Annotated in this window: 53 protein-coding genes, 1 rRNA gene, 1 pseudogene and 1 riboswitch; of the genes and pseudogenes, 15 read left to right on the top strand and 40 right to left on the bottom strand. The window is 55.4% G+C overall.

From position 1 onward, the window contains the following. Positions 1-375: 375 nt before the first annotated feature. From CJP46_RS17760 to CJP46_RS17735, 6 genes are all read right to left on the bottom strand, one after another. Positions 376-954 (bottom strand): TetR/AcrR family transcriptional regulator, encoded by a 579-nt coding sequence (locus tag CJP46_RS17760; protein WP_094596974.1) that lies wholly within the window; start codon positions 952-954, stop codon positions 376-378. A gap of 328 nt (positions 955-1,282) precedes the next feature. After that, positions 1,283-2,818: a 23S rRNA (uracil(1939)-C(5))-methyltransferase RlmD gene (gene rlmD / locus CJP46_RS17755; RefSeq protein WP_094596973.1), complete on the bottom strand. Its 1,536-nt coding sequence runs from the start codon at positions 2,816-2,818 to the stop codon at positions 1,283-1,285. 355 nt (positions 2,819-3,173) lie between these two features. Continuing rightward, positions 3,174-4,055, bottom strand: coding sequence for a diacylglycerol kinase (locus CJP46_RS17750; protein ID WP_094596972.1), 882 nt, complete (start codon positions 4,053-4,055; stop codon positions 3,174-3,176). A gap of 51 nt (positions 4,056-4,106) precedes the next feature. Beyond that, on the bottom strand, positions 4,107-4,883 hold the full coding sequence (locus CJP46_RS17745; RefSeq protein WP_094596971.1) for a sirohydrochlorin chelatase: 777 nt from the start codon (positions 4,881-4,883) through the stop codon (positions 4,107-4,109). Position 4,884: 1 nt separating this feature from the next. Then, positions 4,885-5,175, bottom strand: a complete 291-nt coding sequence (locus CJP46_RS17740) for a YerC/YecD family TrpR-related protein (protein ID WP_076176780.1) — start codon at positions 5,173-5,175, stop codon at positions 4,885-4,887. A gap of 539 nt (positions 5,176-5,714) precedes the next feature. Continuing rightward, positions 5,715-5,951, bottom strand: a complete 237-nt coding sequence (locus CJP46_RS17735; protein WP_094596970.1) for a hypothetical protein — start codon at positions 5,949-5,951, stop codon at positions 5,715-5,717. Positions 5,952-6,189: 238 nt separating this feature from the next. Between CJP46_RS17735 and CJP46_RS17730 the strand changes: the two genes are divergently transcribed. After that, a complete protein-coding gene (locus CJP46_RS17730) occupies positions 6,190-6,783 on the top strand; it encodes a hypothetical protein (protein WP_094596969.1) in 594 nt (197 codons plus the stop codon). 301 nt (positions 6,784-7,084) lie between these two features. Here the strand turns inward: CJP46_RS17730 and corA are convergent, their stop codons facing one another. The 4 genes from corA to CJP46_RS17710 all read right to left on the bottom strand — a co-directional run bounded on the left by corA (position 7,085) and on the right by CJP46_RS17710 (position 11,223). Beyond that, complete coding sequence (gene corA, locus CJP46_RS17725; RefSeq protein ID WP_094596968.1) at positions 7,085-8,044, bottom strand: magnesium/cobalt transporter CorA; 960 nt, start codon at positions 8,042-8,044, stop codon at positions 7,085-7,087. Positions 8,045-8,259: 215 nt separating this feature from the next. Beyond that, positions 8,260-9,249 carry an inorganic phosphate transporter gene (locus tag CJP46_RS17720; protein WP_094596967.1) on the bottom strand — a complete coding sequence of 330 codons (990 nt, stop codon included), beginning with the start codon at positions 9,247-9,249 and terminating at the stop codon, positions 8,260-8,262. Between the two features lie 16 nt (positions 9,250-9,265). Further along, complete coding sequence (locus CJP46_RS17715) at positions 9,266-9,880, bottom strand: DUF47 domain-containing protein (protein ID WP_094596966.1); 615 nt, start codon at positions 9,878-9,880, stop codon at positions 9,266-9,268. Between the two features lie 230 nt (positions 9,881-10,110). Then, a complete protein-coding gene (locus CJP46_RS17710; protein ID WP_373558019.1) occupies positions 10,111-11,223 on the bottom strand; it encodes a DUF3048 domain-containing protein in 1,113 nt (370 codons plus the stop codon). A gap of 568 nt (positions 11,224-11,791) precedes the next feature. Here CJP46_RS17710 and CJP46_RS17705 point away from each other — a divergent pair. Then, positions 11,792-12,337 (top strand): DoxX family protein, encoded by a 546-nt coding sequence (locus CJP46_RS17705; protein WP_094596965.1) that lies wholly within the window; start codon positions 11,792-11,794, stop codon positions 12,335-12,337. Between the two features lie 244 nt (positions 12,338-12,581). On the opposite strand, the gene CJP46_RS17700 is transcribed toward CJP46_RS17705, so the two are convergent. From CJP46_RS17700 to CJP46_RS17690, 3 genes are all read right to left on the bottom strand, one after another. Beyond that, positions 12,582-13,361 (bottom strand): DODA-type extradiol aromatic ring-opening family dioxygenase, encoded by a 780-nt coding sequence (locus tag CJP46_RS17700; RefSeq protein WP_094596964.1) that lies wholly within the window; start codon positions 13,359-13,361, stop codon positions 12,582-12,584. A 177-nt stretch (positions 13,362-13,538) separates the two neighbouring features. Further along, complete coding sequence (locus tag CJP46_RS17695) at positions 13,539-14,369, bottom strand: alpha/beta hydrolase (protein WP_094596963.1); 831 nt, start codon at positions 14,367-14,369, stop codon at positions 13,539-13,541. Positions 14,370-14,491: 122 nt separating this feature from the next. Then, positions 14,492-14,968 (bottom strand): hypothetical protein, encoded by a 477-nt coding sequence (locus tag CJP46_RS17690; RefSeq protein WP_094596962.1) that lies wholly within the window; start codon positions 14,966-14,968, stop codon positions 14,492-14,494. A 230-nt stretch (positions 14,969-15,198) separates the two neighbouring features. Between CJP46_RS17690 and CJP46_RS37145 the strand changes: the two genes are divergently transcribed. Both CJP46_RS37145 and CJP46_RS17685 read left to right on the top strand, forming a co-directional pair. Beyond that, complete coding sequence (locus CJP46_RS37145; RefSeq protein ID WP_256992409.1) at positions 15,199-15,321, top strand: hypothetical protein; 123 nt, start codon at positions 15,199-15,201, stop codon at positions 15,319-15,321. An 80-nt stretch (positions 15,322-15,401) separates the two neighbouring features. Continuing rightward, positions 15,402-16,067, top strand: coding sequence for a DUF1129 family protein (locus tag CJP46_RS17685; protein WP_094596961.1), 666 nt, complete (start codon positions 15,402-15,404; stop codon positions 16,065-16,067). Positions 16,068-16,208: 141 nt separating this feature from the next. On the opposite strand, the pseudogene CJP46_RS17680 reads toward CJP46_RS17685, so the two are convergent. Beyond that, positions 16,209-17,419 (bottom strand): annotated as a pseudogene (locus tag CJP46_RS17680) (chromate transporter). A gap of 243 nt (positions 17,420-17,662) precedes the next feature. Between CJP46_RS17680 and CJP46_RS17675 the strand changes: the two are divergent. Both CJP46_RS17675 and CJP46_RS17670 read left to right on the top strand, forming a co-directional pair. Further along, positions 17,663-18,604, top strand: a complete 942-nt coding sequence (locus CJP46_RS17675) for a hypothetical protein (RefSeq protein WP_094596960.1) — start codon at positions 17,663-17,665, stop codon at positions 18,602-18,604. A gap of 286 nt (positions 18,605-18,890) precedes the next feature. Further along, entirely contained in the window at positions 18,891-19,778 is an 888-nt protein-coding gene (locus CJP46_RS17670) for a CPBP family intramembrane glutamic endopeptidase (protein ID WP_179281206.1), read from the top strand. A gap of 117 nt (positions 19,779-19,895) precedes the next feature. On the opposite strand, the gene ilvA is transcribed toward CJP46_RS17670, so the two are convergent. The 5 genes from ilvA to CJP46_RS17645 all read right to left on the bottom strand — a co-directional run bounded on the left by ilvA (position 19,896) and on the right by CJP46_RS17645 (position 25,422). Beyond that, positions 19,896-21,176, bottom strand: coding sequence for a threonine ammonia-lyase IlvA (ilvA, locus tag CJP46_RS17665; RefSeq protein ID WP_094597366.1), 1,281 nt, complete (start codon positions 21,174-21,176; stop codon positions 19,896-19,898). A gap of 431 nt (positions 21,177-21,607) precedes the next feature. Then, positions 21,608-23,092, bottom strand: a complete 1,485-nt coding sequence (locus tag CJP46_RS17660; RefSeq protein WP_179281205.1) for a PH domain-containing protein — start codon at positions 23,090-23,092, stop codon at positions 21,608-21,610. Beyond that, a complete protein-coding gene (locus CJP46_RS17655) occupies positions 23,079-23,543 on the bottom strand; it encodes a PH domain-containing protein (RefSeq protein WP_094597365.1) in 465 nt (154 codons plus the stop codon). Before CJP46_RS17655 ends, CJP46_RS17660 begins: the two co-directional genes overlap by 14 nt. Continuing rightward, positions 23,540-24,172: a TetR/AcrR family transcriptional regulator gene (locus CJP46_RS17650; protein ID WP_094596957.1), complete on the bottom strand. Its 633-nt coding sequence runs from the start codon at positions 24,170-24,172 to the stop codon at positions 23,540-23,542. Before CJP46_RS17650 ends, CJP46_RS17655 begins: the two co-directional genes overlap by 4 nt. Positions 24,173-24,864: 692 nt before the next feature. Further along, positions 24,865-25,422, bottom strand: coding sequence for a flavodoxin family protein (locus tag CJP46_RS17645; RefSeq protein ID WP_094596956.1), 558 nt, complete (start codon positions 25,420-25,422; stop codon positions 24,865-24,867). A gap of 208 nt (positions 25,423-25,630) precedes the next feature. Between CJP46_RS17645 and CJP46_RS17640 the strand changes: the two genes are divergently transcribed. Next, entirely contained in the window at positions 25,631-26,056 is a 426-nt protein-coding gene (locus CJP46_RS17640) for a VOC family protein (protein WP_094596955.1), read from the top strand. 138 nt (positions 26,057-26,194) lie between these two features. Here CJP46_RS17640 and CJP46_RS17635 read toward each other — a convergent pair whose 3' ends face one another. From CJP46_RS17635 to CJP46_RS17555, 18 genes are all read right to left on the bottom strand, one after another. Next, positions 26,195-26,812 carry an alpha/beta hydrolase gene (locus tag CJP46_RS17635; protein ID WP_483874441.1) on the bottom strand — a complete coding sequence of 206 codons (618 nt, stop codon included), beginning with the start codon at positions 26,810-26,812 and terminating at the stop codon, positions 26,195-26,197. Between the two features lie 430 nt (positions 26,813-27,242). Further along, entirely contained in the window at positions 27,243-28,526 is a 1,284-nt protein-coding gene (gene purD / locus CJP46_RS17630) for a phosphoribosylamine--glycine ligase (RefSeq protein ID WP_094596953.1), read from the bottom strand. A 241-nt stretch (positions 28,527-28,767) separates the two neighbouring features. Then, positions 28,768-30,315 (bottom strand): bifunctional phosphoribosylaminoimidazolecarboxamide formyltransferase/IMP cyclohydrolase, encoded by a 1,548-nt coding sequence (gene purH / locus CJP46_RS17625; RefSeq protein WP_094596952.1) that lies wholly within the window; start codon positions 30,313-30,315, stop codon positions 28,768-28,770. A 391-nt stretch (positions 30,316-30,706) separates the two neighbouring features. Beyond that, positions 30,707-31,324, bottom strand: a complete 618-nt coding sequence (gene purN / locus CJP46_RS17620) for a phosphoribosylglycinamide formyltransferase (protein WP_094596951.1) — start codon at positions 31,322-31,324, stop codon at positions 30,707-30,709. Continuing rightward, a complete protein-coding gene (gene purM, locus CJP46_RS17615; RefSeq protein WP_094596950.1) occupies positions 31,324-32,364 on the bottom strand; it encodes a phosphoribosylformylglycinamidine cyclo-ligase in 1,041 nt (346 codons plus the stop codon). The genes purN and purM overlap by 1 nt, the downstream gene beginning before the upstream one ends. A gap of 136 nt (positions 32,365-32,500) precedes the next feature. Continuing rightward, on the bottom strand, positions 32,501-33,982 hold the full coding sequence (purF, locus tag CJP46_RS17610) for an amidophosphoribosyltransferase (RefSeq protein WP_094596949.1): 1,482 nt from the start codon (positions 33,980-33,982) through the stop codon (positions 32,501-32,503). After that, positions 33,967-36,210, bottom strand: coding sequence for a phosphoribosylformylglycinamidine synthase subunit PurL (gene purL / locus CJP46_RS17605; protein ID WP_094596948.1), 2,244 nt, complete (start codon positions 36,208-36,210; stop codon positions 33,967-33,969). The genes purF and purL overlap by 16 nt, the downstream gene beginning before the upstream one ends. Beyond that, on the bottom strand, positions 36,188-36,877 hold the full coding sequence (purQ, locus tag CJP46_RS17600; protein ID WP_094596947.1) for a phosphoribosylformylglycinamidine synthase subunit PurQ: 690 nt from the start codon (positions 36,875-36,877) through the stop codon (positions 36,188-36,190). The genes purL and purQ overlap by 23 nt, the downstream gene beginning before the upstream one ends. Positions 36,878-36,882: 5 nt before the next feature. Continuing rightward, positions 36,883-37,128, bottom strand: coding sequence for a phosphoribosylformylglycinamidine synthase subunit PurS (gene purS, locus CJP46_RS17595; RefSeq protein ID WP_094596946.1), 246 nt, complete (start codon positions 37,126-37,128; stop codon positions 36,883-36,885). 104 nt (positions 37,129-37,232) lie between these two features. Further along, on the bottom strand, positions 37,233-38,120 hold the full coding sequence (locus tag CJP46_RS17590) for a phosphoribosylaminoimidazolesuccinocarboxamide synthase (protein ID WP_094596945.1): 888 nt from the start codon (positions 38,118-38,120) through the stop codon (positions 37,233-37,235). A 287-nt stretch (positions 38,121-38,407) separates the two neighbouring features. Then, a complete protein-coding gene (purB, locus tag CJP46_RS17585; protein ID WP_094596944.1) occupies positions 38,408-39,703 on the bottom strand; it encodes an adenylosuccinate lyase in 1,296 nt (431 codons plus the stop codon). A gap of 3 nt (positions 39,704-39,706) precedes the next feature. Continuing rightward, complete coding sequence (gene purK, locus CJP46_RS17580; protein WP_094596943.1) at positions 39,707-40,882, bottom strand: 5-(carboxyamino)imidazole ribonucleotide synthase; 1,176 nt, start codon at positions 40,880-40,882, stop codon at positions 39,707-39,709. Then, positions 40,879-41,364 carry a 5-(carboxyamino)imidazole ribonucleotide mutase gene (gene purE / locus CJP46_RS17575; protein WP_094596942.1) on the bottom strand — a complete coding sequence of 162 codons (486 nt, stop codon included), beginning with the start codon at positions 41,362-41,364 and terminating at the stop codon, positions 40,879-40,881. Before purE ends, purK begins: the two co-directional genes overlap by 4 nt. Before the next feature lie 167 nt (positions 41,365-41,531). Beyond that, positions 41,532-41,633, bottom strand: a riboswitch (purine riboswitch). 217 nt (positions 41,634-41,850) lie between these two features. Next, complete coding sequence (locus CJP46_RS17570) at positions 41,851-42,285, bottom strand: universal stress protein (RefSeq protein ID WP_094596941.1); 435 nt, start codon at positions 42,283-42,285, stop codon at positions 41,851-41,853. Positions 42,286-42,384: 99 nt separating this feature from the next. Next, positions 42,385-42,648: a DUF1294 domain-containing protein gene (locus tag CJP46_RS17565; protein WP_094596940.1), complete on the bottom strand. Its 264-nt coding sequence runs from the start codon at positions 42,646-42,648 to the stop codon at positions 42,385-42,387. A gap of 296 nt (positions 42,649-42,944) precedes the next feature. After that, positions 42,945-45,083: a DNA topoisomerase III gene (locus CJP46_RS17560; RefSeq protein WP_094596939.1), complete on the bottom strand. Its 2,139-nt coding sequence runs from the start codon at positions 45,081-45,083 to the stop codon at positions 42,945-42,947. A 172-nt stretch (positions 45,084-45,255) separates the two neighbouring features. Beyond that, the gene (locus tag CJP46_RS36560; RefSeq protein ID WP_163880674.1) at positions 45,256-45,396 is read right to left on the bottom strand and encodes a hypothetical protein; all 141 of its coding nucleotides are present in this window, start codon (positions 45,394-45,396) and stop codon (positions 45,256-45,258) included. A gap of 79 nt (positions 45,397-45,475) precedes the next feature. Further along, entirely contained in the window at positions 45,476-46,282 is an 807-nt protein-coding gene (locus tag CJP46_RS17555; RefSeq protein WP_256992432.1) for an acyl-[acyl-carrier-protein] thioesterase, read from the bottom strand. A gap of 214 nt (positions 46,283-46,496) precedes the next feature. Between CJP46_RS17555 and CJP46_RS17550 the strand changes: the two genes are divergently transcribed. The 8 genes from CJP46_RS17550 to CJP46_RS17515 all read left to right on the top strand — a co-directional run bounded on the left by CJP46_RS17550 (position 46,497) and on the right by CJP46_RS17515 (position 54,219). Continuing rightward, entirely contained in the window at positions 46,497-47,204 is a 708-nt protein-coding gene (locus tag CJP46_RS17550) for a response regulator transcription factor (protein ID WP_094596937.1), read from the top strand. Between the two features lie 6 nt (positions 47,205-47,210). Continuing rightward, positions 47,211-48,440, top strand: coding sequence for a sensor histidine kinase (locus tag CJP46_RS17545; RefSeq protein WP_094596936.1), 1,230 nt, complete (start codon positions 47,211-47,213; stop codon positions 48,438-48,440). Positions 48,441-48,580: 140 nt separating this feature from the next. After that, positions 48,581-48,973: a zinc-binding dehydrogenase gene (locus CJP46_RS17540; protein WP_094596935.1), complete on the top strand. Its 393-nt coding sequence runs from the start codon at positions 48,581-48,583 to the stop codon at positions 48,971-48,973. Positions 48,974-49,368: 395 nt separating this feature from the next. Continuing rightward, entirely contained in the window at positions 49,369-50,643 is a 1,275-nt protein-coding gene (locus tag CJP46_RS17535) for an ArnT family glycosyltransferase (RefSeq protein WP_094596934.1), read from the top strand. Further along, complete coding sequence (locus CJP46_RS17530) at positions 50,618-51,370, top strand: glycosyltransferase family 2 protein (protein ID WP_094596933.1); 753 nt, start codon at positions 50,618-50,620, stop codon at positions 51,368-51,370. Before CJP46_RS17535 ends, CJP46_RS17530 begins: the two co-directional genes overlap by 26 nt. Next, on the top strand, positions 51,360-52,004 hold the full coding sequence (locus CJP46_RS37140) for a DUF2304 domain-containing protein (RefSeq protein WP_256992408.1): 645 nt from the start codon (positions 51,360-51,362) through the stop codon (positions 52,002-52,004). The genes CJP46_RS17530 and CJP46_RS37140 overlap by 11 nt, the downstream gene beginning before the upstream one ends. Before the next feature lies 1 nt (position 52,005). Continuing rightward, positions 52,006-52,350: an EamA family transporter gene (locus CJP46_RS17520; protein ID WP_094596932.1), complete on the top strand. Its 345-nt coding sequence runs from the start codon at positions 52,006-52,008 to the stop codon at positions 52,348-52,350. A 48-nt stretch (positions 52,351-52,398) separates the two neighbouring features. Then, entirely contained in the window at positions 52,399-54,219 is a 1,821-nt protein-coding gene (locus CJP46_RS17515) for a copper amine oxidase N-terminal domain-containing protein (RefSeq protein ID WP_094596931.1), read from the top strand. Between the two features lie 111 nt (positions 54,220-54,330). Here CJP46_RS17515 and CJP46_RS17510 read toward each other — a convergent pair whose 3' ends face one another. The 3 genes from CJP46_RS17510 to rrf all read right to left on the bottom strand — a co-directional run bounded on the left by CJP46_RS17510 (position 54,331) and on the right by rrf (position 57,410). After that, a complete protein-coding gene (locus CJP46_RS17510; RefSeq protein WP_256992407.1) occupies positions 54,331-55,683 on the bottom strand; it encodes an MFS transporter in 1,353 nt (450 codons plus the stop codon). Positions 55,684-55,832: 149 nt separating this feature from the next. Continuing rightward, positions 55,833-56,930, bottom strand: coding sequence for a DUF3626 domain-containing protein (locus tag CJP46_RS17505; protein ID WP_094596929.1), 1,098 nt, complete (start codon positions 56,928-56,930; stop codon positions 55,833-55,835). Between the two features lie 363 nt (positions 56,931-57,293). After that, a 5S ribosomal RNA gene (rrf, locus tag CJP46_RS17500) occupies positions 57,294-57,410 on the bottom strand. Positions 57,411-57,671 lie beyond the last annotated feature (261 nt).

The raw sequence follows: 57,671 nt of genomic DNA, 5'->3' as shown, positions 1-57,671 counted from the left end.
GACAAGACTCCGCCATCTGCTTTAAACGTCCCCCGTGCCCATCGTGAAAAGACATTACGCTCGGACCACTCGACGGGACCGGCCACAACCGATATCCCATACTCAGCAGCTCTGGATGTATGTCGGATCCATCGACGGGCAGCAGGGGTCGTTTAGCAAACATTCAGCGACAAGAATACGCCGTTCTCACTGTAGACTGACGATATGTAGACGGCATGCCTCGTATCTGTACTTGGCGGATGAGATGCGATTCGTTCGTAAAATAGCGACCTGATCCTCATTAGAACATAGTCTGCTCTCAAGATGGGTAAAGCTAAAGGGTTCACCTCTTTTCTTCTAGATCATGGCTACAAACCATCGCCATCGCGGCTTTCATCACGAAGAGAATCGCTCCAAGAGTGAGCTTGTGACGACGCCGAATATCTTCGGATCTCCATAGGCCCGCGCTGAGAGCATCGCGCCGTGAACTGTCGCCATGAACGCTTCGGCCTCATCATGAGGGGTACCCATCAGCTGAAGCTCCCCTTGCCGTGCGCCGCGGTCCAGCACAGATGTCAACCAAGCCGACAGGGAGCGGAAATGCGCCCGGACCTCTAGGCCAACTTCCTCGGGCAGGACGGGGAGCTGGCTTGCCAACAGCGCGCAGACACAAAACGGAGCGCTGTCGTCCATGATGCAGGCTTCCCAATAACCAGTGTAGAACCGAAGCAGTTCGAGCGGATCGGACACCTGATGCTCGAGATTCGCCATCCCCTCTTCGGCTTCTTTCCGATACCGCGCAACCAGCGTTCGGACCAGATCGACCTTGCTTGGGAAATGGTGATGGATGCTCGCCTTACGAATCCCAACCACATCAGCGATGTCGGCATAACTGAAGCCGTTGTAGCCGCCAGCGATGATCAGAGAACGCGCACAAGCCAGGATTTCGTCATAGGTGTTAGATAAATTGTTCATATCGTCATTCTACCTTCTGGTAGGTAGTTTGTCAAATGGCGGCATAGGGGCAAAGCTGGACGGAATCATCAGTAGGGTAAAATGCAGGCGGGGCAAGGGTTTTAGCGGGTTCTGGGTTCTGGGTTCAGGGTCGAGGGGAAACAGTATGCACGTATCCTGTCCCGCTCCCTAAAAATAATATTCCCTGCCCCTGGGTTCCCCCGGCGGATATCGATTGGGTTTAAAAAAGCCGAGGAAAAACAGGAGTAAATACCTGAATTTCGTTCGGCTCTTAGGCAAACTATTTAGGCTTTATGCAGACTAATTAGGCTTTGGGTTAACTTTATTGCTAATTACAACTATCCTTCACCAACCAAGCCACCGATTCCACATGCACCGTATGCGGAAACATATCCACCGGCGTCACTTCCACCGTGCGATACCCGCCGTCCTCCAGCAACCGCAAATCCCGCGCCAGCGTGGAAGGATTGCAGCTCACATACACCACCCGCTCCGGCTTCATCTCCAGAATCGTCTCCAGCAGCTTCTGATCGCAGCCCTTGCGCGGCGGGTCGACGACGATAACATCCGCTTCGATGCCCTGCTCTTTCCAGGCAGGAATGACATCTTCTGACGCTCCAACCTCAAACGTAACGTTGCTCATCCCGTTCAGCTCCGCGTTACGTCGAGCGTCCTCGATGGCCTCCGGCACGATCTCAACGCCGTATACCTTGCCCGCATGCTGGGCCAGAAACAGCGAAATCGTCCCGATGCCGCAGTACGCGTCGATCACGTTTTCCTTCCCGGTTAGCTGCGCATACTCTACCGTCTTCCCGTACAGCACCTCCGTCTGAGCAGGGTTCACCTGATAGAACGACCGCGCCGAGATGGCGAACTTCACGTCGCCGATATAGTCATAAATGACTTCGCTGCCCCACAGCACGCGGGTCACGTCTCCAAAAATCACATTTGTCTGCTTCGTGTTGACGTTCTGGCAGATGCTGACCACCGACGGCAGCTGCTCGCGGATCTCCGAGATCCATTCATCTACATGCGGTATCTTGTCTCCGTTAGTGACCAGGACGATCATCATCTCGCCGGTGCGGAAGGCCACCTTCACCACGACGTGACGAAGCAGGCCTTGGCCGGTTTCTTCGTCATACGCGGTAATGCCGAGCTTGCGTCCGATGGCCTTCACGCGGGCAACGACCTCGTCGTTGTGCTCGTGCTGGATCAGGCAGGCTTCCATGTCGATGATGCGGTGGCTGCCGCGGGCGTAGAAGCCGCCCACCAGGCCGCCTTCGGTGACGCCGATCGGCACCTGGGCCTTGTTGCGGTAGCGCCACGGCTCGTTCATGCCCAGCGTGGCATGAACCTGGATGCCCTGCGCTGCACCGCCCGCTGCGGCAGCGGACACCGGCGCAGCAGCGTCCGCGCCTTCCGCCCCATCGGCGGCCTGCGGCCCGCGCAGTTCGGGCTCACCGAGCACCTGCAGCTTGCCGATGCGCGTCAGGTTGTCCACGACCAGCTGGCGCTTCCACGCGAGCTGAGCGGCATAATCCATATGCTGCAGCTGACAGCCGCCGCACTGGTCGTAGATCGGGCAGGGCGCCGCGATCCGGTCGGGGCTCGCCTGCACGATGTCGAGCAGCTTGGCGTAGCCGTACTGCTTCTTGGTCTTGAGCACCTTCACGCGGACCTTCTCGCCGGGCAGGGCGCCCGCGACGAACAGGGTATAGCCTTCGGCGCGGCCTACGCCTTCTCCGTCGTGGTTCATGCCGATGATGTCGATAACGGCCTCATCGTTTTTCGCTACCGGCAGACCGGCGATCGGTGCAGGCGTGCTGCGGCGGCCGGGATTCCGGCGGCTGTGTCGCTTGTTCATGCTGCTTGAGTCACTTCTTTCAAGTATATTTTGAAAGGGAAAGCCCCGATGCACGGCGGCCTGTCCACTTAAGTTCATTAATGTTTTATGATATTGATCTATGATTTACCCTGCAGGTCATAATCCGCCACCCCAAAACCCTCTGGCTTCATTTCTTCCCCGCATCCTTCCCATTATAACAGAAAAGCGCACAAAAAAAGTCAAGATGCCCTGCCCCCATCCCTGATGGATGAGCCACATGCCGACACCTTAACTCTCCTGCGATGATCCACCGCCTGCACAGTTTCCCTGCGGCCGAATGAACCATCCTGTTCCTATCCCTGTTGTCTATATCGAATGTGTTTAAAAACAAGCCTTAAGCAAAAATCCGCAAATGCTGCGGCAGCACTGAAAACTGCCCCGGCAGCGTTCCGCCGAGCTCCCCGTCCAGGTTCAGCAGCACCTTGCCCGGGGACGTCACTTCCATCGATCTCGTGCGGAAGTAGACGACCTTCTTGTCGTTGAAATGCTCGCCGCGCAGCGCGAGGCTGACCAGCCGCACGAATTCGGCCAGGTTGCATTTCTTGAGGGCGATCACGTCGAGCAGGCCGTCGTCGATCCGGGCACCCGGCGCGAGCTTCTCGAAGCCGCCGACGGAGTTCGTGTTCGTGATCAGGAAGATCATGAACTCGTCATGGATCGTCTCCTGGCCCTCGGCATTGATGATCAGCTCCTGCGGAGACAGGCTGACCATCTTCTCCACGCCTTTAATATAATAAGCGAGCTGGCCGATCATCGTCTTCAGCCGGCTGGGCACGTCGTACGTCAGCTCTGTAAGCGTGCCTCCCCCGGCGATGTTGATGAAATATCGGTCATTCGCCTTGCCCACGTCGATCGGGCGGGTCTGCTGCCGGATGACCAGGTCGCAGTAGTCCTCCCAGTGCCGCGGAATGCCCAGCCCCCGCGCAAAATCGTTCGTCGTTCCAACCGGGAACACGCCGAGCGGCGGCAGGTTATCGCGCTCCGCCATGCCGTTGACGACCTCGTACAGCGTGCCGTCGCCGCCGGCGGCGATGATCATGTCGTACCCCCGCTCTACGGCGTCGATGGCCGCCTTCGTGGCGTCCCCTTCGCCCATCGTGGCATGGCAGGAAGCTTCTATGCCGCCCTGATCGAGCCGGTGCAGAATGTCCGGCAGACGCCGGCGCATCTCCTCCCGGCCTGAGGTGGGATTATAAATTAAACGTGCTCTTTTCATACATACGCCACCTAATAAGTTTATAATTTCCGAATAAGCGCCTGTTGCTTATCATGACGCATCAGCCTCACGCGCAAGCCAGCTCCGGATCTGCCGTTCCATCCAATGGGTCAGCAGCGGGTGGGGCAGCAGCGCTTCGCCCGAGTACCGATAATTTAACCCGTCCAGCCGCTGTGGAATCACCGTGCGGGTGAAATAGCCGTCACTCAAAAACAGCGGAGCAGCAATCACCTGCATCCCGCGTTCCTTCTGCCAGTATTCCACCTTGGCCCGCACGCTGTCGGGCCGAAGCAGGGCATAGTCCGCCGCGGCCAGGCCGCCGATCGCCCGGGCGCTCTCCGCCAGGCGCGAGAGGCCTTCCTCCCAGCGCTCGCGGAAGCCGTCGTGGCTGCTGCCGTGACCAACAAGAATAAGAACCTCCTCGCCGGGGTTCTTCGATTCCGTCTTCACTTTATCCCACACCATACGGGCCACGTCCGGATCGTTGTCGATCGGCTCTCCATACAGGATATTCGACTGAATGCGGAATGGCTCCAGGTCCGTGTCGATGGCCGGGGCGTCAATGACGCCGAGCGCATATGCGATTTCATTCACATGGGTGCTGCCCGAAGAGACGAACAGCGGGATCACCAGTATATCCGTAACGCCCTGACGCTCCAGATCATCGATCCCGTCCTGAATCAAGCGGCCTTCCACGATCTCCAAGAACGAAGCCGCCACAGGGAGTTCTCCCCGCAGCGGCAGCTGTTGGACGGCATCGTCGACCAGCTGGACCCAGGAAGATTCCCTGGAGCCGTGACTGATAACAAGTACCCCCGGTTTGCGCATATTAACGCCCGAGACGCTCTAACGTCATTTTATACCCTTCGTTGCCATAATTCAAACAGCGCTTCACCCGTGAAATGGTGGCCGTGCTCGCTCCCGTCTCCGCTTCGATCTGATTGTACGTGCTGCCCTTGCCGAGCATGCGCGCCACTTCCAGACGCTGGGAGAGGGATTGGATCTCGTTGACGGTACATAGATCGTCGAAAAATACGTAGCATTCCTCTACATCTTTTAGCGTTAAAATGGCTTCAAATAATTGGTCGATGCTTTTATCATTAAGTTTCTTCAGCTGCACTGAAATATCATCCCCTATTGTAACTATTGCCTATTCAGGATTTTGCTCCCGTCACAGGGTCTTTCCACATTTAATATCGGTCAATCCGTGTTCAAATGATAGTCCTCTATGTACTCCCATTGTACCGAGCCGGTATGAACTTTTCAAGCGTTAACGGATTCACGCACTGAAGAGTTGCATGGCAGCAGGCCGAATAAAGCGCCATTGTTCAGCCGCCCGGTCCCGGATACCCTTCTACGGTTAAAATGCATAGAACACCACCTTCCAGTTGAAAGCGCTTAAATTATACCTCATCCGGGCGGCCTTGTACATGTTTTGGTGGATCATTTCCATTTCTCGACGTTTGATTCAGATTGGAGTCAGAATTGCGATTTGCGACTGGCGATATTCCTCCCCACACTCACCCGCACCATCCGGGCCACTGCTGAATCTTTTATGATAGAGGCCCCGTTATCCTTGAATGTGGATTTTTATCCAAAAAGAAAAAACCGCCTTATATGGCGGCATAGCGCGTTGCGCTGCTGTGTTGTCGTGCCCGCTCATTCCGGACTCGGAGGTCCTTCGTTGGCTTGGGCATTCTTCTCCTTATGATAGTCCTCCCAGATCGGAGCGATGTATTGTTCCAACGTATTGATGATGTCGTTTCTCCGGCTTTCTTCGATATTGACCGTGTCATTTAAAATATCGTTTCGAATTCGGATGAGCACAAATAAAGGAGGCAACTCAACTTCACGCAGAGCCTGAATCATGTTTACTTCTTGTGGCGTCATATCCATAACCGCATCTTCCCTTTCAGTTCGAGATGAAGTCATTATAAACGCCGACATTAGTGTTAGGGTCAAGCGAAAATAAGCCGCAGTTCAGCAATGCCACCCGTTCCCTCCGCTTGCTTCCACGCCCCCTGGGCATCCGCCCGTTTCCGCTCCTATCCCTGTCTACCGGGCTAACGTCCATACATTATGTTTGCCCAGCACATACAGTATAGTAAATCATTCCAAAAAGGAAAGTGATATCATGCCTGAGCATTACTACCATAAGCCAAAGGCAAAGCCAAAAGGTGACCAGCGCTCGCTGAACGAATTTGCCTCCCCATATCCGCAGTCCCCGTATCCCGGTATTCAAGGCTATCCCGACTTTGGAGTAGGCGGAGGCGCTCCTGGATTTGCACCTTATTACGGGCCTGAAGGGCTGGCAGGTACGGCGGAGATCATCCCGCCCGTTTCCGCAGCCGCCTCCGCGGCATCCGCAGCTCCCGCTGCCGCCGCAGCGGCAACCGTCGCGCCGGTGGCTGCCGCAGCCGAAACCGCCAAGACCGGCTTCTCCCTCGCCCAGCTCGGCGATCTCAAGGGACTGATCGACCGGGTGGGCGGCATTGACGGCATTGTGAACTCCGTCGGCAAGTTCCAGAAGGTGATGACCGGCATGCAGCAGATCGCCCCAATGTTCAAGCTGTTCGCGGGTCTCGGTAAAGGCAAGACCAACAGCAGCGATGACGGCAAGTACAAATCGCGCCGGAAGAAGAAGTCCAAAAAGTCGACTTCCAAGAAGAAATCGTCGTCGAAGAAGGGTACGTCGAAAAAAACCTCCAAAAAGAAAAAGAACAGCTGACGCCAATAGGCCACCACCACTGTCGCTTAAGCGTAGAACGAAGCCTTAGTCGTGTTATGAACCGGTGCCGCTATCACACTCATGCCCTATCCTACTCATCATCCACAACACCGATACCCTCATAACGCCCATTTTACCGAAAGAATGACGAGAATTTCCTCTTCGCCGCCCTCAAGTCCCCAAGAACATAGAAGCGCCAGGTCCAAGCGCAGAAGTCTCAACACTTCCGTGCCTGGTCTGGCGCATTTCGTTCTACGTTAACATTCTCCTGGCCTGACGCATTCCTTTATAGTCATTACACCTATTTGAACCATCCGCGCTTCGTAAACCACAGTACCATGCCCGCCCCCAACACGAACATGAGCAGCATGACGGCAGGATAGCCGTACTTCCAGTCCAGCTCGGGCATATTGACGAAGTTCATGCCGTAAATGCCGGCGATGAGCGTCAGCGGCATGAAGACGACGGTAATGACCGTCAGCGTCTTCATGATCGCGTTCATCCGGTTGGAGTTGAGCGAGATGTAGCTGTCGCGCAGGTCGGCCGTCATTTCGCGGTCGGCCTCAATCATATCGGTCAGCTTGAGCAGATGGTCGTAAATATCGGCAAAATACACCTTATGCTCGGTATTGCTCTGGACATGCTGAGAGTTGACGACCCGGTACAACAGGTCGCGCATCGGCACGATCGTCCGCCGCAGCTTCAGCAGCCGGCCGCGCAAGTCGAACACCTGGTTCATCAGATCCTCGACCGACTCTTCGCCGCCGCGGTTCTCCAGTTCGGCCAGCTCATCTTCGATTTTGTACAAACTCGGGAAATAGCGGTCCACCAAGTGGTCCATAATCGTATATGCGCAGGATACCGGGCCGCGCGCCCAGATTTTGCGGTCATGCGCATGCTGGATGATCTGCTTCCAGGCGTCGTCGACCACCGGCAGCTCTTTGAGATGAAAGGACACGAGCAGGTCATGCCCCAGGAAGAGGTCCACCTCATCCACCCCAAGCGTATCGGGATCGAGCGCATGCAGGACGAAGAACTGCAGATCATCATACAGATCCAGCTTCGGCCGCTGCAGCACATGCATACAGTCCTCGACCGCCAGCGGGTGAAAATGAAAAAACGTATGTAAAAGGGCGGACTCCTCATCGGTCGGGCCGTTGAAATCCACCCACATCCAGGCATAGTCCTCCATTCGGGCCTCTTCCAGTGGAATTCCCGTGAGCACCTCATGGGTATGGGTAATGGCAAGCGTTCGTATCATCGGCGTTCAGCTAAGCTCCCCTCTAGCAGCTTTTGTTCCGGCTCCGAAAGAACGGAGCACTTCATATGTAAGTTATGATCTATCTTAGTATTGTACCGTATCCGTTCGAATGAAGTCACGCCGGCCCATTTTTGCGCAACAAAAAAGCCAACCCTTTGACGATTGGCCCCCACTTCTACTCCAAATGTGCATCTATATGTGATATTTAACCCAGATTAGAAAAGGATTTTAAAGATAATGCCCGCCAGCACCGCTGAAATCGGAATGGTAATGAACCAGGTGATGACGATTCTTCCGGCCAGCGACCATTTCACTTCGGAAAAGCGCTTTGCGCTGCCCACGCCTAAGATTGCAGACGTAATTGCGTGCGTCGTACTGACTGGCAGGTGCAAGAGCGTCGCCGTGAAGATGACGGAAGCGGACGAGAAGTCTGCCGCAAAGCCGTTGATCGGCTCGATTTTGAAAATTTTCGTACCCATCGTCTTGATGATTTTCCAACCGCCGATGGAGGTGCCGAGCGCCATGGAGGTCGCCGCAGCGATTTTAACCCAGAGCGGTACTTCCAGCGTTTCCAGCCGGCCGGATGTCACCAGCGCCAGGGTGATGATCCCCATCGCCTTCTGCGCATCGTTCGTGCCGTGCGTGAACGACTGCAGCGCCGCCGTAATGATCTGCATGAACCGGAAGCCTTTATTGACCGTATGCGGACTGCGTTTGGCAAAGATCCACTTCAGAATCGTCATGACGATATAGCCGATCACGAATGCGATCAAAGGGGATAACAGCAAGCCTTCCACAATTTCCGTAAAACCGCTCCACTTGATGTGGCTTGCGCCTGCTCCGACGTAGACCGCTCCAGCCAGCGCACCGATCAATGCATGCGACGAGGAGGAAGGAATGCCGATCCACCAGGTGACCAGGTTCCAGATGATCGCCGCCAGCAGCGTGGCTATGACGATTTCGAGCCCGTTGTCCAGCGTCGAGGGATCGGTGACACTTCCGCCGATTTTCTTCGCAACGCCCGTGAACAGAATTGCACCGACAAAGTTCATGACGGCTGCAAGAAGAATCGCCGTCCGCGGCTTCAGCGCCCGTGTCGATACGGACGTGGCAATCGCGTTCGCCGTATCGTGGAAACCGTTGATGAAGTCAAACGCCAACGCCAGAATGATGACTATGGTAAGTACAAATAATGATGTCTCCATGTGTCTCCAAAACCCCTTACGAGTTGCTCATAATGATCGATTCCAGCATATTGGCCACATCTTCGCAAGCGTCGGTGGTTGTCTCAAGGCGTTCGTAAATTTCCTTGCGCTTGATCAGCTCGATCGGATCGGTCACTTTCGCAAACAGTTCCTTGATGCAGATGCGAAGCAGCTCGTCGCCCTGGTTCTCCAGGTCGTTCAGGCGGATCGTATATTCACGCATGGCCAGCAGCTTCTTCTGGGACAGCAGGTGGATCGCCTTTTGAATTTCGTATGCCGACTGACGGAGAATTTCCGCGAATTGCACGATATACTCGTCCGGATCCGGGAGATGATACATGTCAAAACGGGAAGCGCAGGCCTCCAGCCCGTCCATCACATCATCCATGGTGGTTGTCAGGTCCATGATGTCGTCACGTTCGATCGGCGTAATGAATGTTTTGTTGAGTTCTGTAATAATCGTGTGCGTGTAATCGTCACATTGCGACTCGAATCTCTTCATTTCGTTGGCAAAAACAAGCACATCTTGCAGATTGGCCACATGCTGGGCGAAATAATCGGCAGCCTGCACAATCGTATCGGCCATATTTTCCAGGGTTTGGAAAAATATGTCCTTCTTCTTCAATCTCATACGATAACCCCTTTACATAAGTTTGCATAAACACTGCAAAAACATGAGAATGACAACCCTTGTTATCTTATCAATCCGTCCCACGGTTTGTAAAGATAAGTGGCTTTCAATTTTAATGCAATGTAAACTCACTGCCGAATTTATATATTAAACTTACCCATTCCCTGCCAAATTATCCGGAAGAGCCAGCATTTTCCGGCATGTTTCGCCATGATCCCCTTGATTTTCCGTCATTTGAGAATATGTAAATGGCTGTCGAAAGAAGGCGCATTCGGCACGATGTTAAAATACGTGGTCCCCGGGTACAGCGGCACCTCCTTGCCGTCCTTCACGAAGCGGATGACATCCCCTTTGGCGCGCACCCACTCGCCCTCCAGTACCTTGCCCCGCTGCAGCAGCACGGCTTTCCCGCCGGAGGATACGTCGATGTCCAGCCGGCCCACATCGTCCAGCACCTTCTGGTCGGCACCTAGCACGATGACGTTCGCCGCGGTCAGCTGCTCGTTGTTGTTCAGGTCGATATGCGGCTTGCCGTTAATGAAGCGCTGATAGAGCTTGGTGGCGGCGTCATATTTATAGGAAACTGTATAGCTTTGGAGCAAAAAGGTGACGTCGACGCCCGCAGCATCCTCGCCATCGGGAACGCTGACGTCCGCCGGATCGTGAAAAGGATACGACTTCAGCTCCACATGCTCAGCGTATCCGCGCTTGTCCGCTCCCTCGCGCAGCTTGTCCGCGCTGGAGTACAAATTGTGCGGCGCCTTGCGGCTCTTGTCGCGCCAGAAGTACGGACCGGCGTTGCTGATCTCGTCCAGGTCCTCCTTGTGCTGGTGCTGGATGATCGCGTAGGCATCGTTGCTGCCCCCGGCATGCACCAGCACGCCGCCGTAGCTTTCGCCCAGATCGATCAGATACGGGCGGATGCTGCGGATCGGCCCGATCGTCCCTTCCGCGCCCCGGCTCTGGAAGATGCCGATCAAGCGCGTAATGCCGCCCTCGGCCAGCACCTCATACACGATGTCGGCCTGGGTCAGGCCCGACTGCGGCCGCGCGGCCGGCGCGTTGTTGATCATCACCGCCAGCGGCCTGAGGTCGGCCGGCTGCTCAACCGGCAGCCCCGTCAGCGGCGCCGTATACGCGGCCTGCTCCTGCTCCACCGCTTCCGGCGGCGCGGTCTCCTCCGGCGCCGGCTCGTCCTGCGCCGGCTGCTGCTCCCCGGCGGCGGGCGGCTGCGACGCCTCCGCCGTCTTTTCGGTGCAGGCGGCCAAGAGCGAGCCGCTCAGCGTCAGGCACAGCAGCGTGCCTGCGAGCCTCCTCCAGCCCGTATTCCACATATCGTTCATTCGATTTGGTCATCCCTTCATCGTAAACTCCCGGTCATCCCCTGCTGTCTTGGTGTGGCTCGTTCACATATGCTTTCCTTCCATTTAATCACAAAAGGGCGGCATCTGTCTGTGTTTCCGGGCAGATTCGCGGGCCGACGGCTCGCACTTGCGGCGTTTGATCCTGTTTTCAGGTCCAAGGCCGACAGATAGGCCTTTGGCTCCGTATCAGGGAGATTTAAGGGCCAGTTGGCGGCGTTATTGCTCCTGATCCCAGGCAGAATGACGGGCCATATTGCAGGCGGGCTACAAGCATACCTGAGGAGACTTACGCGGGATGCATGTACTCCGGATACGGTTACGATGAAGGTTATTTAGTTTTCGGGCTCCCAAAATACCCTGTAATCCGGATAGTTTCCAGCTTATCCTCCGAAGCTTAAAAATATCTGAAATCTTTTTTTCATAATTTGTTGGATCTGTGATTTATGTCACAGTTATTGTGAAATTTTTCACTTATAATAAAGACATCAAAGATGATCATCTTCCAAAAGCAACATCACCTAAAGAAAATAAAGGAGTGGAACAAATCATGTTCAACCATTGGCTTAGAAATCACAAAGTAGCAAGCTGGCTGCTGACCATCGTCCGGATCTATCTGGGGTACAGCTGGATCAAGGGCGGTATCGAGAAACTGACCGGAGGCTTCGATGCAGGCGGATTCCTGCAGGGGGCGATTGCCAAGAGCACAGGCGATCACCCGGCGGTGCAAGCATGGTGGGCAACGTTCCTGGAACACGCCGCCCTGCCGGGCGTCAAATTCTTCAACGTCCTGATCCCGCTCGGTGAGACGCTGGTCGGCCTGGGGCTGATCCTCGGCACCTTCACCACCTTCGCCGCACTCATGGGCATGGTGATGAATATGGCCTTCCTCCTCTCGGGCACCGTAAGCACCAACGCGCAAATGCTGCTGCTTGAAATGTTCATCGTCGTCGCCGCAGCCAACGCCGGTCGCATCGGCCTGGACCGCTGGGTACTGCCTTACATCCGCGGCCTGTTCCACCGGCACCATGACGGCATGACCCCTGCGCCGGCACCCGCTCCAGGGATGAATGGCAAGAGCAAGGGCGCCGCGTAACTTCAGGAGCAAGCGGGCGGCCTGCAACCAGCACCGTCCACTGGCTGAACGCGGACACGCGGATGGCCGGATGAACGGATGCGGACCGCATCGCTTTCCCCATATACTGCTTTCGAACGTTCCCCCGTTCAAACTAGAAACGAGCCGGCAAGGATGCCGGCTCGTTTTCGTGTATTATACTGGACTTTCGGCCGTTCGCCGGTCCACTTAGATATGCAATCTTGCTGCAAGCCTTCCGAACGGGTTAAGATCCGAACATCCAGCAGTTCAAGCTGAGGCTTCCATATTGATACGTCTGGATCAGCCGTTTGGCGTTCGCCTCGTCGCTCGCCGCGCCCATCGCGTAGAACAGCGGAGCGAAATGCTCGGTCCCGTAGGACGGAACGGCTTCGCGCGCATGCGGCGCTTTTTTATCGTAGTTAAACAGCTCTTTCAGGTTCCAGGCCTCCAGATTCCGGGCAATCCATTCGTCGAATTCGACCGCCCAGGCTTCCGGTTCATCGCTTTGCGAGATCATCCGCAGGTTGTGAACGAGGCCGCCGCTGCCGATGATCAGGACGTTGTCCTGCCGCAGCTCCTTCAGCATCGCGCCAATGGCGTACTGCTCCTCGGGCGACCGCCGCGAATCCACGGACAGCTCCACGACCGGGATGTCCGCGTCCGGGTACATTTTGCTCAGGATCACCCAGACACCATGGTCCAGACCGCGTCCCAGAACGGGCTCATAATGCAGGTTGCCCGCCTCGAACAGGCTGGCGATTCTTTGGGTGAGGTCTGCGGATCCTTTGGCCGGATAGCGCAGCTCGTACATCGCTTCAGGAAATCCGTAAAAGTCATGCATCGTATCGTGAGATTCGTCCACTGTCATCGATTGCTCAGGACTGTCCCAATGTGCCGAGAAGACGACGACGGCTTCCGGGACCGGCAGATCCCGTCCCAGAGACTCCAAAAAGCGCGAGTACTCGTGATCCTCCAGAGCGAGCATGGGTGAACCGTGGGCTACAAATAGTGCTGGTAATGTCATCGATGTCAACCTCCACACGCCAGTATACGTTGCTGATTCTATTGTACCGTGTATGCGGAGAGATTTCCAATTCTCGCCCGAACATACGGTCCGCCCGCCTGCTCTGGATCGCTGCCCAGCCTCGTTGTCACGCCTCCTGTGCCTGGTGATCGCGTCTGATGCTGAACTGCTGAAGATCTATATCATCCAATGCTGCCATTCCTGCTGGACGGCTTCCTGGTCGTTCAGCCATTCCTTCGTGCAGTGGATCACCTGTCTGCGGTGGGGTCCCGAGGAATACGTGTGGTCCGCCTGGAAAATGATCTCCTTGTCGCAGCGCCCCTCGGTGCGCATCCAGAACACCTTTTGGTACAGGAACGCATAGTCCACTGGGATGGTGTCGTCCGACGTTCCATGAATGATCAAAACGTCGCCGCCGAATTTCACCGCTTCCTGCAGCGGCTGGTACTGACCCAGCGAATCAAAGAATCCTGGGGTGAAGTCATAGCCGAGGTAATCCGAGTACCCGGATTTCACCGCGGTGTCGTATACGTCTCTGCCGGTGATTTTCAAAATATCGCTGAGCGGATACCCAACCGAAGACCATAGCACCAGGCTCTTGACGCGGCGGTCGCGGACGGCCGTCAGAATGGCCACCACACCCCCGAGGCTGTGCCCGATCAAGGTCACGCGCGTCGGATCGACATCCACGCAGCCCATGCCGTAATCCAGCACCGTCCGGGTCTGGGCGATCATCGACTCCAGCCCTTCCATCCCGTAGCTTCCGCTGCTCTCACCGCATCCGGCGTAGTCGAAACGCAGCACCATGTATCCTTCCCGCGCCAGTTCGCGAGCCGTCTTCACGAACAACCGGTCCACGCCGATCCGGCTCCCCACAAACCCGTGGCAGATGATGACCAGCGGAACGCGGTCCTTGCAGCGGCTTTCCTTGCCTTCCTGTTTCACCGGATAATGCAGGCTCGCCACCAGCTCCTCCTGTTCGTGCCGAATCGTAATATTCCGCTCCATAATAACTCCCCCGTTCCCCTAAACATTTATATATTGATAATTCCGATAAGTTTAATGTGATATCGGAATTCATCTTATCATCGCGGGGTGGAGAGTGTCAATTGAAAAAGGTCTGCTGCTCTTTATTCGTAACTGCGGCGGAACATCGAATGGGTTTCCTCGCGGCCTTCCCAATCGGTCAGCAGGCTGTTCTCCGGATTTGCTTCCAGCACGTTCTGCGGATGCCAGCTGCCGCGCTCCTCCCCGGACTCCGGCTCATTGAGCCAGCCGTAAGCTTCGATCCGCTCTTCGGCCATTTCGCTCGCGAGTTCGCTCGCAGCCTGAGGCCCGATCCCGTTATCTTCAGACGCCGGGCCTACGCCCCGCATGCCGGATCCTTCACCGACCGGGCCGATGCCCCGGAGCCCGTTATCGCCGGCGCCATTCGCTTGCCCCACTTGCTGTCCCGACGCAGACGGCTGTCCGCCGTCTTTTCCCGTCGCCAATGCCTGCTCCGCAGCTGCTTCAGGTCCGTTCAGTGACCCCAGCGCGGCCATTTCCACCATCCAGCCTCTGCTCTTGCTGTCCCATACATATTTCTGTTTAAAATTGTCGCTCACGACAAGGTCACCTCCTGGTCAGTTTAAAATTTGGTGCATATTGACCTATTGTCACGCGCAGCCTCGCGGATTATTCGGGGGGCGATAAATGTTCACAATTGACGAAAACGGATGTAAACGGATGTGCTCTGGACCATCGCCGGGCCTTATATGGACACCGCCTGCATGGAAACGAGCCGAGCGGCAGAAACTAACCCTACGGATCATTTTTACGAGGGGATGGATCATCTATGTGGGACCATGTCATGACGTTTGCCCTGGAAAAACCGCTGTCGATCGTCCTGATCGTCTGCGTCATTATCGCCATCATCTATGTGGCGGTGCACTATGAAATGCTCTTTTTCAAGGAATAGAGGGGTGGCGTCCCTGCAAGGCTGCCTTGCAAACGGCCGGGGCTGTTCCTATACTTGTGGTATATGGAGGAGCGTACAGAATGACCATCAAACAAATGATTCAAGAAAATAACCGGCTGCGCGAACGCATGACCCCGGCGAACCGGGATTATGTCGAGGACGTCATCATCGCGGTACGCGGTACCCGGGCGGACCGGCAGCAGGCCGAGAAGAAGCTGCTCGAAGTGGCATCGGACGTTCTGAACGCCCAGGAAACTGGCCGCCCGGCATCCCAGCTGTTCGGCGAAGATCCCGAGGCGTATGCCCGCAGCATCGTGGATGAGCTGCCGAAGCGCAAGCCCATCGAGGGAGCCGCCTATTACATCCTGATGCCTTGGGCGGCATTCACGTTTCTGTTTTTGGTCGAGGCGGTGGTCGGATTGGTCGCCGAGTGGAGCGGCTATGCGGGAGAACCTATCAATCGGATCAGCCTGTTGGCACTGATCGTGTTGGCCGCAGGTTCGATTCTGCTGACCGAGCTCGTCACCAAGACGCTGAACAAGCCGGGAAGCGAAGACAGAGCCGGCAAGCCCAAGATCGATTTGAAAGCGATCGGGGTGTACATACTCATCCTGGTCATCGTCATGATCATCGGGTTCTCGATGCGGACCATGCTGCCTGTCTTCACCGTCAACCCATGGGTCAGCCTGGTGATCGGATTGGTTGGACTGGCCGGGCTGCGGTTTATTTTTCTAAGAAGAGGCTGATTCGGCTAGCGAGGTTGACTGGACAAAGGTGCCCTTGCCTCAATCGCTGCGCGGACAGCCAGAAAATAGCGAAAATCCCCTTTGAGAATGGGGATTTTTCGTTTTGTGATGGTTTATGTTTCGACATCCTCTATGATCCACTCATATCCATCCGATGACCATTCCGGCTAAGGCACCTGCAAGTACGACAACCCAAGGCGGAAGCTTCCAAAACACGAGTAAAATAAATAACAAAAGTGCCAAGGCAAAATCAACCGGTGCCGTAATGGCCGTCGTCCATATGGGAACATAAAATGCCGCTAATAAAATGCCAACGACCGCAGCGTTAATCCCAATCAGCGCACCTTGGACCCTGGGGCTGTTCCGGAGGCCGTTCCAAAACGGCATCGCTCCGACAACCAGCAGAAAAGCAGGCAGGAAGATCGCCGCTGTCGCAACCACCGCACCTGTTATGCCGCCGGACATCGCCCCGAGATACCCTGCAAAAGTAACAACGGGCCGGGAACGGCCTGCGCCGCTCCATAGCCGGCAAGGAAATCCTGCGGACTCACCCACCCCGTCGGCACGACCTCGCGCTCCAGCAAAGGCAATACCACATGACCGCCGCCAAACACCAATGACCCTGAGCGGTAAAAGCTGTCGAATATGGCCAGCCATTTGATATCAAACGTTTGTCTTAGGAGCGGCAGCGCAAAGAGCAGGCCGAAAAACAGAACAAGACAGCCGATCGCAAAGGGTTTGCCCACCGCAATCCGGAGGCTCTGGCTGCTAGGATCCGGACTCTTCCTGTACAGCCAAAGCCCGAGTATTGCCGCGGCGGCAATGATGAGCACTTGAGTATAGGCTGTCGGCCATAATAACACGAGCGCTGCAGCCCCGACTGCGATCGTGATGCGGGACCGGTCGGGGGTCAGTTTTTGGCCCATGCCCAGCACAGCCTGCGCTACAATAGCTACAGCTACGATTTTGAGCCCATGAATCCAGCCTGCATTCGCGATATCGAAACCTTGAAGCAATAAGGCGAAAAGAACCAATACGATCACGGAAGGCAGCGTAAAGCCCAGCCAAGCCATCACTCCGCCCCACAGTCCCGCCCTGACGATGCCAATCCCGATTCCGACCTGGCTGCTTGCCGGACCAGGCAAGAACTGGCAGAGGGCTACAAGATCCGCATAAGCTTTTTCGTCCATCCACTTCCTGCGCCGAACGTATTCGTCGTGAAAGTAACCCAAGTGGGCAATCGGCCCGCCAAAGGAGGTCAGCCCTAGTTTCGTTGAGACGCGAAGTACCTCCCACAGTGAGGCTGATTTTGCATTTGTAACCTCTAATGCTTGTTGTGGTTCCGTATTCAAGCCAATCGCTCCCTGACGTTATTTTGGGGTGCTTGTTACCGGTAAATCAGATCCATCATAATTGTTGTATGTTGTATGTAGATTAAATGAGCATTAACAATTCAAACTTTCTACCGAATTTCGTGGAATTCCCCTGTCTCCAAATCAATTCATAAAAGTTTACAAGTTGGAAACAAGTCGAGATCAAAGCGAAACAACCTTCGGGTAATATGAACATATACCAAACAGGAGGTTGATCACACGATGAAAAAAACAGCTACCGCGGCTACAGCCGCTGCCCTTATGATTGCCCTTACCCTGCAAACCGGAGCCGGAGCGGTTCATGCCGCCGCCGCACAGTCCACCGCTTCCAAACCGGCGATTTCCGCCGCCGTCTCGGCCAAAACGAAACATGCGAACGCCATTTACAACCACATGATGGAGCTGCTGAAAAAACCTGCGAAGCAGGCTGAGGCGCTGGCCTACATGGAGAAAAACATTTATCAAGTGACGCCGTATCAGGCCATGCTGATGGCCCTCAAGATGGAGAACGCCGAAAACGCCAATCTGGAAACGTGGAACCAGAAATTTTACAAAGACAACGTACAGCGCAGCCTCATGAAGCTGATGAAGCAAGGGGACGACCTGACTTCCCTGATCAATAAGACGAGCGACAAAAACCTGAAGGCCCTCTTCAAAGGCGCCCGCGACAGCGGCTACCGTCTGGAAACGTCCGAAGGCATGTACTATCTGGTGCTGGATTACCCGCGCTTCCAGAAGGTTCGCCCTTACGTGACCAACGATATCAAGAGCTACATCGATATCATGACGGCGGAAACGAAGAACCGCTTTGCCAATGACGCAGCGCTGTCGATCAGCATGACGGAAGTCATCAAGCGTGCTCAGACCCAGGAAGCTTTCGTGAAGTCGTATCCGAAGTCCAACCGCGTGACCCAGGTCAAAGCACTGTACCAGCTGTATCTGTCCGTCAGCATGAACGGCCTCAACAACACGCCGATGTTCGACTATGACAGCAAGAAAATCGATCCGAAGGCCAAAGCCGCGCTGGAAGCTGCCGTCAGCAAAGGAAACCCGGTCACCAGCGGCTACCTGAAGCGGATCAAGGGATTCCTGGACGTCGTGAACAAAAACAACGACACCCTGACGCCGGAAGTCCGGGCCTACATCAACTCCGCGCTAAAATAAAACCGTTCATCAGACGAAACATTTACCGGCTGAACCATCAACCGGATAAAAACTTTTTTCAAAAAAAAGTTAACGCTGACAAGAGATGATTCCTGTATTGTACAGGGGTCATCTTTTTTCGTTCCCCTTGATATCCACCTCTGCAACTAGCCTCGCGCATGGGCTCTTTTCTTGACCAAAGTCCAGGACGCTTTCCGTCTAAGGATGGGCTCGAAGCGGCAGTTCTGCCTGTTACAATGGAGAAGTTATAGAACGAATGGAAACAAAACAAAGGAGGATTGTATCCATGCAAGCAATCCTGAAAGCGGACAATAAAGAGAGGAAACATCGGTTTCGGATCTGGAAATCCCATCCACTTGTCACTTACTTTGTATTGGCCTACGCTATCACATGGCTGTTCCTGGGTCTGGTAGCCCTTCATTCGCATGGGCTTATCCCCCTCCCCTCCAGTCTCATTTCTCCCCTCACGTTCGTCGGGAGTATCGGCCCGTTACTTGCCGCCCTTCTTCTCACAGCGACAACCACCGGTAAGGGCGGCATGCGTGCTTTTCTTCGCCAATGGTTCATCTGGCGTGTAAGCCCTCGGTGGTACTTGGTTGTCCTCTTTGCTCCAGCTATGGTCACCCTGATTGTCATGGCTTGCAAATCTCTTCTGGGAGGAGCCTCCTTCGATTTGGCCCATCCGTCCGTGGTCGAGGAGCTTTCTCTCCCTTCGGGCATCAATCCCTGGTTTCTGATTATCCCCGTGTTTCTCGTAGGAAGTCTGCTTGGTGGGCCGTTCGGTGAGGAACCAGGATGGCGTGGGTATGCGCTGCCCAAGCTACAGGAAAGGTACAGCGCCCTGGGGTCGAGTCTCATCCTTGGCGTCTTGTGGACGGTGTGGCACCTCCCGTTCTTTTTCATACCGGGGACTTCTCAATCCACCACTCCTTTCTTCATTTTTGCGCTTGGAACGATTGCGAACAGCATTCTGATGACCTGGGTCTATAATCACACGCGAGGGAGTGTCTTGCTGGCAATCTTGTTCCACAATGCCCTAAACATCACTGACCTCTATTTCCCTCTTTCTCTCTGGCTCAACTGGCAAGGGGTGGTGGCGCAATGCCTCTTGGCATTGGTTGTGGTCATCACCACCGGTCCCAAACACCTCTCTCGACGCCCTAAAAATACGTGAAACATCCCCTTAATGCTTATACCGGTATACAAAGAGGCCCCCATAGCTTAAACACTTCCCTACGTGTCCAGTCTATGGGGACCTGTTGATGCAGGGTCTCCGTTTTATTAGATCCTATTAAATCAGCATGTTGTAGAGGTTGGAATCCTTGTTGAGCTCGGTAAATTTAAGCCCTTTCCGGTTCATGCGCTCAATAAGCGGCTCATAATCCTCGCGGCTGTTCAGCTCGATGCCGACGAGCGCCGGTCCGTTCTCTTTGTTATGCTTTTTCGTATATTCAAAGTTGGTGATGTCGTCGCCCGGTCCGAGCACGTCTTCCAGAAATTCGCGGAGCGCGCCGGAACGCTGCGGGAAATTGATCATAAAATAGTGCTTGATGCCTTCGTACATCAGCGAGCGCTCCTTGATTTCCTGCATCCGGTCAATATCGTTGTTGCCGCCGCTGATGATGCAGACGACCGTTTTGCCGCGGATTTCGTCCCGGTACAGGTCCAGCGCCGCTACCGGCAGCGAGCCTGCGGGCTCGACGACGATCGCATTTTCGTTGTACAGCTCCAGGATGGCCGTGCAGGCTTTACCTTCCGGCACTTTGACCACATCGTCCAGCAGGCGGGAGCAGATGTCGTACGGGGTATCGCCCACCCGTTTCACAGCCGCTCCGTCGACGAACTTGTCGATCTCGTCCAGCGTGATAACGCCTTTCCGGGCCAGCGCCTCGCTCATCGATGCCGCGCCTTCCGGCTCGACGCCGATCACCTTGGTCGCCGGGCTGACCGTCTTGATGTACGTCGCCACGCCTGCCGCCAGACCGCCGCCGCCGATCGTGACGAACACATGGTCTGCAGCCGAATCCAGGCTTTCCATCACTTCCATCGCAATCGTGCCGTTGCCCGCAATGATCTTAGGCTCGTCAAACGGATGGATAAACGTCATGCCCTCCCGGTCGCACGCCTTGATCGCCTCTTCGTAGGCATCGTCGAACGTGTCCCCGGTCAAAATGACTTCCACGTTGCTGCCGCCAAAGCGCTTGACCTGCTTCACCTTCTGGTTCGGGGTCGTGCTCGGCATATAGATTTTTCCCTTTATATTCAGCGCATGGCAGGAAAAAGCCACCCCCTGCGCATGGTTACCCGCACTCGCGCACACGATGCCATTCGCCATCTCCTCAGGCGACAGGCTGCGGATCATATTGTAGGCCCCGCGGATCTTGAAGGAACGCACGACCTGCAGATCCTCCCGTTTCAAAAACACGCTGCATTCGTATTTCGCCGACAGGACCGGATCCCGCTGCAGCGGCGTCCGCACGATGACCTCCCGCAGCACGTGATGCGCACGGACGATATCCTCCATGCTGACGGTACGGGGCTTGTCTGCCGCGCTTCCTCCCTCAGCGTTCATGACGGTGACTCCTTCGGCTCCAGCTGAAGACGGTGCCTGCGTTTCCCTTCCAGTATCATTCATCTCTTGTTCTCTCCTCACTCCGCTAACCCTCTTTTTACATGGAAGACCTCTTCTTCGGGGCTGATCTGCGGTGATAACGCCTCGAATCGTCCTGTCGTGCTGGATGGCGCCCGCGTTCTGCCGCTTTTTCGTATGGAAAAGACCTGCCCGCTGAAAAAGACTTCCCTATATACGGCCTGTCTTCTGAACATGATAGGATAGACGTTTTTATATTACTCAGTAACGTAACGCTTTTGCGGCTTTTTTTCAAGGGGCTCTCTTCCGGCAGGGGCCCATTTTTGATGGCGGTTTTCCCTATTTGCGCCAAAAATGAGTTTGGTAGCAAAAAAAGCCTTCCCATCGCTGCGCGGCGGAAAGGCTATCAGATGCTATTTTCCAGAAAGCCAATCGGTGATCATGTGAACATCCGCGGCAGAGGCATGCCGCAGCGAGATTTTTTCGCCGGATTTACCGGATGCTACCGCCACTTTCAGCGTGGCAAGCTCTTTCCCCGCCTGGAAAGGAGTTTGTGAGGTTTTGTGCCACTGTACCTTGGAGATCGGGATCAGAACGACTTTCTCGGAAAAGCTCCCATAACGGATATGAAGCTGGTTCTCCTCCCGGCTCCAGGCCGCCTTCCGGTATTCCAATGATGATACTCCCCAGGCAAGGAAGGGAAGAACCCATGCAAGCCACCGCCAGACGCCGGGCACGAACAACCAGACCGCTGCCGCCAGTAATATACAGATCAGGACGGGTAACACGGTGTAGGAACGGTAGGATTGACGACCGACCCGGCTCCAGGTCTTCGGCAGGCGGAAGCCGGGCAGAAATGCTTCGAGCCGCATGGGAAGCTCATCATAACGGACCAGCGGAAACAAATCGACGACTTTTTTATCCTCATCCGAGCTTCCTGCGATGACCATTCGAACCGAGGCTCTGCCGAACAGCTTGTGCAGCGGGTTTTGCGTGATGCGGACCGCCTGGATCCGATGCGGCTTGATGACGGTTCTTTTCTTTTCCAAAATGCCCCGCTCGATGGTCAACGTACGGCCCTCGGTCTCAACCTGAAAACCGGATTCAAATAAGAAGGCAGCCGCAAACGCGAGCAGCCAGGAGAGGAGCGCCAGGATGACGACGAGCCCCGGAATCCCGAGGACCAACAGCCGCGGGGACAGCTGATCCCATATCGGGGTATCTCTCACCCATTCATCCCACAGTTTCAAGCCTCCCCCCACGATCACCATCCAAAGAACCGCGAATTTGCCGCTCGTTGTACTTAGGATCAGCGTTTGGCCCAGTGACAGCCGCATGCTGTTAAGGGGAACGGCATGCGAGCGTTCGTTATGGACGGGGGAATCGCCGGGTATTTCGGTCAGCGCTTCGGGTTCCGCCATGCCCATCTCACGCTGAATGCGTACCGCTTCCGCTGCGGAAATCGAGCTGAGCACGGCCTCAGGCTCCTCATCTCCCCCGGACGTCTCCATTTCCAAGCGAACGAGACCGAAGATTCGATCATACAGGCTGACCGTTACATCAAGGGATTGGATGCGTTCCCTAGTGATCCATATTTTTCGGCGGACCCACAACCCGTGTTCAATATATAGGACGCCATCCTCCACCCGGTACATAAAGCGGCGCCAGCGCAGGCAGGCGAAGACAACCAGCATGATCGCAGCCGCCACAATAACGCAAACCGTCAGCACGATGCGGTCGATCTCTTTTCCAAATACGCGATGGATCAGAAAAATACAGAACGGGATCAAAGGCAGCAGGCCAGCCAGCTCTTTCCCGGAATGAATCAGGAAATACAGAACGGATACGGGATGCAGCCGTCTGTTGGCCACCGAGGGTCTTGGATTAGAGCTCACCATCCGTCCCCCCTGCCCAATCCGAAATCTGCTTGCGGATGTTTTCAGCTTCTTGCTCTGACAGTGCAGGAATGCGATGGCTGCCGGCTGCGGTAGAGAACGTGACGGTGGATAGTCCATAGATCTTCTGGATCGGCCCTTGCTTGGAGTCCACATGCTGAATACGCACCATCGGGATCAACGTCTTCCTGCGAATCCATATGCCGTGATTCAGCTCAACGTTCCTTTCCGTAATCTCATATCGCCAAGAACGGTACAGCAAACCGGGCAGCACCGCCAGTTCAAGCACGATGTACAGCAGGACGATGACCGCGCTCCATCCCGCAATCCATACAGGCCAGTCGTAAGCTGCCGTCAGCCAAACCGCTGCAATGACCAGCATGACACTTATCGCGCTTGCGATCCACCCTTCCATTCTTCGTGCCTTCGCCGCTCTCCGATCGATCCGTTTCATGACTTCTCTCCTCCTTCCACTGAGAAATCCGATGGATGGGAGGGGCGGCGGACGGCCGACAGAAACAGGGCGGCCAGTTCTGCCGCGTATTCCGCAAGGTCCAGGCCGGGATTCACGAGCAGTTGGTTCGCGACGCCGTCAATAGCGCTGCGGATCGCCGCTGCGGTCACCTGTGCAGACCGTTCGGTTAACGTCTTGAACTCCCCGGTCTCCTGCCCCCATTGCAATATTTCGATAAGAGGCTCCAGGATCGAGTCATCCGAGGTTCCTCCAAACCGAAGCTTTCCGTCCGGCGTACGCGCATTCGTGACGATTTCCGTCAAAGCCACGATGTAATCGCGGTGCGCGCCCATAAATTCCAGGTTCGACTCGATATAAGCCTTCAGCATATCGTTTGGAGCCGTTTGCCCCTCCATTTGCGGAGACATGAAGCGTGCTGCGGTCTCGAAGACCTCATGGACAATTTGCTCCATCAGCTCATCCTTGCTCGCAAAGTGGTACGTGAACACGCCTTTGCTTACGCAGGCGCGCTTGACGATTTGTCCCACCGAAGCTTGAGCATAACCAAGCTCAGCAATCGTATGGATCGCGACCTCTACGATTTGCTGCCTTCTCTTCGATTGTTCCATGGACTACCATGCCTCCTATAGGAAATCACCTGCTTTGCAAATCCCAAAGTTTCGTACGTCTGTACTAATAAATTTAGTACAACCGTACTACACTGTCAATATCAAGGCCGTAGATAGCACGGAACAGCTAGGAAGTTGGTGACTGGGGCAACTGATGGCCTATACACCTTGAGGATCTCTCTATCATGATTGATGAATGTTTTTTTGTTTTGATGGGTAAGCAAATTTTCTTATTAATTTCATGGTTAAAAAAAAGCCCACCTTAAATGGGCCTTTTCTAAGTCTTTTATTCTCAGGGTATACGTTATGTTTACTCCAATGATACTTGATTAAGTAGGGAGCTCGAATTAGCTTCCCCTATGGTATAATATGGGTTGTACAAACACACCTTGAATGGGCGCACCCTCCGAAAGGAGGTGATGCGAATGAACATTTCGTTTGGTGAAGTACTAACCTTCGGGATTTTCCTGGTAGCGTTACTCACTTACATCGATAAACGAAAGTAACCCACTCTTAAGGTCGGCACCTAAGTGGGTTACTTTTCAAGGTCAAGCTTGATCCTGGAGGGAAATCCCACTCAAGATGTTTGTGCTAGGGAGTAGCCTGGGCCGGCTGCTCCTTATTTATTGTTATCTTAGCATACGGCAGGATATACCACAAGTTATGCAAATTGTAAATTATAATTTACTACCTTATTCCTGCACCTGTCGGATCAGACGCTCCCGGAACTCATCCGCCAGCTTGATCGACGCGGTATCATCGGCAACCGCCCCCGGCCGGTTTCCCTGGCCCAGGATATAGCCCCCAAACTTCGTTCCGAAGAAGCCGAAAATATACTGAAACTGCTGGATCAGCGGCAGTCCTTTCAGCAGCGGATCGTCACCTCCGACCGCAATAACGTAAGCGGTTTTGGACTTCATCGACTCCCGGAAATGCGGGCGCTTATCATCCCTAAGCGTTTGGGACCAACGGTCGATAAAATTTTTCATATGGCCCGACATGCCGTACCAATACACCGGAGTAGCAAAAATCACGGTATCCGCGGCAAGCACGCGGTCAATCAGCGCGTTGTAATCGTCTCCCACGTCCTGAAAACCCTGTTCGGTATGACGGTAATCCTCTATCGGTTGAACCGTATACTCTTTCAGCATGATCCGGTCCACACCGGCAAATCCCCGGACGACCCGCTCGGTCAGAAGCTCCGTGTTGCCGTCTGGGCGCGTGCCCCCGTAAATCACAGCAATGCTCATCGTATTCACTCCTTGAAGTTTGGTTATGTATGGATTGAGAAAGATATATTCATGTTCTAGTCTTTAGGTTCTCCCACTCCGGACGAATCTAATTTGAATCGCATTCGCGAAAAAATGATGACAATCAAGCTGTCACCAATTCATTGCTATAATCAAAGTACAAGCAGATGCATAACACACTTTATTAAAAGAAGGAGGACGTTTTATTATGAAGCCAAGAATATCCGTCTTGACCCTGGGAGTAGACGATTTGGAAAGAGCGCTGTCCTTTTACCGGGATGGCCTGGGGCTGCCCACGGAAGGCATTGTCGGAACAGAATTTGAGCACGGCGCCGTCGCGTTTTTCGACCTTCAGGCCGGCTTGAAGCTGGCTGTCTGGAAAAGGATCGATCTCGTCCACGACGCCAAAATTGAACGTACCGCCCCCAGCAGTGCGGAGTTTACGATCGGTCACAACGTTACCAGCAAGGAAGAGGTCGATCAGGTGATGGAACAGGCGCGTCAGGCCGGAGCCACGATCACCTCGCCCGCACACGATACGTTCTGGGGAGGGTACTCAGGTTATTTCCAGGACCCTGACGGGCACTTGTGGGAAATCGTCTGGAATCCCGCTTGGGAGTTTCCGGAGGAGTAAGGGAAAACGGAATTTCCAACGCAGCAAAAAAAGACTGCCGGGATGAGTCCCGCGCAGCCTTTTCCTTAATGTCAGCCAGTCATCTCATGTGCAGTCCTGCCACGCAGAACCATTCAGATGGCTAACCCTATCGATACTTTATGCGTGTTCGTTAAAATTTTTCGCAAACCAGGCGGTCGCCGCATCAATCTCCAGCTTGCTGAGCTGATGTCCGTAATTCTCCCAATTCAGCTCCGTGTCCGCACCAGCGCCGGACAGCAGCGAATTGAGCTCCTCGGTTTCATTGATGGAGCACAGCGGATCATTCGTCCCCGCCCCGATAAATACCGGAACGCCGCTGAGATCAGGCAGTTCTTTCCCGCGCAGCGGAACCATCGGATGCAGCAGAACCGCTCCCTGCAGGGCGTCGCTGTAATGGAACAGCAGGCTTGCGGCTATGTTGGCGCCGTTGGAGAAGCCTAAGGCCACCATCCGGTTCCGGTCGAGCGAGTACTGCGCTGCCGCCTCATCCAAAAACGCCTTCAGTTCATGCGTCCGCGCAACCAAATCTTCCTCGTCGAACACCCCTTCGGCCAAACGCCGGAAGAAACGCGGCATGCCATGTTCCAGGACATTTCCCCGCACACCAAGCACAGAAGCTCCGGGTGCAATCATTTCTGCGATCGGGAGCAAATCCCGCTCATTCCCACCCGTTCCGTGAAGTAGAACCACAACGGGTGCCTCCGGCCGACTTCCCTGAACAAAAATATGCTTCATACTCATCATTGTACGCCTCCCAATGCACGGACCTGAGTGTCCGGCGAAATATGTTCAATTACTTCACGCTCTTCTGCTGCGCTTACGAAGATCAAATCTCTTCTGCATTTCATTTTATTTTAAAATTAAGATTTATAAATATATAATATATTATATTGAGATTTTTTGCAAGGGGGTGTGGAAAAAGTGTGATTCTGGGAATTAAAATAGCAAGGCCGGCATGTGTTGGCGCAAAATACGACCCACTCGGCCGCTCTCCCCCAAACTAACCATATTCTGCACCTACTACTCCAGCCAGTTGCATCCACTTATCAACTCACGCCCTGTCACCTGCCCACTACATCACCCACAACAAAAGGCGTCCCTTCGGTCGTGAATCGACCTCGGAACGCCCTATACATGTAAGCCCGGCACAAACCGGGCAACTTCTTTACTTCCCGCTCTTCACCAACGCCTTGGCGGCGATGTCCGTGCGGTTTTGCTTGCCTTCGAAGGTAATCTTCTCGGCCTGCGCATATGCCTTCGCGCGGGCTTCGGCGATGTCGGCGCCCAGGCCGACGACGCCCAGCACGCGGCCGCCGCTGGTGACGAACTCGCCCTGCTCGTTCTTTGCGGTTCCCGCGTGGAACACGAGGGCGTCCGCCGCGTCGACCCGATCCAGCCCCTGGATCGGCAGTCCCTTCGGATACGAGGCGGGATAGCCGCCCGAAGCGAGCACGACGCACACGGCAGCTTCATCGCTCCACTCGATGTCGATGTCCGCCAGCGTGCCGTTCACGACCGCCAGGAAAATGTCGAGCAGATCCGTCTTCAGCCGCGGCAGCACAACCTGGGTCTCCGGGTCGCCAAAACGGGCGTTGAATTCGATCGTAGTCGGCGTGCCGTCCGGCTGGATCATCAGCCCCGCGAAAAGCACCCCGCGGAACGGCCGGCCTTCGGCTACCATCGCTTTGGCGGTCGGCTTGATGATGTTTTCGACAGCGGCTTCAATGATGGCCGGGTCTACATGCGGCAGCGGCGAATAGGTACCCATGCCGCCCGTGTTCGGACCCTTATCCCCGTCAAACACCGGCTTATGGTCCTGCGCAGCCGCCATCGGCCGCACCGTCTCCCCGTCGACAAAGGACAGAATCGACATTTCCTGCCCCTGCAGGAAATGCTCGATAACGACCTGAGCGCCGGATTCGCCGAATACTTTGGCTACCATGATGTCCTGGAGCGCTTTTTCCGCCTCCTCCATCGTAAACGCCACGGTTACGCCCTTCCCTGCGGCAAGTCCGTCCGCCTTAATAACGATCGGCGCCTGCTGCGACTGCAAATAAGCGGACGCCTCTTCGTAATTGTCGAATTTGCGGTAAGACGCTGTAGGAATGTTGTACTTATGCAGCAGATCCTTCATGAACGTCTTGCTGCCTTCGATCTCAGCCGCCTTGCGGTTCGGTCCGAATACCGGAATATTCTTCGCCTCAAAGGCATCCACAATGCCGTCCGCGAGCGGATCATCCGGTCCGACGACGACCAATCCCACTTCTTTCGTCAAAGCAAAGTCCGTCAGCTTGTCGAATTCATTGACCTGAATCGGCACGCATTCGGCAATCTGCCCAATCCCTGCATTTCCCGGGGCACAATAGATCCGTCCCGCCTTCGGGCTCTTATGCAGCGCCCACACGATGGCATGCTCGCGGCCCCCGCCGCCAATCACCAATATATCCATGTCCGCCTCCCGTTTCTTCGTTTATGCACGTTAATTTTTCATGAGAAACCTATAACATTAGCGTTATCATGTCGACACCCTTTATAGCAGACAGCCGCGTTCAGCAGAGATTTTGTTGACGGGAACCAGCAGCAGGCGGCGACTTTCGTAAACAGCCCGGCTGCAGTCGCCCTTCCTTAACTTCCCCCCAAACCTCTGAAACGCGGCTATCTCAGCCCTTTTTACTTTTCAAAACATGATCTTAGTGTCTAAAATGCCTTACGCCCGTAAACACCATGGCAATACCGTATTCGTTTGCGACTTTAATCGACTCCTCGTCCTTAATGGAGCCTCCAGGCTGAATGACCGCCGTGATACCGGCTTTCGCAGCCAGCTCCAGCGTATCGCCCATCGGGAAGAACGCATCGGATGCGAGCACCGATCCCTTGGCTTTGTCGCCCGCCTGCTCGATGGCGATTTTGGCGGAGCCGACGCGGTTCATCTGACCCGCACCTACACCAACGGTCATGTTGTCCGCGGCCAGTACGATCGCGTTCGACTTCACGTGCTTGACGACTTTCCAGCCGAACAGCAGCTGCTTCAGCTCCTCTTCGCTAGGCGCACGATCGGTTACGACTTTCAGATCGGCTTCGTCCAGCGAATGCACGTCGCTTTCCTGCACGATCATGCCGCCGTCGATCGACGTGACGACAAATTGGCTGTTCCGTTCCTTGGCGGAGCCGAATTCGCCCATTTTCAGCAGACGGATGTTCTTCTTCTTCGTCAAAATTTCGAGTGCCTCATCGGTAAAGCCCGGTGCCAGCACAATTTCCAGGAAAATTTCGCTGAGCAGCGCCGCGGTGTCGCTGTCGATGATGCGGTTAGCCGCGACGATGCCGCCGAAAATGGAGGTCGGATCCGCGCTGTAGGCTTTTTTATAGGCCTCCAAAATGCTTTCGCCTGTGCCTACGCCGCAAGGGTTCATATGCTTGACCGCCACGACAGCCGGTTCGTCGAATTCTTTGACAATCTGCAGCGCCGCGTTGGCGTCGTTGATGTTGTTGTACGACAATTCCTTGCCGTGTAGCTGCTCGGCGGTTGTGATGGTGCCGGATGGAGCGAGAGGTTTGCGGTAGAACGCCGCTTTCTGGTGCGGATTCTCGCCGTAACGAAGGTCTTGGATCTTCTCGTAAGTGACCGTCAAACGCTCAGGAAGAGGATCGCCTGTTACGTTCGACAAATAATCGGAAATGAGGGCATCGTATGCGCCGGTGTGGCGGAAAACTTTGGCTGCAAGCCGTTTGCGCGTCTCCAGCGTCGTATCTCCGTTCTCGCGGATTTCCGCAAGCACGGTACCGTAGTCGGCCGAATCGACAACCACGCTGACAAACGCATGATTTTTGGCTGCCGAACGAAGCATGGTCGGACCGCCGATGTCGATATTTTCGATCGCATCTTCATAAGTGACGTCCGGTTTGGCAATCGTCTCCTGGAACGGATACAGGTTTACGACCACCAGATCGATGTAGTCCAGGCCCAGCTCTTTCATCTGCTGCTGATGCTCTTCGCTGTCACGGACAGCCAGAAGGCCGCTGTGTACCGCGGGATGCAGCGTCTTTACGCGTCCATCCAAAATTTCCGGAAACCCGGTCACTTCGGAAATGCCGATGACCGGTACGCCTTCCTGTGCCAGCAGGCTTTTGGTGCCCCCTGTCGAAATGATTTCCACGCCCAATGCAGACAGCTCGCGGCAAAAATCCACGATGCCCTTCTTATCCGATACGCTGACCAGCGCTCTTTTAATACTCACGATATGCTCCTCCTTTATGTGTAAAAACGATAACTTTCGCTCGAAGCTCATTTATTTCCCGAGAAATATCGAAAAGATTACCCGGCATCCGCCGGAAGCGGGCCGAGCCGACAAAACCGTCAAATCCCTCCACAAAGCGCACCTTTTGCTCCGATAACGGTCAGGTCCTTTGCGTGAACATCGAAATTTATCATTTCTTATATAAGTTGAACTATTGAAATGGATGTTCGGAATCGTTCTACTCCTTTGCCCTGCATCCTATTCTTTAATCAACTTATATTAAACGAAAAGCCGCTGGCAGCCGCCGCCATTCATGTCGGACGCGCGGCGGCTGTCCCTTTATCCCCTTATCTTCTGTATCTCTGTAACCATCCAACAACAACGTCAGGTATTATCCCTTAAGCAGCGTGACCTTCCGGCCATCCAGCTTGACTCTCCCCTGGGCAAAAAGAGCAACAACCTGCGGATACAGAGCGCGTTCCACAGCGTGCACCGCCTGCGCAAAGGACTCCTCCGTCTCATGCTCGGCCACCTCGATCGCCCGCTGGGCGATAATCGGTCCGGTATCCATGCCGCCGTCCACAAAATGCACGGTTACACCGCTCAGCTTGACGCCATAGTCCAGCGCTTGTCCGATCGCGTTTGTCCCGGGAAATGCCGGGAGCAGCGACGGATGAATGTTGATCAGGCGTCCCGCATATTTGTCGACGATCACGGAAGTCAGCAGACGCATGTAACCTGCCAGCACGACAAGGTCGATGTCCAATTCCTCGAGCTTGGCGACGATTTCCGCCTCATATTCCTCGCGCGATCCGTACTGTTTGGGAACGAACAGATGCGTGGGAATGCCCAGGCGCTCCGCCCGGCCGACGACAGGGGCCGCCGGTTTGTCGCAGACGAGCAGCTCCACCGTCGCGCCGCCGAGCCTTCCCTCAGCGGCCGCTTCGGCCAATGCCTGAAAATTGCTTCCCGTGCCGGAAGCAAACACAGCAACCCGGTAACCGCTCATTAGACATCGGCTCCCGTAAAGGTCACAACCGATTCGCCAGGCGTTACCGACCCGATGATGTACGCTTCCTCGCCATTCGCCTTGAGCAGCTCCAGTGCCTGCTGTGCATCGCCTTCGCTGACGACAAGGACAAGCCCGATGCCCATGTTGAACGTGGTGAACATATCGCGGTTGGCAATGCTGCCCTTGCTCTGCATCAGTTCAAAGATCGGCAGGATCGGCCAGGAACCGTAACGAATATCCACGTTGACGTTCGCAGGCAGCATGCGCGGAATGTTCTCGATGAAGCCGCCGCCAGTGATATGCGCCATGCCTTTCACGTTGACCTTTTCCAGCAGAGCCAGCAGAGGTTTCACATAGATCTTGGTCGGCGTCAGCAGGACGTCGCCCAGCTTGCTGCCAAGTTCAGGGATTTCATCGTGCAGGCTGTAGCCGGACTGCTCGAGCAGAAGCTTGCGCACCAGGGAGAAGCCGTTGCTGTGCACGCCGCTCGACGCGATGCCGATGACCGTATCGCCAGGGGTGATGGCCGCGCCGTTGATGATTTTGCTTTTATCTACAACGCCAACCGTAAAGCCGGCGATATCGTATTCGCCTTCGGCGTACATGCCAGGCATCTCGGCGGTTTCGCCGCCGATCAGCGCGCAGCCGGACTGATGGCAGCCCTCGGCGATGCCGGCCACGATCGCTTCAATCTTCTCCGGCACGACTTTGTCGCATGCCAAGTAGTCGAGGAAAAACAGCGGCTCCGCGCCCTGCACCACGATGTCGTTGACACACATGGCCACCGCATCGATCCCGATCGTGTCATGGCGATCCATGGCGAAGGCGATTTTCAGCTTGGTGCCGACCCCGTCCGTTCCGGAAACGAGCACGGGCTCCTCATATTTGTCCTTGTTCAGGCCGAACAGCGCTCCGAAGCCGCCAAGATCGGTCATCACTTCCGGACGGAACGTCCGTTTCACGTGCTTCTTCATCCGTTCTACCGCTTCATTCCCTGCCGCGATATCTACACCGGCATTTTTATAAGCCTCAGACACTCCCACGACACTCCTTTGTCAGATGCTCCGCCTCTATTTTAAGCGGGTAAAGTATTCATATCCTGAATCGATCCACGGGCACAAGCAAGCCTTCGGCCCGGGACACGATCGGCAATCACCTTGCATGCCAAGCTTCCTAGCAGCTGCAGCCAAACTTCTCTTCACCGTTAAAATCGAGCCGCGTTGGATAATCGTTGTCGAAACAAGCGAGGCACAGCCCGCCCTTGTAATCGTCCGCATTATTGCCTGCAATCGCGGTGATCAGACCTTCCGGGCTAAGGAACGCCAGCGAATCGGCGTTAATTTCCCGGCAAATTTCTTCCACCGACTTGCTTGAGGCAATCAGCTCGCGCCGATCCGGCGTGTCGATGCCGTAAAAGCACGGATTTTTAAAAGGCGGCGACGTAATCCGCACATGCACTTCCAACGCCCCGGCGTCGCGAAGCAGGTTCACGATCCGGCGGGAGGTTGTGCCGCGGACGATCGAATCGTCGATCATGACGACACGCTGGCCTTCGACCACGCGCCGCACGGCGCTGAGCTTCATCTTGACGCCCTGCTCGCGCAGCTCCTGGCTCGGCTGGATGAACGTACGGCCCGTATATTTATTTTTGATGAGTCCCATCTCGTACGGAATGCCCGTCTGCTCCGCGTAACCGATCGCCGCGGAGATGCTGGAATCCGGCACGCCGGTTACGATGTCGGCGTCGACGAACGACTCGATCGCCATCCGGCTGCCCATCCGCTTGCGGGCGGCGTGCTGGTTCGAGCCGTTCATGTCGCTGTCCGGGCGGGCAAAATAGATGTACTCCATCGCGCATAGCGACTTGCGGTGCTTTTTCTCCTCGAACCGGTCTTCATGAAGGCCGTCTTTGTCGAGAATAAGCAGCTCGCCCGGCTCGATGTCGCGGATCAGCTCCGCGCCGATCGTCTCGAGCGCGCAGGTCTCCGAGGCGAAAATATACGCCTCCCCGAGCTTGCCCATGGTCAGCGGCCGCAGCCCGTGCGGATCCGACGCGACCAGCAGCCGGTCGTTCGTCATGATCAGGAACGCGTAGCCGCCGACGATGCGGTTGAACGCGTCTTTGGCGGCGGAGACGAGATCTTTGGAAGAGCGCGCGATCAGATGCGCGATGACCTCCGTGTCGCTCGTCGTCTGAAAAATCGACCCGCCTTCCTCCAGCTCGCGCCGGATTTGCGGTGCGTTCACGATGTTGCCGTTGGTCGCCACGGCCAGGTCGCCGTCACGGTACTTGAACACCAGCGGCTGCGCGTTCGTCAGCTTGCTGTCGCCGCTCGTCGAATAGCGCACGTGGCCGATGGAGATGTCCCCGGTCAGGGAAGCCATCATGTCCTTGTCGAATACTTCTTTGACGAGGCCCATGCCGCGGTGATAGTGGAACTCTTCGCGGTCGCTGACGCACATTCCCGCGCTCTCTTCCCCGCGGTGCTGCAGGGCATGCAGCCCATAGTAGGACAAAGAAGCGGCGTCCGGGTGTCCGTAGACCCCGAACACGCCGCATTCTTCTTTTAATTTGTCGAACAGCCCGTCTTTGCCGGAGCCTTCGTTATAGTAGTCTCCCGTCCACAGCGTTTGCGGTGTTACTTCATGAGACATGGAATCGCATCCTCCCAGACCTGCTTCAAGCCTCCTACGCTTTCGTTCACGGCCGAAGCTCCGTTGATGTCAACCACCAGACTGTCGCCTTCCACGATGCCGATTTCGGCAACCGGCACGCCTTGACCTTCAATATAAGCTTTCAGCTGCTCTGCCTTGTCCCGGGATGCCGAGAGCAGGATACGGGATTGGGATTCGCTGAACAGGGCCACGTCGGGACGCAGGCCCGTTTCGACATGCGCCTGGGCGCCCAGCGAACCGCTGATGCAGGATTCGGCCAGCGCCGCCGCGAGGCCGCCCTCGGACAGGTCATGCGCCGACTGCACGAGTCCTTGCTGGATGGCGCCAAGCACGGAAGACAACAGCTTTTTCTCCGTATCCAGATCGAGTGCCGGTGGACGTCCTTCCGTTGCCCCATGCACGACGTATTGGAACTCGCTGCCGCCCAGCTCCGCTTTTGTGTCGCCGAGCAGGAAGATGACGTCGCCTTCTTGTTTGAAGCCTTGTGTCGTAATATGATCCGTATCATGCACCAGACCGACCATGCCGACGACCGGCGTCGGATAGATCGCTCCGCTGGCGTTTTCATTGTACAGGCTGACGTTACCGCCGATGACCGGCGTATCCAGCACGCGGCAGGCCTCGGCCATGCCGTCCACCGCACGCTCCATCTGCCAGAAAATATCCGGCTTCTCCGGACTGCCGAAGTTCAGGTTGTCCGTGATCGCCAGCGGCTCGGCGCCCGAGCAGACGATGTTGCGCGCGGCTTCGCTGACCGCGATGCGGCCGCCGACTTCCGGATCGAGATACACGTACCGTCCGTTGCAGTCGGTCGTCATCGCGAGGCCTTTGCGCGTGCCTGGGATGGTAACCACCGCCGCGTCGGATCCCGGACGGACCGCCGTGCTCGTGCGGACCATGTAATCGTACTGATTGTATACCCAAGCTTTGCTGGCGACCGTCGGGGAAGCCAAAACCTGCTTCAGGGCGCCGCCCAGGTCCTTCACTTCTTCGTAGCGCAGCGTATCGACGCCAGCGTTTGCTTCATAATAAGCAGGCACGCTCGACGGCTTGTTATACACCGGGCACTCGTCGACGAGCGCGGTAACCGGCATGTCGCCCACCACTTCGCCGTGGTGGAACAGCTTGAGGCGGCCGTCGTCGGTAACTTTGCCGACTTTAGCGCAGATGACGCCCCACCGTTCGAAAATTTCCATCGCCTGCGCTTCGTCCTTCGGCTCGACGACGAACAGCATGCGCTCCTGGGATTCGGAGAGCATCATTTCGTATGGCGTCATGCCTTCTTCCCGCTGCGGCACCTGGTCGAGGTACAGCTCCAGGCCGTTGCCTGCCTTACTCGCCATCTCCGCGCTGGAGCAGGTCAAGCCGGCTGCGCCCATGTCCTGAATGCCGAGCACGATCCCGGAATCGATCAGTTCCAGTGTCGACTCCATCACGAGCTTCTCCATGAACGGATCGCCGACCTGAACGGCCGTCTTCTTCGCTTCCGACTCTTCGCTGAGCTCAACCGAAGCGAACGTCGCCCCGTGAATGCCGTCGCGGCCGGTTGGAGGGCCTACGTAAAAGACTGGGTTGCCTACGCCTTTAGCCACGCCGCGCTGAATTTTGTCGTGGTCGATCAGACCGACGCACATGGCGTTAACCAGAGGATTGCCGTCGTAGCTGTTGTCGAACATCACTTCACCGGCCACCGTCGGAATGCCGATGCAGTTGCCGTATCCGGCGATGCCGGCCACGACATGCTCGAACAGATACTTCACGCGGTCGCTTTCGAGCTTGCCGAAACGCAGCGAGTTGAGCAGCGCCACAGGTCTTGCGCCCATCGAGAAAATGTCGCGGATAATGCCGCCCACGCCGGTCGCAGCGCCTTGGTAAGGCTCCACCGCGGAAGGATGGTTATGGCTTTCGATTTTGAACACGACCGCCTGGTTGTCGCCAATGTCGACGATGCCCGCGCCTTCGCCCGGTCCCATCAGCACCCGCGGACCGCTGGTCGGGAAGCGGCGCAGCAGCGGCTTCGAATTTTTGTATGCACAGTGCTCAGACCACATGACGCTGAACACGCCGATTTCGGTATAGTTCGGCTGACGTCCCATAAAGGAGCAGATCAGCTCGTATTCACTGTCCGATACCCCAAACTGCTGATAGATTTTCTGTTCCGCAATCTGTGCTGCGGTCGGTTCCTTAGCGGACACTTGCTGCGCCATGGGTATCCCTCCAAGCCTTCAAAATGGATGTAAACATACGCTTGCCGTCCTCGGAGCCGAGCAGGGAGTTCACTGCGCGTTCCGGGTGCGGCATCATGCCGACGACGTTGCCGCGCTCGTTGCAAATGCCGGCGATATCCAGAATGGAGCCGTTCGGATTGTCGCCATAAGTGAAGACGATCTGGTTATTTTCCTGAAGACGCGCGAGCGTCTCTTCATCACAGTAATAGTTCCCTTCGCCATGGGCGATCGGAATGACGATTTCCTCATTTTCACGGTAATCGGTCGTAAACGGCGTGCGGTTGTTCGCCACCTTCAGCACCGTGTCATGGCAGCGGAACTTCATGGTCGTGTTGCGCAGCAGCGCGCCCGGCAGCAGACCCGCCTCCGTCAAAATTTGAAATCCGTTGCAAATGCCGAGAATGTACTTGCCTTGCTCCGCGGCCTTGGCCACTTCACTCATCACCGGAGCAAACCGCGAGATCGCCCCGCAGCGAAGGTAGTCGCCGTAAGAGAAACCGCCCGGAACCAGAATACAGTCGTAAGCGGACAGATCCGTTGCCGTATGCCATACGTAATCGACGGGCTCCCCTACTGTTTCCTCCACCGCTTTGTAGCAGTCGATATCACAGTTGGAGCCGGGAAAGACGAGAACTGCAAATTTCATGGATGTTAGCCCTCCAATTCGTATCGGTAATCCTCGACCACCGTATTCGCCAGAAGCTTTTCACACATGGCTTTGACGCGTTTTTCCGCCTCAGCACGGTCATTCGTATCCAGCTGAAGCTCCATGTATTTCCCGATGCGGAGGCTCGACACTTCTTCGAATCCCATCGAATGAAGCGCTCCCTGCACCGCAACCCCCTGCGGATCGAGTACGCCCTGCTTAATTGTGACATAGACCGTAGCTTTCATCATGATCTTCTAGTTCCTCCTCTAGGAATGAGTGAATGAATCCTTTCAGGCCTGCATTTGCTAAAATCGTCGAAAGCCACAGTTGGCTTTTCTTTAGAACAATCTATCTAAACACGCTTCGTCAGTCGTTCGAAAATATCCACGTATCTGCGGGTCGTCTCGATCACCACCGCCTGCGGCAGCGGGTCCGGCTGGCTGTTCTTGTCCCATGGGGCCTGGGCCAGGTAGGCTCGCACCGGCTCTTTGTCCATGCTGTCGATCTCGATGTCCAGCGCGTAGTTTTCCTTCGCCCAGAAGCGGGAGGAGTCCGGCGTAAAAATTTCGTCGATGAGGATCACCTTGCCGTCCAGTACGCCGAATTCGAACTTGCAGTCCGCCAAAATAATGCCGCGCTCATCGCAGTACCGCCGCGCGAAGTCGTACAGCTTCAGGCTCTTCTCCTGCAGCTCCAGCGCCAGCTCCGCACCGATCAATTCCTTCATTCGCTCCATCGAGATGTCCTCGTCATGGCCGACATCGTTCTTGGCCGCCGGCGTGAAGATCGGCTCCGGAAACGCCTCGTTCTTGCGGATGCCCTCCGGCAGCTTGATGCCATTGACTTCGCCGTTCGCCTGGTACTGTCTCCAGCCGCCGCCGGTGATATAACCGCGAACGACGCATTCCATGTCGATCCGCTCGGCTTTGCGGACCACCATGATCCGGTCCTTCAAGAGCTCCTTGTTCTTCGCCACGGCGCCCAGGCGCTCTACGTCGGTATGGACGACATGGTTGTCCATGAAGTCCTTCGTCTCTTCGAACCAGAACGCGCTCAGCTTGTTCAGCACGTTGCCCTTCTCGGGCACCGGCGGCTCCAGCACATAGTCAAAAGCGGATATGCGGTCGGTAACCACGATCAGCACATGCTCCCCCAAATCGTAAAGCTCGCGCACCTTGCCTTTGTACAGCAGCGGCGCGTTTACCAGTTCCACAGCGGTCGATACAGTCGGTGATGTCATGCGAATCCTCCCCACTCTTTTCGGCTCAACACTCTTAAATCATCCTTAGTCGTCAGCGAAGCAGCCGCTGCAGTTACGGATCGTTCCGCCGATCGCTGTTGTCTCCAAATTTCATGATCAGTCGCTCTTAGATAGCGGTTGAAATTCGGAGACAAAGGCGAACGCTACCGCTTCTTTGGATCGATTCCGTCCCTTTCGCTGCAGTCGCTGAAGATGTGCTATGATGTTGAGTCCATCATTCTTCAAGCCTCTAATACGGGTCACACCCAACTTCTAAACGAGCCCTCTTAATTCAAGCCGAGCTTCTTGAAAATCGTGTCCACGTGCTTCAGGTGCCACGACGGATTAAACGCATCTTCGATCTCTTCCGGGCTGAGCGCCTCCGTAATTTCCGGCGTCGCCTCCACAATGTCGCGGAACTGGCGCTGCTCTTCCCACGCCTGCATCGCCCGCGGCTGCACGGTATCGTACGCCTGCTCGCGGCTGAAGCCTTTGTCGATCAGCTTCGTCATAACGCGGCCGGAGAACGGCACGCCGTAGGTACGGGCCATGTTACGCTTCATGTTTTCCGGGAACACGGTCAGGTTCTTCACGATGTTGCCGAAGCGGTTCAGCATGTAGTTCAGCAGCATGGTCGCATCCGGCAGGATGATCCGCTCCACGGAGGAGTGCGAAATATCGCGCTCGTGCCAGAGGGCTACGTCCTCATAGGCGGTCACCATGTGGCCGCGGATCACGCGCGAGAGGCCCGAGATGTTCTCGCAGCCGATCGGGTTGCGCTTGTGCGGCATCGCCGAGGAGCCCTTCTGGCCTTTGGCGAAGGCTTCTTCGACTTCGCGCACTTCGCTCTTCTGCAGCGCGCGGATTTCGGTCGCAAACTTGTCGAGCGACGTCGCGATCAGCGCCAGCGTTGCCATGTATTCGGCATGGCGGTCACGCTGCAGCGTCTGCGTGGAGATCGGAGCCGGGCTCGTGCCGAGCTTCTTGCAGACGAACTCTTCCACGAACGGGTCGATGTTGGCGTAAGTGCCGACCGCGCCGGAAATTTTGCCGAACTGGACGCCGTTCGCCGCATGGCGGAAACGCTCCAGGTTACGCTTCATTTCCTCGTACCAGAGAGCCATCTTCAGGCCGAATGTCGTCGGCTCGGCATGAACGCCGTGCGTGCGCCCCATCATCGGCGTGTCTTTGTAAGCAACTGCTTTGTCCTTCAAAATCTCGATGAAGTTCACAATATCCTTCTCCAAAATTTCGTTCGCTTGGCGAAGCAGGTATCCAAGCGCCGTGTCGACCACATCGGTGGAGGTCAAGCCGTAATGCACCCATTTGCGCTCCTGTCCAAGGCTTTCCGAAACTGCGCGGGTAAAGGCGATGACGTCATGGCGCGTTTCCTGCTCGATTTCGTAGATCCGGTCGATGTCGAATTTGGCGTTCTCACGAAGCAGTTTCGTGTCTTCCTTCGGAATGACTCCCAGCTCGGCCCAAGCTTCGCATGCGCACAGCTCCACTTCCAGCCATGCCTTGAATTTATTTTCTTCGGTCCAGATGGCCCGCATTTCCGGTCTGCTGTAACGTTCGATCATAAATTATCCTTGCCTCCAGATGTTAGTTTGTTCAACCCAGTCGAGTCCGTCCTGCACGTCTTTGCACAGCAGGTTGATATGTCCCATTTTACGGTCTTTCTTGACTTCGCTTTTTCCATATAAATGAAGCTTCGGCACTACGCCGTAATCGGTGACGGCGGTGCTTGGTCTGCCGCTTGCGTGTATGACCTGTTCCAGATGCTGGCCGAGCACGTTGACCATGACGACCGGGGTCAGCAGCGTCGTATCGCCGAGCGGCATATTGCACACGGCGCGAACATGCTGCTCGAACTGCGAGGTGGCGCAGGCCTCCATCGTGTAGTGGCCGGAGTTGTGCGGACGCGGCGCCAGCTCATTGACGTACAGCTGCCCATCCTTCGTCACGAACATCTCCACGGCCAGCAGGCCGACCGCTCCCAAATGCTGCACGAGCTGCTCCGCCAGCTTGCGGGCTTCCCGCTGAACCTGCTCCTCGACTCTCGCTGGAACGATCGACAGGTGCAAAATGTTGTTCACATGAATATTTTCTGCCACCGGGAAGCTTTTTACTTCCCCTTTCGGACTGCGGGCGGCAATGACTGAAATTTCGCATTGAAAATCAACGAATTTCTCCAGTACCAGCTCGCGTCCGCTGGCTGCCAGTTCTTCGTAAGCCGCCTCGAGCTGATCCTCCGAGCGGAGAACGATCTGGCCTTTGCCGTCGTAGCCGCCGGTAGCGGTCTTCAGCACGCCGGGAAGCCCAAGCTCGGCAGCCGCCTCTTTGAGGCTCTCCAGGCTCGTAATTTCCCGGTACGGCGCCACGGGCACGCCTGCCGCTTCGATCGCCCGCTTCTCCCGCAGGCGGTGCTGCGTCGTATAGAGCAGCGCGCTTCCTTGCGGCACCCTGGATTCTTTCTCCAGCAGCGCGGCGACTTCCGCGTCGACGTTCTCGAATTCGTACGTGATGACATCCGACGCCGCCGCCAAACGACGGGCCGCCTGAACGTCGTCGTAAGCCGCTTCAATCTGTCCCGATACCTGCCCGCAGGGAGAATCCTGCGCCGGATCCAGCGTGATGAAGCGGTACCCCATGGCGGTTCCGGCCAACGCCATCATCCGTCCCAGCTGGCCGCCGCCCAGAATACCGATGGTGGAACCAGGGAGCCATGTCTGCTGCGATGCATGATTGCTGCTGCTCATAGCGAATCACTGCTTTCCAGCACTTCGTCGCGGATCGCATCTCTCCGCGCCTGTACCCGCGCCTGAACTTCGCTGTCATAGGCACCGATGATTTGCGCGGCCAGGAGGCCCGCATTCGTGGCGCCTGCCTTGCCGATCGCCACCGTCGCGACCGGAATGCCGCCCGGCATCTGAACGATCGACAGAAGCGAATCCAGGCCGTTCAGCGCCTTGGACTGCACAGGCACGCCGATGACCGGCAGCGTCGTCTTGGACGCTACCATGCCCGGTAAATGCGCGGCACCGCCGGCTCCGGCGATAATGACCTTGAGGCCGCGCTCCGCCGCCTGCTCCGCAAAGTCAAACATCAGGTCCGGCGTCCGGTGCGCGGACACGACCTTTTTCTCATACGGAATTTGCAGTTCGTCCAGGACGAGACATGCATGCTGCATCGTTTCCCAATCCGATTTGCTGCCCATGATGACAGCGACCGCTGCTGACATGTTTCAACCCACTTTCCCAAAGTTTTTTATTCATTCGGGGGAGAGACCCAAAAAGGCCCGGTGCCCGAGAAAATACGTTGACTTTCAGGATACCGGACCGGGTAAGGAATACTGCTGCCTCAAGCGCAGCAAGGAGCGAAGCCCTTCCGTCCATCGGAACCGGCGCCAGCTCGGCAGTATTCCCTCGTAGTCCGGACATTTACGGTATCCGGGTAGAAACTTCCGGGCCATATCCCCGGCTTTATACGAGATCAATTCATTCAATTATTTGTTCATTCCCTTAACCATCAAGCGATGGTTTTTGCCTCTTCCATTCCCATAAAGCTTTACATCTAACAGTTTAACAATCCCCTACACAACATGTCAACTAAAACACGAACAATTAAAACAGTGTAAAATCGAATGTTCGGGTTTTGCCGCCGATCATTCCTAAAACAAAACCAGTGTACCCCATATTCGGGGCACACTGGCTTACAATCCCATCATTTATTTCACGACAAGCACCGGAATGGTCGCATGCTGCACGACGTTGTGGCTGACGCTGCCGAGCACAAATTCGCGGATTCCGCCCAGACCACGGCTGCCGATCACGATCAAGTCATTGCCTTTTTCCTTGGCATATTCCAGAATGACTTCCGCAGGTCCGCCCTGGATCATCTCCGCATTATAGGCGACACCCTCGCCGTCGAGACGCTTCTTCACTTCCGCGACCGTCTGCTCAGCGAGCTCGTAGAAGTCCTGGTTGACGGAAGCCGGAATCGGAGCCATGCCTTCGCCGATGAATACGCGCGGGAAATCAAAGACATGTACGACGTCGATCACCGCGTCCGGTGCTGCTTTCGCTAGTTCGATTGCACGTTCAAGAGCCTTGTTGGCAGCATTGGAACCATCGTAAGCCAAAAGAATTTTGGAGAATAACATGTGGACCCACCTACGCTTTCTCTGTATGAAGTGTGAATTGAGATGTTATTAAACCGATTCAGCAAGATATGAAACCACTTTGTACCATAAAGCGAGAAATCAACTCATGAAAAATGCGTACAAAACCGCGTTAACGAACAGCAGCAGCGGTATCCCGATCCGAAAACTCAGGTGCCTGGTCTTATGGCGTTTGCGGTACATGGCAATCAGTACGCCCAGCGCACCGCCAATGGCCGCAAGCAGAAAGAGCGTTCTTTCCGGCACACGGTCGCGCCTGTTCCTTGCCCTTCTTTTATCCTCGGACATGATCAGGTAACCTACCGCGTTGATAAAAATAAACCAGATCAAGAGCGCCGTTCTCACCTACGCAACCACCCCCGTTCTACTGCTTACTTCTATTATAAAACTTTACTAGCCAAGAGACAAACCGCCATTCTTCCGTCTTCCAGCATTCCCAGCAAAATCGCCTTCCTGGCGGGCTTTGGCAAAGTAGTCACGAATTATTATTGGCAATTCTAAGCGGCGATCCTCCTATTAGGAGTTAGGAATGATTTAAGAGATTCCACTTTCATGCAAGACTCTACGGTGATCTCCGCAACAATTGCCGCACTAACGAATTGTAGAATCAGACCGGCATACCCGCCGAGTATTTCAGGACGTTAACCGTTCTTCTTCTCCATCGCCGCTTTGAGCAAATCGCCGAGGTTCGAGCCGATCGGCTCTTGCTTCTTGGCGTACTGCTGCACCAGCTTGCGCTCTTCGCGCTTGTTGATGTGCTTGCTGTCCTTGTTGACCGTTTCCGTGATGCCGCAGGACAGACACTGCACATACAGGCCGGCTTTGCCTTCCTTCATCTCCATCTTCTTATGGCACTGCGGGCAGCGGCGGTTGGACAGGCGCTTCTCGTCCGAACGACGGTAGCCGCAGTCCTCACTCGGGCAGACGAGCATTTTGCCACGCTTGCCTTTCTTCTCGAGCAGCCGGGTGCCGCAGTCCGGGCAGTGGCTGTTCGAGACGTTATGCGGCTTGTAATCCGCCGAGCTGTTCTTCACGCCTGCCACCAGATCCTTGGACATCCCGCGGATTCCCTTCAGGAACGGCTCCGGCTGCCCCTGGCCGCGGGCGATCTTCTCCAGCTCGGCTTCCCACTTGGCCGTCAGCTGCGGCGTCCGCAGCTCCGGCGCGACGAGTTCGATCAGCTGCTTGCCTTTACCCGTCGGATGCAGCGCGTTCCCCTGGCGCTCAATCGTATCGGAGCCCACCAGCTTCTCGATAATGTCCGCGCGCGTCGCCGGAGTGCCGAGGCCGTGCTTCTCCATCTGGGACAGCAGTCCGGCCTCGGTGTACCGCTTCGGCGGCAGGGTTCGGCCGCCCTGCATGATGACCCGCTGCACCTTCACGGCTTCGCCCTCATTCAGCACCGGGAGCTGGGCTCCGCTCTCTTCGGCGTCGCCGTCAGTAGGCGAGTCCTCGTCCGATTCGTCCGAGACGTCGCCGCCATACACCTCGCGCCAGCCGCTCTCCTTGATCGTCGTGCCTTTGACATGAAGGGATTCGCCCTCCACGTCGATCGTCACCGCGACCGCATCGTACCGCGCCGGCGGGTAGAACAGGCTGATGAAGCGCCGGACGATCAGATCGTACAGCTTGCGCTCTTCGGTGTTCAGCTGATTCAGCAGCACGGTCTCTTCCGTCGGGATGATCGCGTGGTGATCGCTGACTTTCGAATCGTCCACGATGCGCTTCGTCATATTCAGATTTTTCCGCAGCAGCGGCCGCGCCAGAGAGGCATACGGCCCGATGGCCACGCTCTCCAGCCGCTCCTTCAGCGTCCCGGTCATATCCGACGTAAGATAACGGCTGTCGGTCCGGGGATAGGTAACGAGCTTGTGCTGCTCATACAATCGCTGAAGCACGTTGGACGTCTGCTTCGCGGAGAAGCCGAACCGGCGGTTCGCGTCGCGCTGCAGCTCGGTCAGGTCATAAGCGAGCGGATGAGGCTCGACCTTCTCCGTCTTCTTCACTTTGATGATCCGGCCGGACGATCCGTCCAGCTTGCGCTTCAAGGCTTCGGCCGCACTCTTGTCGAAGATGCGGGCGTCGCCGTTTTTCCCGCGCCACACCGCGGCAAATCCGCCGAAGTCGGCCTTGATCGTGTCGTATTCCTCCGACCGGAAATTCACGATCTCATTTTCCCGGTCCATAATCATGCCCAGCGTCGGGGTCTGCACCCGTCCCGCGGAGAGCTGCGCCCCGAATTTGACCGTGAGCGCCCGCGTCACGTTCAGGCCGATCATCCAGTCGGCTTCAGCCCGGCAGCGCGCGGATTCGTACAGCCGGTCAAACTGGTTCCCCGGCTTCAGCGAAGCAAAACCTTCCTTGATCGCCTTGTCCGTCTGCGAGGAAATCCAGAGCCGCTTAAACGGCTTGTTCCATTTTCCCATCTTCATGATCCAACGGGCGAGGAGCTCCCCTTCCCGCGCGGCGTCCGTCGCCACGATGAACTCGCCAACGTCCTGGCGGCGAAGCTGCTGCTGCACGACCTTGTATTGCTGAGCGGATTCGCGCAGCACCTTCAGCTTCATCGAATCCGGCAGGATCGGCAGATCCTCCAGATTCCAGGTTGCATACTTGTTGTCGTAATCCTCGGGCTCGGCGAGTCCGACCAAATGGCCCAGCGCCCAGGTCACGATATATTTCGGACCTTCGATATATCCTTTATGCTTGTCACGGCTTCCCATGACGCGCGCAATTTCGCGGGCCACGGAAGGCTTTTCGGCTAATATTAATGATTTCATGACGTACCACCCTTTCTTTCCGTCCTATTATAACATTGAATGCAGCGGCGGATGCAAAAGGGAGGGGTAACCGGTTCTAAACCTATTGCATTGCACAAAGAAAATCCCCCAGCAGAACCTCGGCATAGAGCCGGAGGTTCCACTGAAGGACTCGAGGTGATGCGGTGAATGCCTAATCCTGTTCCTGTTTCGGAATCTGGTTCAGGCTCGGCGGAAATTTAGCAGCTTTATCCGGATGCAGCGTGGTGTATTCCTGTTTCCGGCTCGCTCTGTTTGGCAAGTTGCTGTCTTTAACCGGTTTACGATGCGGCATGCTTATCCCCCCTTATCCTTTAACAATCCCCCGATCGGGACGGAATTATCCATGGCGTTCATGGGAAGCCTCCGCTTATTCAGTTCGTTTCTTTCAATAGAAGATACGCGTCAAAATAATGCACCCCGTCTTCGGCTTGTCCGCTCACGTACACCCGGCCGTCAGACAGCGTCGACCGCTTCACTATCATTTCATCCCCTAGCCGGGCTTCGTGATGATACGTAATCCGAAAACCCGCACACGAATAGCCCGTAAGCTCTTCTTTGGTCAGTGTATCCATGCACAGATCGGCATAACGGGAATTGTTTAGATGCAGATTGGCGTCGATCCCGCTGTAACGTACCACGGAGCGGTACGAATCCTGAAGCGGCATATCCTCAGGTATGGTTACTTTATCCGGTGCTTCACCGGCCGAATCCTCTTCATTAATGTAGACGTCAAAAGGAAATTTGGACGGGCGCAGCATCCTTCGTTTCTGAATGTCCACCAGCGCCCAGATGCTGCAGGATTCGCCGAGGATTTCCCCGCGGCTGCCATAAATCATGAAATCCCGCTGCCACAGTGCCCCTCTAGGGCCTTTGTTCCAGGTCTCGACGGCGATTTCCTCCAGCGCTTTCGGCATCCGGCCCATGCGTAAATCCATCGTGATCAGCATCCAGCCCATGCCCGTTTCGATCATCTGGTCCCTTGTTGCCCCGAGATGCTCCAGATCGGCGTCGGCCGTTCTCTGCGCCAAAGACAGCAGCACCGACAGCCGCGCTTCGGATTTAAAATCGATATCGTTGGAATGAATCAGATAGTTTTCGGTCCACTTGTTGCCCATGCTGTGCTCTCTCTCCTCTTTTTCCGCGAAAAATATCCGGACATGGTTGGTCTGCCCCTTCATTTCGGACACGAGACCTGTCCTTTGACAGCGGCTCTTTTCCTGTATGTATAACAAGCAGCGGAACGTTTATCCTAAGGCCACCACATCATCCGCAAAGGAATTTAAGTTAATGTTAAGAAATTCATGACCATAATGTTAAGGGTTTCGGTTTATAATGCTATACATCAAGCATACTCCTAGTTTCCACAATATTCAAAGAGGTGTGAATACCGTAATGTCCAGAGAAGCGATCCTGCTCGTCGATGACGAGAAAGAAATTATCGAACTGATTGAAATTTATTTAAAAAATGAAGGATACACCTTATATAAAGCATCCAACGGGCTGGAGGCCCTTGAGGCGCTGAGCAGCCATCCGATCGACCTCATCATCCTTGATGTCATGATGCCCCAAATGGACGGGATTCAAGCCTGCATGAAAATCCGGGAAAAGAACAATACCCCCATCATCATGCTGTCCGCGAAAAGCCAAGATATCGATAAAATTTCCGGCCTGAGTATCGGCGCCGACGATTACGTCACCAAGCCGTTTAATCCGCTGGAGCTCGTCGCCCGCGTCAAATCGCAGCTGCGCCGGTACAAGCTGTTAAATTACCGCGATACCTCGGCGGAAGACGAAATCGTGATCGACGATTTGGTCATCAATACCGCCACACATACGGTAACCGTCGGGGAGCAAGAAGTAAAGCTGACGCCGCGAGAATTCGACATTTTGAAGCTGCTGGCCATCAATCAGGGCATCGTGCTCAGCATGGACAAAATTTACGAAGAGGTCTGGAACGAGCCGTTCATGGAATCGAAAAACACGGTGATGGTCCATATCCGCAAGCTCCGCGAAAAGATCGAGAAGGACACTCAGCATCCGGCCTACATCAAGACCGTCTGGGGCATCGGCTACAAAATGAAATCGGCGAAGGAGGTGTAGAGCATCATGACCACCAAGGTATACATCGGCATCCGCTGGAAGTTCCTAGCCGTGTTTCTCGGCTGCACCGGGCTGACGCTGCTGTTCGTGCTGCTCGGCCGTCTGCTCGCCTCCTATATCATTGTGCGCCCGCCTTATAATGTGCCCCTCATCTGGGTGATCAACCATATCGGCTCCCGGCCGACCATCGGGGTATTCGGCATCGTCTTCTTCCTGTCCCTCTATGTGGCTTCCACCCGGCCGCTCGTCCGATATGCCAAAGAGCTTGCCGGAGTCTTGGAAGACATGGCCGACGGCCGGCTTCAGGCTTCCGTCAGCGTGAAAGCTGCCGATGAGCTCGGAACGATCGCGGAAAACATGAACAGCCTGTCCGGGCAGATTCATACGTACTTGGAGGAAATCAATTACGGGCTGACGGAAATCGCCAAGGGCCATTTCGATTATGAAATTCCGGTTCGGGAAAACCATGACCTCGGCCGGATTGCCGACAGCATCAATCAGATGAGCGCCCAGCTGAACCGGTCCATTCAAGAGGAGCGAAACGCCGAGAAGACGAAAAACGATCTCATTACCGGCGTATCCCACGACCTGAGGACCCCGCTGACCTCCATTCTCGGGTTTTTGGAAATTATCGATAAGGATCGTTATGCCGACGAGGTAGAGCTCCGCTATTACATGAATATTGCTTACGAAAAATCGCTCAGCCTCAAGAAGCTGATCGACGACCTCTTCGAGTACACGCGCATCAACAACGGCATGCCGCTGCACCTGCGCAAGCTGGACGTGACCGGATTGATCCGGCAGCTGGCCGAGGAGTTCGTTCCGAGCCTGGAGCAGTCCGAACTGACCCTCCAGATTCACGCGCCGGAGCAGCCGGTCATCATTCAAGCCGACGGCGACCATCTCGTCCGGGCGTACGAAAACTTGATTTCCAACGCTATGAAGTACGGGAGCAGCGGCAAATATATCGACGTTTATATCGAAAAAGAAGAAGCGTTCGTCAGCATACGCGTCTGTAATTACGGAGAGCCTATTCCGAAGCGGGATCTTCCGTATATTTTCGAACGGTTCTACCGGGTGGAGCAATCGCGTTCCAAAGCGACCGGCGGTACCGGACTGGGCCTGGCCATCACCAAAAGCATCATCGACGTGCATGGGGGCCAAATCTCCGTGGAGAGCTCAACCAACCAGACCGTGTTCGAGACCCGCCTTCCCGCTCCGGCTGTGTCGTTATAGCTGTGACTTACCCTACAATACAAATCGTAAAGAGCCGCACTCCATCCAAGGAGTGCGGCTGTCTGCTTTTCTATTTTGCTGCATGCTTCCGTTTCTTACGTTTCTCTGTACGAGTTCGCTTTATTTATAATCATTGAACCATGTATAGGGCCGAGATTCATGAATTTGTAAGGCAGCTGGGAGCTGATGAGGTCATTGATTACGCCACGACCGATTTTGGGGAAACCGTCCGTCCGGTAGATATCGTTCTTGATATGGTAAGAGACGTCGGAGAAAACGAGCGGAAAAGCTACACGGTATTGAAGGATGGGGGCAAGCTGCTCTCCCTCGTCTCCCCGGCCATCGACCGGAATCCGCGTACTCGTGGAATCGAAGCTCGTTTTGTCCGTGTCGAGCCGAACCGCAGCGGTTGGTTATCCCTGATTCGCCAAGTTCAAGACCAGCAGCTGAAGGTTCATATTGATCGAATTTTTCCTTTTAACGCCGAGGGAATCGCGCGAGCGGGACCGGCGGTAAGAAAGGTCAGTTGTTGATTGCAAGGGATCGGTAATCAAAAATCCTCTTGGGGTTTGATTGCCTTGATCCATACGATCTTCGAATGAAAGCAAAGAGGAACTAAAGTAAGCCCAAAAGTCGCTCCCGCCGCCAGGCGGGAGTTTTTTCGGATGGGTATCTATTTTTGCACACAGGACCATTCATCCCTTTCGAGTGAAGAATACCCACGGCGATCTCATGAAACCTCTTCGTAAGGGAGAGACGAAACCGCGGCATTTTTAACAGAAAAACTTAAGCGTTTGTTAAGCATTTGGGTAGGCTCCCGTTAAGAAGTCTCCTGTAATCTTAGATTCAGTTCAGAGGACGACAGGCATCGTCCGTGAGGAGAGCTGATTGTCTCCCATGTCTGTCAAGGAAGGAGCACGAAATCCATATGCATACCATCACATCAAAACGATTTGTCCATAAAAAAACGCTGCTCATCACGATGACCGTGCTGATCTTCGCGCTGGCCGCCTATGTGCGGCTGGACTTTCTGGTTTCGGTGAACCATCAGGTTTCGCATGACACGCTGAATTACGACATCATGGTCCGGCAGCTGCTCGAGAAAGGCATCTACGCCTACAAAGATACGCAGCCGAACGCCCAGGTCACGCCGGGGTATCCGCTGTTTATGGCGGTCGTGTACAAGTTGGTCGATTACCAGCATCATGATCCGTTCCCCTACATCCGTTACATTCAGGCCGTGATCAGCCTCGTCACCCTGTGGCTCATCTACTCGGTTGCCCGAAAGTTCTCGGGCCGGACCGTTTCGATGATCGTGCTGCTCATCAGCAGCGTGTATCCGCCGTTCATTTGGAGCAACGGGGCGGTTCTGACCGAAACGTTGGCCTGCTTTTTCCTGATGCTGTATATCCGCCTGCAGCTCGAAGTTTTCGAACGTAGAACGCGAACCCTCGCTCTGCTGAGCGGGGCGGCGATGGGCTTGCTGGTGCTGACGCGTCCGGAATTTTTAATTCTGATCGCGCCGGTGTACGGGTTGTATTGGCTGTGGAAAAGGGAATTCCGGCTCACGCTCAAGCTGCTGCTGTTCACCTGCATCGGGACGGGAATCGTCCTTGCTCCTTGGGTGATCCGCAATATGATAACCCTGCACGAAGTCGTGATCGCCTCTACCCAGGTCAATCCGTTCGCGGCCGGCACCTATCCGGATAAAAATTACAACGACGGCCTGGTCGACCGCCATGGCAAAACCCAGATGGAAATCGCTAAGGAGCGGCTGAAGATCGGCTTTACGCAGCACACATGGCAGTTCGTGAAATGGTACACCGTTGGCAAGATCAAGTACATTTATTCGAATATGTACTTTGGCAGCGGCCACAGCCCGTTATACCGCGTGCTTCCGAGCCCGCTGGGCAGCCTGCTGCATGTGGCGCTCGTGTGGTTCTGTCCCGTGGCCCTGATCGCTTCGCTTCGGAAATGGAAGCAGCCATTGACGCTGCTGACGCTGATTGTAGCGGTCATGACGGTCACCCGTTTGGCTTTCGTTCCCGAGTTCCGCTATAACTACACCGCCATGCCGCTGATCATTATGCTGGATACGGCTGCGGGGATCGCCATCCTCCACTGGGCGTGGCAGAAATGGATCAGATCTTCAAATCCACGGAAAGGAGCCGTTACCTATGCTGAATCGACCGGAAAGTCATAATACCTCGTCCAGAGTGCTCGTGATCGTTCCCGCCTATAACGAGGCGGAAGGGATCGGGCAGGTCATCCGCCGGCTTCGCGAGGATACGCCCTACGCGGATGTGCTCGTCATTAACGACGGGTCGAGCGACGCCACCAGCCGGATTGCCCGGGCGGCCGGCGCCAATGTTATCGACCTGACCTGCAACTTAGGCATCGGGGGTGCGGTGCAGACCGGCTACCGCTACGCGGCGGAGCATCACTACGACTACGCCGTGCAGATCGACGGCGACGGACAGCACAACCCGCGTGATCTGCACCGCCTCCTGTCCGCCATGCTCGGTACCGGCGCCGATATGGTGATCGGCTCCCGCTTCATTACCAAGGAGGGCTTCCAGTCGACCTTTGCCCGCAAAATGGGCATCGGCCTGCTGTCCACCCTCTTGACCCGGCTCACCGGGCAGAACGTGACCGACCCGACCTCGGGCTACCGCCTATGCGGACGGCGAGCCATCTCCCTGTTTGCCAGCGAGTACCCGACCGACTATCCCGAGGTAGAAGCGCTGATGCTGCTCTACAACCGGGAGCTGTCCTTTACGGAAATTCCCGTCGTGATGAATGAGCGCCAGGGGGGCGTATCCAGCATCTCGGCCATGAAATCCGTGTATTACATGTCCAAGGTCATCCTATCCGTCCTGCTCATGAAAACCCTGAAAAAGAGAGCGTGGGAAAACCGCTATGAATCTTAACATTTATTTCATCAGCTTTTGCATCAGCCTGGCCTTTGCCGGCACGATTCTATACCTGATCCGCAAGCGCAGACTGCGCGAGCAGTACGCCCTGCTCTGGCTGTTGATGAGCGTGATCATGATGGCGCTGTCCCTGTTTCCGTCCCTTTTGGACGAGGTGGCGCAGCGGATTCACATTTATTATCCCCCGTCGCTGCTGTACCTGCTGAGTGTGGTTGCGGTGCTGTTCATCCTGCTGCATTTGACGATGGCGGTCTCCTCGCTCATGCACCGGGTCATCGTGCTCACCCAGGCGCTGGGCTTGCAGGAAGAACGCATCCAGAAGCTTGAAGCCCAGGCGGCGGTGGATTCCGAAACCTCCCCTGAGCGAACTTCCGGCCGTTCTTCCGGATTGCAGACCGGACAGACATCTGGACCGCTTTCTGTGCAGACATCTGAACGGCCTTCCGGGGAACCATCTGGACGACCTTCCGTGCATCTATCTGGAGCGCACACTATGCAGCAATCTGGACGGCCTTCTGAGGACCCCTCCCTACTGCATTCCGTGGAACCCGGTCAGCAAATTTCTGCGGCGGCTTCTCCCGAAGAGCAAGTTATTGCGCCGTCTTCTTCGAGCACGGAGGTGGTTCGCTAACATGGCATACTTCATGCTGCTCCTCAATATGCTGCTCCTGGTCGCCGGCCAAATCAGCTGGAAAATCGGCCTGCAGCAGCAAGGGGGAATCCACCTTGGCAACCTTTTGCAGGTTGTGTTCTCGCCGCTGATTCTGCTTGGCATCGCTCTATACGCTCTGGCCACGGGCTTGTGGTTCGTCGTGCTGTCCCGGCTCCCGCTAAGCCTTGCCTACCCGCTGCAAAGCCTGGCTTACGCCGTTGGAATATTCGCCGCGTGGTATTTCTTCGGGGAAAACGTCCCGCTGAATCGCTGGATCGGGGCCGTGGTCATCGTGCTGGGAGCGGTCATTATTGCCGCTAAATAAGATCCCTGTTTTTATCAAATTTCAGAAAAGGAGTTTCATATCATTCCCATGAACATGCAAAAAGCCATCCTTCTGACTTCCGTTCTCTTTGCCGCCCATGACGTGGCTCCGGCATCCGCCGCATCTGGTCCAGAGCAAGGACCTACGTCCCTGCAGAAAGAGCCTACGGCCCAAGTGACTACCGCTCAAGCGAAAGATGCTCCAACCGGAACGAGGATCATCTATTTGAACAGCAGCCGAACCACAAGCAGTGGCACCGAGTCCACGTTAAATCGTCCCACCGTCGTCAAAAAAGGGGTAACCTTCGTCAGCCTACGATCGCTCGCCGCCTCTTTGGGCTGCAAAGTGACCTATCAAGCCTCTACAAAAGAGACCACCGTTTCTGGAGAAGGTACCGAAGCCCGGTACCGCGTACATACCACGACATTTCAGGTTAACGGAGAGAAGCAGACGATGAGAGGCGAAGCATACGAGGATCACGGCGTGTTGATGGTTCCCCTCACTTCGCTGACAGCTGCTTTTCATCTCCCTTATGTGCTGCAGGGAAACCAAATTACGCTGTACCCTGGCGGCACCGGAACTTCGGGGACGGACAAGCCTGAATCGCCGCAAGTGAACGAACCGCCGCAGGCCTATTTTACGACGGACAAAGACCAATACCGGATCGGGGAGCCTGTGACCCTGAATGATGAAAGCACCGACGACGAGGACGCGATCACGAATCGGGAATGGACGAACAACGAACTGGCCTTTTTCGAGCCGGGTACGGTGGAAATCAAACTTAAGGTCACCGACAAGCACGGCCTGACCTCCGAATATAGCAAAAAAATCGAAATCGCCTCCGAGGTGATGTACAGCAAAGCAGAGTATGCCAAGCGCTTTACTCCGGCTGGAAGCACGCTCCAGGTCAGCGGTAAATCGATCCTGTCCTACAAAGCGCTGCCCTACACCTACACGACGGAGCCGTATTTGCTGTTCCGGGCCAGCGGTCCGGAGACGGTCAACTCGGAAGGGATCCTGTATCAGGACATCCTGTCGGGACCGACCCGGTTTATGGTCCATCACAAAAACAACCTGGCCGCAAAGGCACGCTTCTACCTGATCGCGACCAATCCGAGCGACGCCCCGGCATCGATCCAAATCGAGGGCGCGGGCGTGGCGGGGCCGACCCCGTATCCGGAGCTGTCCGGCAGGCTGGCCGGCGTTCGGTATTTGGAGTCCACCTTGACCGGCAGCGAGCAGCGAAGCATGCAGATCGCTCCCGGCGAGAGCGTAGCCCTTTTTCCTAAGCTGAATGCAACCGCGGCCGCTCCCGGCGATGTCATCACGATGAACGCCGATGTCACCAGCGATGCCCCCGTTGAATACACGATGCTGATGGTGAAGGCCGATCATGACCCGATCGCGGCCATGCCGACCCTGCCTGATTTAAACCCGATTGAGTCCATCGTCCGCGGCACCTTTGCCGATTCGACGCGCGTGTTCGAATACGACGGCACGGTCGGAACGGAAGCAGAGCGCCTGCCGCTCACCGACAACACCACCGATCCTTTCCAGCAGGGGATGGACGGAATGCAGGACAGCGTAGCCATCAACTCCGGCAACTACGGCGTCCTGTATAAAATCATCCTGAACCACGTCGCGCCGGATACGCTCATTGCCTTCAACCCGCGCGGCGGAAGATACTTTGGCTCGGCGAGGGTGAACGACCGGATCGTCGAGATCAAGCACGGCGACGGCTCCCAGGACAGCGCCACCGTGCTGTACCGGACGCAGGACCGCGAGGAAAAGGTGGAACTCTGGCTGTCCCCGGCCGCCGGCAGCAACCTGCCGTTTTCCCTTCTGTTTCTCCCCATGTCGGAGAAATAAAAAAAGACCCGCAAAGCTTTATGCTTTGCGGGTCTTTTGGCGGTTCAGACCGATCGTATGACTGTACCTTCTACCATCCAGCCTGATCCCTAGGTCACTTTTCCGAATCATCTACACATTTTTCTGAACTGTCCCTTTACCATGCGGCTTGCCTGAAGCTGCACTCACCGCAGCTTTTGTCTCCGCCCGAATCCACCAAAAAGCGAGCACTCCCGCCGCTAACGCCGTATATGCCGCCAGGCGGAACCCGCCTGCGAGACCCCAAGCCGAGCTGATCCAGCCGGCGATAAACGGGCCCATGAACATGCCGATCGCATAGACCGCTTGGTAGAACCCCATTGCCGTTGCCCGTTTGGACGGCTCGATATGAGCGACCGACTTGCCGAGAAGGAGCGGGAAGACCAGCCCTTGTGCCAGCCCATTAAATATTTGCGTTACGCACAGCCAGCCAAAACTGGGCGCCACCGGGATGCAAAATGTAAAAACGGCTGTCCCCACATACCCCACGGTTAGCACGGCTCTTTCCCCGAAACGGCTGACCAAGGTCCGCCCGGCAAACAGGGTTGCCGCTGCATGCGGCAGCATGAAAGACAGTGTCAGCCAAGCAAGGTCGTTTTTGCTCGCGCCCAAGTCCAGCGCCTGATTCGGCGTATACCCGAACATCGTGATGAAAAGAACGCAGTGGGCCAGGATCGACAGAAATGAAACCCGAAACAGCGTCCGGTCACGCATGACCGGCGCCAAATCCTGAAGCGTCATGGGCACGCGCGCTGGGTCCGGTTCCTTTTCCCGCAAAAACAAAGCAAGCACAAGGGCTACCACCGCAACGATGCCTCCAAGCCAAAACGGCAGCTGCCAGCTCCACCGTTCCACCAAATACCCGCTGACGAGCATGCTCGTCAATTGGGCGGTCACCGTGGTGAACTGCATCATGCTCATCGCCCGGGTTACCTCATGTTTTGGGAAAAAGCCTGAGAACGCGACGGTGAACACCACCCATGTCGATGCGGCGATCCCTGCCATCGCTCTCGCAGTGAGCGCCCAGCCCAACTGTCCGGACGCGGCGAACATCAGCCCACTTAAAGCACTGGCGGCCAAGCCCAGCCATATAAATGGACGGCGCTTTTCCATGAAGTCCGATAAAATGCCAAGCGGCAACCTGAACAATATCTGCATCAAGCCGTAAGAACCGAGAACGATGCCAAGATACGTATAGGATGCCCCCAAATGCTCGATATAAGGCGACAAAATCGGGACATAAATATACGATGAGAACCAATATAGGAAAACAACGGAGATGAACAGAACAACCTGTCCCCGGGAGGAAGAGTCGTTTTTGGCTTGAGGTCGCTGTAATTCGGTAAAAGGTTCCTGTACTCCACGGTCATCGGCTTCATTACAAACTAAAGGTTCAGCTGAAACCATTTCGTCAATTTGCTGGGATGCCTCCTTATGAGGTTTCACTCGTTCACCAGCCTTTCATTCATAGGAAGTTCTACGAGCATAGGATGTCTACAAAACATAGAAAGTTTATACACCACAGGAAGTCTACAAAGTTATGAATCAAAAGAATTCTGATCCTTTAAATGACATCGCCTTGATATTCCGTAACATTACGTAACACAGTTAAATGGGGACCCAAATCGGACAAGGACATGCCATAATTGTTTAATGTGCTGTAAAGTTTCGTCGTATGATCCCCAGTCCTCCCACTCCTCGGGATGATCGTGCAGCGATGCCGCTGCCAAACCCAATACCGCCGCGTTAATCCACCCTTTTTCGTTTCCAAACCTTTGGTCGATCCGGAGCGCAAGCGGCTGCATCGCAGGTCCCCGAAAATCACTCGGCACCGATCCGACCTCCATCTGAAAACCGGCATGCCAGCCAAGCCGCAGACCATATTTATGGCAGATTTCCTTCAATAGGTTCCCCGTTGGCGTACCTCTGAAAGAAGGATCTGCAATGATCGCCTCCGCATCGTTCGCCAAATCCACTACAGCATGAACCTGAGCTTCAATGTAATCATCGAGCGATCGTCCCAAGGCTTCCGGTATAAACTCGTTGGATCTGGAGCTCAGTTTTTGAAGCAGCTCCACCAGCAGCGCTACGCTGATGTGATCGGAACCAAGCACCTCCTGTGTGCTGACAGCAGCCTCAAACAAGGGGGCTAACAGCGGAGAAAAAACGTCGATCGTTCCTTTTCGCTCCGGACCCGTAAAGCTATCCCCAAACGTAAAAGTGCAGCGCTCCGACACGTATGGGCGAAGGACCAAATGGCACGAACCAAACCGGGGTGACGCACCGTCTGCATAATTCATCAGGTTAAGCCCGCCATACTTCGGTCGTTCTTCATTGGTAACTCCGGGTGACTGGTAGGACTTTCCAAACAAATGCTCTTCCCAGCGGTCACGGTCACCACCCGCGAATGCCGTTCGGCTCCCGTTAGAGATCGAGGTCTCAAACTGACCCCGGTACACCCCATCCTGAAGCAATCCCTCAACCACCGAACGGCCAGTAATGAGCAAACGATCGGGATGAAAATTGACCGTAACTCTTGCAAAACGGCGGATGTTATCAATGAGCGAGTCAACATCAATTGCGTTTAGGCCATCTCCAGCCAAAATCCGGTCAATCACGCTGCGAGAAAGGCACTGCACCTCCAAAGCATCTGTACGTACATACTGTACAGCTCGTGCTTGTGCTTCGGTCAAACCTACTCCTCCTTTATCCGATCCAAGGGCTACCAGGCGGAGTTCCCTGGGCGAGAACTCGCAAACTTATGTACATGTGAATAACATTTAGACAAAAGTCAATTCAACATCATCACATGAATCATTCATGCCATAAATCAGCTTCTAGTTGTGAGTACTGGGGATGAAACTGTGAATATTGGGAATATAATTTATGATTATAATGCAAATTGGGCGAGGATGGTTCTCTTTTTTGTGCATAACCTTTGGAAAATCCATCAGGGACATTAAATTTGTGGATGAGCGGACAATACAGATGTGTTGTCCACAATGGGGATAAGAAATAAAAAAACCACTGTCGATGTTTATCAACAGTGGTCCTTCGCTTGGCAACGTCCTACTCTCCCAGGACCCTTCGGTCCAAGTACCATCGGCGCTGGAGGGCTTAACGGTCGTGTTCGGGATGGGTACGCGTGGAACCCCTCCGCTATCGCCACCAAACGGAGCATTGGTTAATAACCAAATGCATAATTCAGGTTTCAGCATCGCCAAATGCTGAAAGTCATGCACGCTTCTCTCACCCGCTTGGAATGAAAGCAGCATTTTTGACTCCCTGAAAACTAGATACGAAACGAATCTGCGCTTTAAGAATTATCGGGTCCCCGCCAAAGTACTCGGAATCAGCTTCAGCGCTGTTCTTCACTTTGGTGGGTTTCTTTTTGGATAAGCCCTCGACCGATTAGTATTGGTCAGCTCCATGCA

This window comes from Paenibacillus sp. XY044 (genome assembly GCF_002257645.1).
Classification (GTDB): Bacteria; Bacillota; Bacilli; order Paenibacillales; family Paenibacillaceae; genus Paenibacillus_AQ.
The sequence above is the reverse complement of the archived record's forward strand: the minus strand, read 5'-3'. Positions and strand labels throughout refer to the sequence as shown.

Bases quoted from the DNA above. Each gene is read 5' to 3' on its own strand.
- CJP46_RS17540 (WP_094596935.1), top strand. From the start codon at position 48,581: ATGTATAGGGCCGAGATTCATGAATTTGTAAGGCAGCTGGGAGCTGAT.
- CJP46_RS17685 (WP_094596961.1), top strand. From the start codon at position 15,402: ATGACCATCAAACAAATGATTCAAGAAAATAACCGGCTGCGCGAACGC.
- purS (WP_094596946.1), bottom strand. From the start codon at position 37,128: ATGATGAAAGCTACGGTCTATGTCACAATTAAGCAGGGCGTACTCGAT.
- purQ (WP_094596947.1), bottom strand. From the start codon at position 36,877: ATGAAATTTGCAGTTCTCGTCTTTCCCGGCTCCAACTGTGATATCGAC.
- CJP46_RS17645 (WP_094596956.1), bottom strand. From the start codon at position 25,422: ATGAGCATTGCTGTGATTTACGGGGGCACGCGCCCAGACGGCAACACG.
- CJP46_RS17515 (WP_094596931.1), top strand. From the start codon at position 52,399: ATGAACATGCAAAAAGCCATCCTTCTGACTTCCGTTCTCTTTGCCGCC.
- CJP46_RS17560 (WP_094596939.1), bottom strand. From the start codon at position 45,083: ATGAAATCATTAATATTAGCCGAAAAGCCTTCCGTGGCCCGCGAAATT.
- CJP46_RS17760 (WP_094596974.1), bottom strand. From the start codon at position 954: ATGAACAATTTATCTAACACCTATGACGAAATCCTGGCTTGTGCGCGT.
- CJP46_RS17590 (WP_094596945.1), bottom strand. From the start codon at position 38,120: ATGACATCACCGACTGTATCGACCGCTGTGGAACTGGTAAACGCGCCG.
- CJP46_RS17535 (WP_094596934.1), top strand. From the start codon at position 49,369: ATGCATACCATCACATCAAAACGATTTGTCCATAAAAAAACGCTGCTC.
- rlmD (WP_094596973.1), bottom strand. From the start codon at position 2,818: ATGAACAAGCGACACAGCCGCCGGAATCCCGGCCGCCGCAGCACGCCT.
- CJP46_RS17570 (WP_094596941.1), bottom strand. From the start codon at position 42,285: ATGTTATTCTCCAAAATTCTTTTGGCTTACGATGGTTCCAATGCTGCC.
- CJP46_RS17700 (WP_094596964.1), bottom strand. From the start codon at position 13,361: ATGACATTACCAGCACTATTTGTAGCCCACGGTTCACCCATGCTCGCT.
- CJP46_RS17655 (WP_094597365.1), bottom strand. From the start codon at position 23,543: ATGAAACGGATCGATCGGAGAGCGGCGAAGGCACGAAGAATGGAAGGG.
- CJP46_RS17660 (WP_179281205.1), bottom strand. From the start codon at position 23,092: ATGGTGAGCTCTAATCCAAGACCCTCGGTGGCCAACAGACGGCTGCAT.
- CJP46_RS37140 (WP_256992408.1), top strand. From the start codon at position 51,360: ATGAATCTTAACATTTATTTCATCAGCTTTTGCATCAGCCTGGCCTTT.
- CJP46_RS17555 (WP_256992432.1), bottom strand. From the start codon at position 46,282: ATGAAGGGGCAGACCAACCATGTCCGGATATTTTTCGCGGAAAAAGAG.
- purE (WP_094596942.1), bottom strand. From the start codon at position 41,364: ATGTCAGCAGCGGTCGCTGTCATCATGGGCAGCAAATCGGATTGGGAA.
- CJP46_RS17745 (WP_094596971.1), bottom strand. From the start codon at position 4,883: ATGCGCAAACCGGGGGTACTTGTTATCAGTCACGGCTCCAGGGAATCT.
- ilvA (WP_094597366.1), bottom strand. From the start codon at position 21,176: ATGAACGCTGAGGGAGGAAGCGCGGCAGACAAGCCCCGTACCGTCAGC.
- CJP46_RS17750 (WP_094596972.1), bottom strand. From the start codon at position 4,055: ATGAAAAGAGCACGTTTAATTTATAATCCCACCTCAGGCCGGGAGGAG.
- CJP46_RS17695 (WP_094596963.1), bottom strand. From the start codon at position 14,369: ATGGAGCGGAATATTACGATTCGGCACGAACAGGAGGAGCTGGTGGCG.
- CJP46_RS17710 (WP_373558019.1), bottom strand. From the start codon at position 11,223: ATGAACGATATGTGGAATACGGGCTGGAGGAGGCTCGCAGGCACGCTG.
- purL (WP_094596948.1), bottom strand. From the start codon at position 36,210: ATGGCGCAGCAAGTGTCCGCTAAGGAACCGACCGCAGCACAGATTGCG.
- CJP46_RS17635 (WP_483874441.1), bottom strand. From the start codon at position 26,812: ATGAAGCATATTTTTGTTCAGGGAAGTCGGCCGGAGGCACCCGTTGTG.
- corA (WP_094596968.1), bottom strand. From the start codon at position 8,044: ATGATACGAACGCTTGCCATTACCCATACCCATGAGGTGCTCACGGGA.
- purF (WP_094596949.1), bottom strand. From the start codon at position 33,982: ATGTCTCATGAAGTAACACCGCAAACGCTGTGGACGGGAGACTACTAT.
- CJP46_RS17545 (WP_094596936.1), top strand. From the start codon at position 47,211: ATGACCACCAAGGTATACATCGGCATCCGCTGGAAGTTCCTAGCCGTG.
- CJP46_RS17720 (WP_094596967.1), bottom strand. From the start codon at position 9,249: ATGGAGACATCATTATTTGTACTTACCATAGTCATCATTCTGGCGTTG.
- CJP46_RS36560 (WP_163880674.1), bottom strand. From the start codon at position 45,396: ATGCCGCATCGTAAACCGGTTAAAGACAGCAACTTGCCAAACAGAGCG.
- purB (WP_094596944.1), bottom strand. From the start codon at position 39,703: ATGATCGAACGTTACAGCAGACCGGAAATGCGGGCCATCTGGACCGAA.
- CJP46_RS17705 (WP_094596965.1), top strand. From the start codon at position 11,792: ATGTTCAACCATTGGCTTAGAAATCACAAAGTAGCAAGCTGGCTGCTG.
- purK (WP_094596943.1), bottom strand. From the start codon at position 40,882: ATGAGCAGCAGCAATCATGCATCGCAGCAGACATGGCTCCCTGGTTCC.
- purN (WP_094596951.1), bottom strand. From the start codon at position 31,324: ATGAGCGGTTACCGGGTTGCTGTGTTTGCTTCCGGCACGGGAAGCAAT.
- CJP46_RS17735 (WP_094596970.1), bottom strand. From the start codon at position 5,951: ATGGATATGACGCCACAAGAAGTAAACATGATTCAGGCTCTGCGTGAA.
- CJP46_RS17675 (WP_094596960.1), top strand. From the start codon at position 17,663: ATGAAAAAAACAGCTACCGCGGCTACAGCCGCTGCCCTTATGATTGCC.
- CJP46_RS17650 (WP_094596957.1), bottom strand. From the start codon at position 24,172: ATGGAACAATCGAAGAGAAGGCAGCAAATCGTAGAGGTCGCGATCCAT.
- CJP46_RS17640 (WP_094596955.1), top strand. From the start codon at position 25,631: ATGAAGCCAAGAATATCCGTCTTGACCCTGGGAGTAGACGATTTGGAA.
- CJP46_RS17530 (WP_094596933.1), top strand. From the start codon at position 50,618: ATGCTGAATCGACCGGAAAGTCATAATACCTCGTCCAGAGTGCTCGTG.
- purD (WP_094596953.1), bottom strand. From the start codon at position 28,526: ATGGATATATTGGTGATTGGCGGCGGGGGCCGCGAGCATGCCATCGTG.
- CJP46_RS17730 (WP_094596969.1), top strand. From the start codon at position 6,190: ATGCCTGAGCATTACTACCATAAGCCAAAGGCAAAGCCAAAAGGTGAC.
- CJP46_RS17550 (WP_094596937.1), top strand. From the start codon at position 46,497: ATGTCCAGAGAAGCGATCCTGCTCGTCGATGACGAGAAAGAAATTATC.
- CJP46_RS17715 (WP_094596966.1), bottom strand. From the start codon at position 9,880: ATGAGATTGAAGAAGAAGGACATATTTTTCCAAACCCTGGAAAATATG.
- CJP46_RS17670 (WP_179281206.1), top strand. From the start codon at position 18,891: ATGCAAGCAATCCTGAAAGCGGACAATAAAGAGAGGAAACATCGGTTT.
- CJP46_RS37145 (WP_256992409.1), top strand. From the start codon at position 15,199: ATGTGGGACCATGTCATGACGTTTGCCCTGGAAAAACCGCTGTCGATC.
- CJP46_RS17520 (WP_094596932.1), top strand. From the start codon at position 52,006: ATGGCATACTTCATGCTGCTCCTCAATATGCTGCTCCTGGTCGCCGGC.